This window comes from Arthrobacter castelli DSM 16402, assembly GCF_000430705.1.
In the GTDB taxonomy this organism is placed as follows: domain Bacteria; phylum Actinomycetota; class Actinomycetes; order Actinomycetales; family Micrococcaceae; genus Arthrobacter_C; species Arthrobacter_C castelli.
In genome coordinates this window covers 57672-114269 of record NZ_AUMN01000005.1, presented here as the reverse complement: position 1 = coordinate 114269, position 56598 = coordinate 57672, and the positions used below count along the sequence as shown (strand labels likewise).

53 protein-coding genes and 1 riboswitch (2 of these 54 running past the window's edge) are annotated in these 56598 nt (G+C 64.3%); of the genes, 25 read left to right on the top strand and 28 right to left on the bottom strand.

Annotated features, from left to right (window positions below):
- The 4 genes from narI to H535_RS0107640 form a co-directional block, all read right to left on the bottom strand.
- On the bottom strand, positions 1–358 hold the 5' end (the start) of the coding sequence (gene narI / locus H535_RS0107655) for a respiratory nitrate reductase subunit gamma (protein ID WP_026819083.1). It extends 395 nt beyond the left edge of the window; 358 of the gene's 753 nt are visible here — the first part of the coding sequence; it begins with the start codon at positions 356–358; its stop codon lies off the left edge, out of view.
- 3 nt (positions 359–361) lie between these two features.
- Positions 362–1084, bottom strand: coding sequence for a nitrate reductase molybdenum cofactor assembly chaperone (gene narJ / locus H535_RS0107650; protein ID WP_051298818.1), 723 nt, complete (start codon positions 1082–1084; stop codon positions 362–364).
- An 88-nt stretch (positions 1085–1172) separates the two neighbouring features.
- Positions 1173–2948 (bottom strand): nitrate reductase subunit beta, encoded by a 1776-nt coding sequence (gene narH, locus H535_RS24140; RefSeq protein ID WP_081416516.1) that lies wholly within the window; start codon positions 2946–2948, stop codon positions 1173–1175.
- Entirely contained in the window at positions 2948–6709 is a 3762-nt protein-coding gene (locus H535_RS0107640) for a nitrate reductase subunit alpha (RefSeq protein ID WP_026819081.1), read from the bottom strand. The genes narH and H535_RS0107640 overlap by 1 nt, the downstream gene beginning before the upstream one ends.
- 184 nt (positions 6710–6893) lie before the next feature.
- Here H535_RS0107640 and moaA point away from each other — a divergent pair, with 184 nt between their 5' ends.
- The gene (gene moaA / locus H535_RS0107635) at positions 6894–8006 is read left to right on the top strand and encodes a GTP 3',8-cyclase MoaA (RefSeq protein ID WP_051298779.1); all 1113 of its coding nucleotides are present in this window, start codon (positions 6894–6896) and stop codon (positions 8004–8006) included.
- Positions 8007–8033: 27 nt separating this feature from the next.
- On the opposite strand, the gene H535_RS29335 is transcribed toward moaA, so the two are convergent.
- Positions 8034–8327 carry a DUF3040 domain-containing protein gene (locus H535_RS29335; protein ID WP_162144866.1) on the bottom strand — a complete coding sequence of 98 codons (294 nt, stop codon included), beginning with the start codon at positions 8325–8327 and terminating at the stop codon, positions 8034–8036.
- Positions 8328–8514: 187 nt separating this feature from the next.
- Between H535_RS29335 and fdxA the strand changes: the two genes are divergently transcribed.
- Positions 8515–8841, top strand: a complete 327-nt coding sequence (gene fdxA, locus H535_RS0107620) for a ferredoxin (RefSeq protein WP_026819079.1) — start codon at positions 8515–8517, stop codon at positions 8839–8841.
- 81 nt (positions 8842–8922) lie between these two features.
- A complete protein-coding gene (locus H535_RS0107615; protein ID WP_026819078.1) occupies positions 8923–9288 on the top strand; it encodes a cupin domain-containing protein in 366 nt (121 codons plus the stop codon).
- Positions 9289–9309: 21 nt separating this feature from the next.
- Here H535_RS0107615 and H535_RS0107610 read toward each other — a convergent pair whose 3' ends face one another.
- Positions 9310–9852 carry a hypothetical protein gene (locus H535_RS0107610; protein ID WP_245580214.1) on the bottom strand — a complete coding sequence of 181 codons (543 nt, stop codon included), beginning with the start codon at positions 9850–9852 and terminating at the stop codon, positions 9310–9312.
- A 203-nt stretch (positions 9853–10055) separates the two neighbouring features.
- On the opposite strand from H535_RS0107610, the gene H535_RS0107605 reads away from it, so the two are divergent.
- Genes H535_RS0107605 through H535_RS0107585 form a run of 5 tightly spaced genes read left to right on the top strand, consistent with a single transcriptional unit; the run spans position 10056 to position 14496 of the window.
- A complete protein-coding gene (locus H535_RS0107605; protein ID WP_026819076.1) occupies positions 10056–10541 on the top strand; it encodes a CBS domain-containing protein in 486 nt (161 codons plus the stop codon).
- A gap of 54 nt (positions 10542–10595) precedes the next feature.
- Entirely contained in the window at positions 10596–11681 is a 1086-nt protein-coding gene (gene pdhA, locus H535_RS0107600; RefSeq protein ID WP_035768731.1) for a pyruvate dehydrogenase (acetyl-transferring) E1 component subunit alpha, read from the top strand.
- Positions 11678–12694 carry an alpha-ketoacid dehydrogenase subunit beta gene (locus tag H535_RS0107595; protein WP_425387264.1) on the top strand — a complete coding sequence of 339 codons (1017 nt, stop codon included), beginning with the start codon at positions 11678–11680 and terminating at the stop codon, positions 12692–12694. Before pdhA ends, H535_RS0107595 begins: the two co-directional genes overlap by 4 nt.
- A 9-nt stretch (positions 12695–12703) precedes the next feature.
- Positions 12704–14077 (top strand): dihydrolipoamide acetyltransferase family protein, encoded by a 1374-nt coding sequence (locus H535_RS0107590; RefSeq protein WP_026819073.1) that lies wholly within the window; start codon positions 12704–12706, stop codon positions 14075–14077.
- Positions 14074–14496 (top strand): group III truncated hemoglobin, encoded by a 423-nt coding sequence (locus tag H535_RS0107585; RefSeq protein WP_026819072.1) that lies wholly within the window; start codon positions 14074–14076, stop codon positions 14494–14496. Before H535_RS0107590 ends, H535_RS0107585 begins: the two co-directional genes overlap by 4 nt.
- 57 nt (positions 14497–14553) lie before the next feature.
- Here the strand turns inward: H535_RS0107585 and H535_RS0107580 are convergent, their stop codons facing one another.
- From H535_RS0107580 to H535_RS0107570, 4 genes are read right to left on the bottom strand one after another with little or no spacing between them, the layout of a single operon-like run.
- Positions 14554–15333, bottom strand: a complete 780-nt coding sequence (locus H535_RS0107580) for a YggS family pyridoxal phosphate-dependent enzyme (protein WP_026819071.1) — start codon at positions 15331–15333, stop codon at positions 14554–14556.
- 10 nt (positions 15334–15343) lie between these two features.
- Positions 15344–15583, bottom strand: a complete 240-nt coding sequence (locus H535_RS30365) for a phosphosulfolactate synthase (protein ID WP_211236549.1) — start codon at positions 15581–15583, stop codon at positions 15344–15346.
- Complete coding sequence (locus tag H535_RS30360; RefSeq protein ID WP_211236548.1) at positions 15576–15794, bottom strand: phosphosulfolactate synthase; 219 nt, start codon at positions 15792–15794, stop codon at positions 15576–15578. Before H535_RS30360 ends, H535_RS30365 begins: the two co-directional genes overlap by 8 nt.
- 27 nt (positions 15795–15821) lie before the next feature.
- Positions 15822–17192 (bottom strand): MmgE/PrpD family protein, encoded by a 1371-nt coding sequence (locus H535_RS0107570; protein ID WP_026819070.1) that lies wholly within the window; start codon positions 17190–17192, stop codon positions 15822–15824.
- 266 nt (positions 17193–17458) lie between these two features.
- On the opposite strand from H535_RS0107570, the gene H535_RS0107565 reads away from it, so the two are divergent.
- Complete coding sequence (locus H535_RS0107565) at positions 17459–18532, top strand: tellurite resistance/C4-dicarboxylate transporter family protein (RefSeq protein ID WP_162144865.1); 1074 nt, start codon at positions 17459–17461, stop codon at positions 18530–18532.
- Between the two features lie 92 nt (positions 18533–18624).
- On the opposite strand, the gene H535_RS30355 is transcribed toward H535_RS0107565, so the two are convergent.
- On the bottom strand, positions 18625–18798 hold the full coding sequence (locus H535_RS30355) for a type II toxin-antitoxin system RelE family toxin (protein ID WP_211236547.1): 174 nt from the start codon (positions 18796–18798) through the stop codon (positions 18625–18627).
- Between the two features lie 67 nt (positions 18799–18865).
- Here H535_RS30355 and glsA point away from each other — a divergent pair, with 67 nt between their 5' ends.
- From glsA to H535_RS0107535, 5 genes are all read left to right on the top strand, one after another.
- On the top strand, positions 18866–20680 hold the full coding sequence (glsA, locus tag H535_RS0107555) for a glutaminase A (RefSeq protein WP_026819067.1): 1815 nt from the start codon (positions 18866–18868) through the stop codon (positions 20678–20680).
- 587 nt (positions 20681–21267) lie between these two features.
- On the top strand, positions 21268–22794 hold the full coding sequence (locus H535_RS24125) for an MDR family MFS transporter (RefSeq protein WP_051298770.1): 1527 nt from the start codon (positions 21268–21270) through the stop codon (positions 22792–22794).
- Positions 22795–22969: 175 nt separating this feature from the next.
- Complete coding sequence (locus tag H535_RS0107545) at positions 22970–23332, top strand: ArsR/SmtB family transcription factor (RefSeq protein WP_026819066.1); 363 nt, start codon at positions 22970–22972, stop codon at positions 23330–23332.
- Positions 23329–23823, top strand: a complete 495-nt coding sequence (locus H535_RS0107540) for an SRPBCC family protein (protein WP_026819065.1) — start codon at positions 23329–23331, stop codon at positions 23821–23823. Before H535_RS0107545 ends, H535_RS0107540 begins: the two co-directional genes overlap by 4 nt.
- Positions 23824–23926: 103 nt before the next feature.
- The gene (locus H535_RS0107535; protein WP_026819064.1) at positions 23927–24334 is read left to right on the top strand and encodes a VOC family protein; all 408 of its coding nucleotides are present in this window, start codon (positions 23927–23929) and stop codon (positions 24332–24334) included.
- Here H535_RS0107535 and H535_RS0107530 read toward each other — a convergent pair.
- Complete coding sequence (locus tag H535_RS0107530; protein ID WP_026819063.1) at positions 24318–24977, bottom strand: response regulator; 660 nt, start codon at positions 24975–24977, stop codon at positions 24318–24320. The two genes, H535_RS0107535 and H535_RS0107530, sit on opposite strands and share 17 nt — an antisense overlap.
- A complete protein-coding gene (locus tag H535_RS0107525) occupies positions 24974–26218 on the bottom strand; it encodes a sensor histidine kinase (RefSeq protein ID WP_035768730.1) in 1245 nt (414 codons plus the stop codon). The genes H535_RS0107530 and H535_RS0107525 overlap by 4 nt, the downstream gene beginning before the upstream one ends.
- 154 nt (positions 26219–26372) lie before the next feature.
- Between H535_RS0107525 and H535_RS0107520 the strand changes: the two genes are divergently transcribed.
- The 3 genes from H535_RS0107520 to H535_RS0107510 are packed head-to-tail and all read left to right on the top strand — an operon-like array spanning position 26373 to position 28646.
- Complete coding sequence (locus H535_RS0107520) at positions 26373–26801, top strand: hypothetical protein (protein WP_026819061.1); 429 nt, start codon at positions 26373–26375, stop codon at positions 26799–26801.
- Between the two features lie 26 nt (positions 26802–26827).
- A complete protein-coding gene (locus tag H535_RS0107515; RefSeq protein ID WP_035768728.1) occupies positions 26828–28363 on the top strand; it encodes a multicopper oxidase family protein in 1536 nt (511 codons plus the stop codon).
- Positions 28356–28646, top strand: a complete 291-nt coding sequence (locus H535_RS0107510; RefSeq protein WP_026819059.1) for a hypothetical protein — start codon at positions 28356–28358, stop codon at positions 28644–28646. The genes H535_RS0107515 and H535_RS0107510 overlap by 8 nt, the downstream gene beginning before the upstream one ends.
- Before the next feature lie 175 nt (positions 28647–28821).
- On the opposite strand, the gene H535_RS27685 is transcribed toward H535_RS0107510, so the two are convergent.
- Positions 28822–29691 carry a DUF4190 domain-containing protein gene (locus tag H535_RS27685; protein WP_051298769.1) on the bottom strand — a complete coding sequence of 290 codons (870 nt, stop codon included), beginning with the start codon at positions 29689–29691 and terminating at the stop codon, positions 28822–28824.
- A gap of 289 nt (positions 29692–29980) precedes the next feature.
- Here H535_RS27685 and H535_RS0107500 point away from each other — a divergent pair, with 289 nt between their 5' ends.
- Complete coding sequence (locus H535_RS0107500; protein ID WP_155838609.1) at positions 29981–30286, top strand: hypothetical protein; 306 nt, start codon at positions 29981–29983, stop codon at positions 30284–30286.
- Between the two features lie 217 nt (positions 30287–30503).
- Here the strand turns inward: H535_RS0107500 and H535_RS24110 are convergent, their stop codons facing one another.
- The 4 genes from H535_RS24110 to H535_RS0107480 all read right to left on the bottom strand — a co-directional run bounded on the left by H535_RS24110 (position 30504) and on the right by H535_RS0107480 (position 36586).
- Positions 30504–32360, bottom strand: a complete 1857-nt coding sequence (locus tag H535_RS24110) for an HNH endonuclease signature motif containing protein (protein ID WP_162144864.1) — start codon at positions 32358–32360, stop codon at positions 30504–30506.
- A 225-nt stretch (positions 32361–32585) separates the two neighbouring features.
- Entirely contained in the window at positions 32586–32810 is a 225-nt protein-coding gene (locus tag H535_RS0107490; RefSeq protein WP_026819057.1) for a hypothetical protein, read from the bottom strand.
- A 93-nt stretch (positions 32811–32903) separates the two neighbouring features.
- Complete coding sequence (locus H535_RS24105; protein WP_035768724.1) at positions 32904–34421, bottom strand: APC family permease; 1518 nt, start codon at positions 34419–34421, stop codon at positions 32904–32906.
- A 128-nt stretch (positions 34422–34549) separates the two neighbouring features.
- Positions 34550–36586 carry a primary-amine oxidase gene (locus tag H535_RS0107480; RefSeq protein ID WP_026819056.1) on the bottom strand — a complete coding sequence of 679 codons (2037 nt, stop codon included), beginning with the start codon at positions 36584–36586 and terminating at the stop codon, positions 34550–34552.
- Between the two features lie 146 nt (positions 36587–36732).
- Between H535_RS0107480 and H535_RS0107475 the strand changes: the two genes are divergently transcribed.
- Both H535_RS0107475 and H535_RS0107470 read left to right on the top strand, forming a co-directional pair.
- Positions 36733–37335 carry a TetR/AcrR family transcriptional regulator gene (locus H535_RS0107475; protein ID WP_026819055.1) on the top strand — a complete coding sequence of 201 codons (603 nt, stop codon included), beginning with the start codon at positions 36733–36735 and terminating at the stop codon, positions 37333–37335.
- Between the two features lie 139 nt (positions 37336–37474).
- The gene (locus H535_RS0107470) at positions 37475–38548 is read left to right on the top strand and encodes an alkene reductase (protein ID WP_026819054.1); all 1074 of its coding nucleotides are present in this window, start codon (positions 37475–37477) and stop codon (positions 38546–38548) included.
- A gap of 111 nt (positions 38549–38659) precedes the next feature.
- Here the strand turns inward: H535_RS0107470 and H535_RS0107465 are convergent, their stop codons facing one another.
- Positions 38660–39883: a glycosyltransferase gene (locus H535_RS0107465; RefSeq protein WP_026819053.1), complete on the bottom strand. Its 1224-nt coding sequence runs from the start codon at positions 39881–39883 to the stop codon at positions 38660–38662.
- A gap of 91 nt (positions 39884–39974) precedes the next feature.
- On the opposite strand from H535_RS0107465, the gene H535_RS24100 reads away from it, so the two are divergent.
- Entirely contained in the window at positions 39975–40679 is a 705-nt protein-coding gene (locus tag H535_RS24100) for a TetR/AcrR family transcriptional regulator (protein ID WP_051298767.1), read from the top strand.
- Positions 40680–40800: 121 nt separating this feature from the next.
- Here the strand turns inward: H535_RS24100 and H535_RS0107455 are convergent, their stop codons facing one another.
- The gene (locus H535_RS0107455) at positions 40801–41685 is read right to left on the bottom strand and encodes a C40 family peptidase (protein ID WP_026819052.1); all 885 of its coding nucleotides are present in this window, start codon (positions 41683–41685) and stop codon (positions 40801–40803) included.
- Between the two features lie 3 nt (positions 41686–41688).
- A riboswitch (cyclic di-AMP (ydaO/yuaA leader) is annotated at positions 41689–41875 on the bottom strand.
- A 354-nt stretch (positions 41876–42229) separates the two neighbouring features.
- Here H535_RS0107455 and H535_RS24095 point away from each other — a divergent pair.
- Positions 42230–44362 (top strand): acyltransferase family protein, encoded by a 2133-nt coding sequence (locus H535_RS24095; protein ID WP_051298763.1) that lies wholly within the window; start codon positions 42230–42232, stop codon positions 44360–44362.
- Between the two features lie 151 nt (positions 44363–44513).
- On the opposite strand, the gene H535_RS24090 is transcribed toward H535_RS24095, so the two are convergent.
- Positions 44514–46985: a GMC oxidoreductase gene (locus tag H535_RS24090; RefSeq protein WP_162144863.1), complete on the bottom strand. Its 2472-nt coding sequence runs from the start codon at positions 46983–46985 to the stop codon at positions 44514–44516.
- 236 nt (positions 46986–47221) lie between these two features.
- Here H535_RS24090 and H535_RS0107440 point away from each other — a divergent pair, with 236 nt between their 5' ends.
- Entirely contained in the window at positions 47222–47683 is a 462-nt protein-coding gene (locus tag H535_RS0107440; protein WP_026819051.1) for a peptidase dimerization domain-containing protein, read from the top strand.
- 26 nt (positions 47684–47709) lie between these two features.
- On the opposite strand, the gene H535_RS0107435 is transcribed toward H535_RS0107440, so the two are convergent.
- Positions 47710–48717, bottom strand: coding sequence for an LLM class flavin-dependent oxidoreductase (locus tag H535_RS0107435; protein WP_026819050.1), 1008 nt, complete (start codon positions 48715–48717; stop codon positions 47710–47712).
- Positions 48718–48951: 234 nt separating this feature from the next.
- On the opposite strand from H535_RS0107435, the gene H535_RS0107430 reads away from it, so the two are divergent.
- Complete coding sequence (locus tag H535_RS0107430; protein WP_026819049.1) at positions 48952–49422, top strand: DUF4383 domain-containing protein; 471 nt, start codon at positions 48952–48954, stop codon at positions 49420–49422.
- Between the two features lie 113 nt (positions 49423–49535).
- Here the strand turns inward: H535_RS0107430 and H535_RS0107425 are convergent, their stop codons facing one another.
- From H535_RS0107425 to H535_RS0107415, 3 genes are all read right to left on the bottom strand, one after another.
- Positions 49536–50666 (bottom strand): S1C family serine protease, encoded by a 1131-nt coding sequence (locus H535_RS0107425; RefSeq protein ID WP_026819048.1) that lies wholly within the window; start codon positions 50664–50666, stop codon positions 49536–49538.
- A 117-nt stretch (positions 50667–50783) separates the two neighbouring features.
- Positions 50784–50906, bottom strand: coding sequence for a hypothetical protein (locus H535_RS30175; RefSeq protein ID WP_281171229.1), 123 nt, complete (start codon positions 50904–50906; stop codon positions 50784–50786).
- Between the two features lie 90 nt (positions 50907–50996).
- Complete coding sequence (locus H535_RS0107415) at positions 50997–52025, bottom strand: aldo/keto reductase (protein ID WP_026819047.1); 1029 nt, start codon at positions 52023–52025, stop codon at positions 50997–50999.
- A 150-nt stretch (positions 52026–52175) separates the two neighbouring features.
- Between H535_RS0107415 and H535_RS0107410 the strand changes: the two genes are divergently transcribed.
- On the top strand, positions 52176–52787 hold the full coding sequence (locus H535_RS0107410) for a TetR/AcrR family transcriptional regulator (protein ID WP_026819046.1): 612 nt from the start codon (positions 52176–52178) through the stop codon (positions 52785–52787).
- Here the strand turns inward: H535_RS0107410 and H535_RS24085 are convergent.
- The 3 genes from H535_RS24085 to H535_RS0107395 form a co-directional block, all read right to left on the bottom strand.
- Positions 52754–54319 carry a carboxyl transferase domain-containing protein gene (locus tag H535_RS24085; protein ID WP_051298759.1) on the bottom strand — a complete coding sequence of 522 codons (1566 nt, stop codon included), beginning with the start codon at positions 54317–54319 and terminating at the stop codon, positions 52754–52756. The two genes, H535_RS0107410 and H535_RS24085, sit on opposite strands and share 34 nt — an antisense overlap.
- 2 nt (positions 54320–54321) lie before the next feature.
- A complete protein-coding gene (locus tag H535_RS0107400) occupies positions 54322–55530 on the bottom strand; it encodes a CaiB/BaiF CoA transferase family protein (RefSeq protein WP_035768721.1) in 1209 nt (402 codons plus the stop codon).
- Positions 55531–55617: 87 nt separating this feature from the next.
- Positions 55618–56598: the 3' portion of an SLC13 family permease gene (locus tag H535_RS0107395; RefSeq protein WP_026819044.1), read on the bottom strand. Its footprint extends 393 nt past the window's final position; 981 of the gene's 1374 nt are visible here — the last part of the coding sequence; the start codon falls outside the window, past its right edge; its stop codon occupies positions 55618–55620.

Genomic DNA, 56598 nt, shown 5'->3' with positions numbered 1-56598 from the left:
TTGCCATGAAAACGGGACCGGTTTTTCGCCGCCGGTAGATCAGGATGATGATGCCGGCGAGAGTTCCGATGCCTGCGATGGACCCGACGAAGAGGGCGTTGAAGTGGTAGAAGTCCTGGCTCATCCCGACGGCTTCGGTCCAGCTTTGGGGAATTACCAGTCCGAAGAAGTGCCCTGCGATGACGGCGAGGATGCCGAAGTGGAATACCGGGGAGCCGATGCGCAGCAGTTTGGATTCATACAGTTGCGAGGAGCGTGTGGTCCAGCCGAATTGGTCGTACCGGTACCTCCAGATGAGGCCGCCGACCAACACGACCAACATGGCGTAGGGTGCTACGCCCCAGAGCAGGATATCCATGGGTTACGAACCTTTCGAAGGGCTCAGTGGCAGCAGTCGCGGGTCGTATGGATCGAGGCCGACGGATTCTTCGGGCGGGCCGGCGTGGGCCATGTCCATGACGGCTTTGCGGTCGGTGGGTGATGGTCCGGGCAGCGTCGAGCAGATGGCTTGCACGACGCCGGTGTGCGGCAGTTTGGCGTCGGTGAGGGCCAGCCGAAGCAGTTCCACGCTGGGCCGGAATTTGAGCAGCAGGTCGCGGCCGGCTTCCAGGTCGACGGTGGCGGCGAATTCGAGCACCATGGGCAGGTAGTCGGGCAGCTCACCGTGGGTGTCGACGAGGACGTCGTATTGGCGGTAGACCTGCTTGAATTCGGCGAGCACTTCTCCCCGGCGGCGGGTGTCGCCGTCGGTCCAGTAGGACAGGTGCAGGGCGTGGCGGCGGCTGAGGTCGAATTCCTGCACGTAGCTGGACTGGACGTCGCCGAGGTCGGAGTCCTCCAGGTTTTGCAGTACGGGTTCGAAGAGCCGGGCTGTTGGTTCGTCGTTGGCGGAGCCGGCGCCTCGGGCTTTGTGGGAGCAGTCTTGTTCGGCGAGGGCATCGCGGATCAGCGGGATGCTGTTCCGCAGGTTCTCGTCGGGGTAGGACAGGCACCAGGCGGCTGCTTGGTAGACCACCTGGTCGCGGCTGTTGGCAGCTTCGACGGCGGCGGGTTGTGCTGCGCGTTTGAGCTTGGGCAATTTCATGGCGTCTCCACTGCGGTGCGCGTAGTTGCCGGCCGCCGGCTGGTCGGTTGTCCGTCCGACGGTCTCATTTGGTCTCTTGCGGGTTGCTTCATCGGTTGTCCGCCGGGTCGCCGCTGGCTCCGGAGGCGCTGGCACTGGGTCCGCCGGCGTCGGGACGGGTTCCGGTTTCGCCTCCGCCGTGGGCGGGCGAATCCGTTGCCGCCTGAGGTTCATCGCGGTGTTCTTCCGGGAACAGCCCGGCCGGTACGCCGTTGCCGTCCCAGTTGAGCAGGTTGACTCTGCCGCGCAAGTCCCGGCCGGCGGGTTCGTCGGAGGTCTGGCGTTGCTTGAGTGAGTTGAAAGTGTCGACGGCGACGGGTGTGGGTGATCCGCTGGCTTCGCCGAAGGGCGAGTCCTGCATCCCGGGGCCGCCTTCGAAGTCGAGGGAGCAGCCCATTTCCTCCAGGTCGTGGGCTTGCTCCACGTGGGCCTTGGGGATGACGTAGCGTTCGTCGTACTTGGCGATGGCCATCAGCCGGTACATTTCGTACATGGTTTCACCGTCCATGCCCACGGATTCGGGGATGGAATCATCCGGGTCCTGTCCCAGCGAGATGCCGCGCATGTAGGAGCGCATGGCGGCGAGGGTTTTGAGCACGTGTGCAACCTTGTCCTGGTCGCCGGCAGTGAAGAGCTCGGCGAGGTATTCGACGGGGATGCGCAGTTCGTCAATGGCGCCGAAGAGGTTGCCGTGGTCTTCGGCGTCGTGGCCCTGGTCCCGCAGCAGGTCGACGACGGGTGAGAGCGGCGGGACGTACCAGACCATGGGCATGGTGCGGTATTCGGGGTGCAGGGGCAGCGCGATTTTGTAGACCTTGGCCAGCGCGTAAACCGGCGAGCGCCGGGCGGCGTCGATCCAGTCGTCGGGAATCTCCTGGTCGCGGGCTGCGGCGATGACTTCGGGATCGTTGGGGTCGAGGATGACGTCCAGCTGCGACTCGTACAGGTCCTGCTCGTCCTGGACCGAGGCTGCTTCGGTGACCTTGTCGGCGTCGTACAAGAACAGGCCGAGATAGCGCAGCCGGCCGACGCAGGTTTCGGAGCAGATGGTGGGCATGCCGACTTCGACGCGCGGATAGCAGAAGGTGCATTTCTCGGCTTTGCCGGTTTTGTGATTGAAGTACATTTTCTTGTACGGGCAGCCGGTGATGCATTGGCGCCAGCCGCGGCACTGGTCCTGGTCGACCAGCACGATGCCGTCTTCGACCCGCTTGTAGATCGCCCCGGACGGGCAGGACGCGACGCAGGACGGGTTGAGGCAGTGTTCGCAGATCCTGGGCAGGTAGAACATGAAGGTCTGCTCGAACTCGAACTTGATCTTGTCCTCGGATTCCTTGCGGACTTTCTCCACCATGGGGTCGAGGTGCCCCATTTCGGTGGCGCCGCCGAGGTCGTCGTCCCAGTTCGCGGACCAGGTGATTTCGGTGTCTTCGCCGGTGATCAGCGACTTGGGCTTGGCCACCGGAAAGTCATCCCCCAGCGGCGCCTCGACGAGGGTGCGGTAGTCGTAGGTCCAGGGTTCGTAGTAGTCGGCCAGTTCCGGCTGGACGGGGCTGGCGAAGAGGCCGAGCATTTTCTTTGCCCGGCCGCCGGCCTTGAGCTTGAGGCGGCCGCGTTTGTTCAGTTCCCAGCCGCCCTTCCATTTCTCCTGGTCCTCGTAGCGGCGGGGATAGCCTTGCCCGGGCCGGGTTTCGACGTTGTTGAACCAGACGTATTCGGTGCCGGCGCGGTTGGTCCAGGCCTGCTTGCAGGTCACTGAACAGGTGTGGCATCCAATGCATTTGTCCAGATTCATCACCATGCCCATTTGGGCCATGACACGCATCAGTACTTAACCTCCTGGGAGCGGCGGCGGATCCTGGTGACCATGTCCCGCTGGTTTCCGGTGGGGCCGAAGTAGTTAAAGGCGTACGCCAGCTGGCCGTAGCCGCCGATCATGTGGGTGGGCTTGACCAGCAGCCGCGTGTTGGAGTTGTGGATACCGCCGCGGCGGCCGGTGGCTTCGGACTTGGGCACATTGATGGTGCGTTCCTGGGCGTGGTAGACGAAGACGACGCCGTCGGGCATGCGGTGGCTGACGATGGCCCGCAGCACCTGCACCCCGTTGGTGTTGACCGACTCGACCCAGTCGTTATCCGCGACCCCGATGGCGCCCGCGTCGCCGGGACTGATCCACACGGTCGGTCCGCCGCGGGAGAGCGAGAGCATCAGCAGGTTGTCCTGGTATTCCGAGTGGATCGACCACTTGGAGTGCGGGGTCAGGTAGCGGACGGTGATTTCCTTGGCGCCGTCGGGCCCCAGTTTGGGTTCGCCGAAGAGCGCGTTCATGTCCAGCGGCGGGCGGTAGATGGGCAGGGACTCGCCGACGTCGCGCATCCAGTCGTGATCGAGGAAGAAGTGCATCCGCCCGGTGAGCGTATGCCAGGGCTTGAGCCGTTCCACGTTCACGGTGAAGGGTGCGTACCGCCGTCCGCCAGTCTCCGAGCCTGACCATTCCGGGGAGGTGATCACTGGAACCGGCCCGGCCTGGGTCTGCTCGAAGGTGATGCGTTTTTCCTCGGAGCCTTCGGCCAGGTCGGCGAGCTTGACGCCGGTGCGCTCTTCCAGCTCCCGGAAGCCCTGAACGGCGAGTTCACCGTTGGTGGTTCCGGAGAAGCTGAGGACGGCTTCGGCCAGCTTGGAATCGGTGTCGATGGCGGGCCGGCCGTCGCCTGCGCCGCCGAGCATCACGCCGTTGGCATGGCTGAGGCGTTCGACTTCCCGGCCCAGCTTGTAGGTGACGTTCTTGACGGTGAATCCGAGTTGGTCCGCCAGCGGGCCGACGGTGGCCAGTTTGTCCGCGATGGCAGTGTAGTCGCGCTCGACGACGGAGAAGACCGGCATGTTCTGCCCGGGTACGGCGGGGATGTCCTCGCGGCGCCAGTCGCGGACGACGCCGCCGGGCTGGGCGGTCTGGCCTTTGGTGTCGTGCTGCAGCGGGACGCCGACCAGGTCCTTGCGCACGCCGAGGTGGGTGGCCGCCTGCCGGGAGACTTCCCGGGCCAGCAGGTGGAAGGTTTCGAAGTCGGATTTGGATTTCCAGGGCGGGTCGATGGCGGGGGTGAACGCATGCACGAACGGGTGCATGTCTGTGGAGGACAAGTCGTGCTTCTCGTACCAGGTCGCAGCGGGGAAGACGATGTCGGACAGCAGGGTGCTCGAGGTCATCCGGAAGTCCGCCGTGACCAGCAGGTCGAGTTTCCCCTCGGGGGCTTCCTCGTGCCATTTCACGTCGCTGGGCATCATCCCCTCGGTGTGGTCGGCGCCCATCACGTTGTGGTGAGTGCCGAGCAGGTTCCGCAGGAAATACTCGTTGCCCTTGGCCGATGAGCCGAAGAGATTGGAGCGCCACAGCATCAGGGTGCGGGGCCAGTTCTCCGGTGCGTCGACGTCTTCAATCGAGAAGTTGAGCTGCCGGTCCTTCAGCTGGGCGGCAATGTACGACGACGGGTCGGTCGCCTCCCCGCGCTCGACGGCGGCAGTTGCCTCGTCGGCGACGTCGAGCGGGTTCTTGTTGAATTGCGGGTAGAACGGCATCCAGCCCAGCCGAGTGGACTGGGCCATGGTGTCGGCGGTGTGCATGCCATCGAGGGCGCCGGAGGACAGCGGCGACTTCAGTGCGTCGGCGGAGTATCCGTCCTGCCGCCATTGGTCGGTGTGCATGTACCAATAGCCGGTGCCGATCATGGTCCGCGGCGGGCGGCTCCAGTCCATGGCGTTCGCCAGCGAGATCCATCCGGTGAGGGGGCGGCATTTCTCCTGTCCGACATAGTGCGCCCAGCCGCCGCCGTTGCGCCCCATGCATCCGGTGAGCATCAGCAGGGACAGCACCGCCCGGTAGGTGGCGTCGCCGTGGAACCACTGGCAGATGCCCGCGCCCATGATGATCATCGAGCGGCCCTCGGACTGTTCGGCGTTGGTGGCGAACTGCCGGGCTGTCCGGATGCAGGCTTCGGCCGGTACGCTGGTGATTTCCTCCTGCCAGGCCGGGGTGTAGAGGGTGTCGACGTCGTCGTACCCGTTGGCCCAGTCCCCCGGCAGTCCGGGTCGGCCGACGCCGTACTGGGCCAGCATAACGTCGAAGACGGTGGTCACCAGGTGGCCGCCGACGGCACGGACGGGGACGCCGCGGCGCTGCACGGATCCCTTGCCCACCGGGTCGTCGAATCCCGGCAGCAGAATCTCGGCCGTGTCGATGGAGTCTGTGCCGGAGTCGGAGCCGGCGGGGACAGTATCCATGATGGACAGTGCCGGATCCACGTCGCCGAGGTCGAGGTTCCATTTGCCGACGCCGCTGTCGTTGTATCGGTGGCCCATGGAGCCGTTGGGGACGACGGCGCGGCCGGTCTTCCGGTCGAAAAGCACCGTCTTGAAGGCGGCGTCTTCGCTGTCGTGCCCTGGTCCCGTGCCGTCGTTCTCTGTTTCCAAGTCCGCCGCGGTGAGGAATTTCGCCGGCACCAATGTGCCGTCGTCGCGCCGTTCCAACCGGATCAGGAAGGGCAGGTCAGTGTATTTGCGGACATAGTCGTGGAAGAAGGGAACGCGCCGGTCCACGAAGTATTCCTTGAGCATTACGTGACCCATGCCCATCGCCAGCGCGGCATCTGTCCCGGCCTGGGCCGGAAGCCATTCGTCGGCGAACTTCGTATTGTCCGCATAGTCCGGACTGACCGCGACCACCTTGGTCCCCTTATACCGGACCTCGGTCATCCAGTGGGCGTCCGGGGTGCGGGTGATTGGCACGTTCGACCCCCACATCATCAGGAAGGTGGAGTCCCACCAGTCGCCGGACTCGGGCACGTCCGTCTGGTCCCCGAATACCTGCGGGCTGGCCACGGGCAGGTCGGCGTACCAGTCGTAGAAGGATGTCATCACGCCGCCGAGCAGCTGGATGAAGCGGTTGCCCACCGCGTGGGAGACAATCGACATCGCCGGGATCGGCGAGAAACCAGCGATCCGGTCCGGGCCGTGCTTCTTGATGGTGTGTACATGGGCCGCGGCGGCGATCTCGACGGATTCCTGCCAGGAGATGCGCACCAGCCCGCCCTTGCCGCGTGCCTGCTGATACCGCCGTCGTCGTTGCGGATCGGAGACAATGTCTTCCCAGGCCAGCACGGGGTCTTTCAGCCGGGCCTTCGCCTCCCGGTACATTTCCATCAGCACTCCGCGGCCGTAGGGATAACGCACCCGGGTGGGGGAATAGGTGTACCAGGAGAAGGCGGCGCCGCGGGGGCAGCCGCGGGGTTCGTACTCCGGGCTGTTGGGCCCGACCGAGGGGTAGTCCGTTTGCTGGGATTCCCAGGTGATGATGCCGTCCTTGACGTACACCTTCCACGAGCAGGACCCGGTGCAGTTCCCTCCGTGCGTGGAGCGGACCACCTTGTCGTGGCTCCATCGGTCGCGGTAGAAGATGTCCCCGGACCGGCCGCCTTCGCGGAACACCGCACGGCCGTCGTCGGACTCGTCCCATCGGCTGAAGAACTTGCCGATCTTCAACATGGCATCTGAGGCTGGACCATCAAGCCCAGCGGAGCGTGGGGCCACCATAAGCCCAACATAGGCCAGGTCGATATTAAGGGCCAGAGATAAAGAGGGAATTCTGAATTAGTCAACAAAACTATGCGGTATTCGTCGCAACTATTGCTCGCTTTTCCCGCCCACATCCCAAGATGCCGGCAAGCCGCGAGGCTCACCCCGCGACATTTTTGGTTTGAGTGCCTACATTGGAAGGGTGAGCACCATAGATCTCCCCACCCCAGGCCCCCGGTACTTCCGCGACGTGTCGGATGTGCCCTCGCCCCTGGAGAGCCCTCAGGGAAATGTCAGAGACACGTTCAACCGTCCGCTGCGCGATCTGCGGATCTCGGTGACGGACCGCTGCAATTTTCGCTGCGTCTATTGCATGCCCAAGGAGATCTTCGGGAGGGACTACGTCTTTTTGCCCAAGGACGACCTGCTCAGTTTCGAAGAGATCACCCGGCTGGTGAAGATCGCCGCCGCCCACGGCGTGGAAAAGATCCGGCTGACCGGCGGGGAGCCGTTGCTGCGCAAGGACATCGAGCAGCTGATCGAGATGATCGCAGGTGTTAAGACCGCCGAGGGCAAGGACCTCGACATTGCATTGACGACCAATGGTTCGGTGCTGGCCCGGAAGGCGCAGTCGCTCAAGGACGCCGGTCTGCAGCGGGTGACTGTCTCACTCGACTCGCTTGATGACGAGCGCTTCAAGGCGATGAACGACGTCGATTTCCCCGTCTCCCGGGTGCTCGACGCCATCGATGTGGCTGACGACGTCGGCCTCGGACCGATCAAGATCAACACCGTCGTCAAGCGTGGCGAGAACGACCAGGACATCGTGGACGTGGCACGGTACTTCAAGGATTCACCGTTCATTGTCCGCTTCATCGAATACATGGACGTCGGCACCACCAATGGCTGGAAAATGGAAGAGGTTGTGCCTTCGGCCGAGGTGATCAGCCGGATCGACGCGGAAATGCCGCTCGAGGAGGTCTCCCCCAACTACACGGGCGAGGTGTCGGCACGATGGCGGTACAAGGACGGCGGCGGTGAGATTGGAGTGATCTCTTCGGTCACCCAGGCCTTCTGCTCCACCTGCACGCGGGTGCGGATCTCGACCGAAGGCAAGCTCTTCACCTGCCTGTTCGCCAGCGACGGCCACGATCTGCGCGCCTTGATGCGCGGGGGGTGTTCAGATGCCGAGCTGGAGACCGTGATGGCGCATTTGTGGCGGGCGAGGACCGACAGGTACTCCGAACTGCGCAGCGCAAACACCGCCGACCTGCCGAAGCGGGACAAAATCGAAATGTCCTACATCGGCGGTTGATACTGCCGGTGGAGATCTGCCGCTATGTCAATGGCGGCGTTCTTCCCCGTACGTCTCATAGTGCTCCTTGACCCACCGCGAGATCCTCCAGGTGATTCCGGCGGCGGCCAGGAAGATCCCCGCCAGGCTCAAGATGACTGACGAGGCCGCTACGCCGGCGATTAAAACTATGGCTCCAAGCGCCATCAAAAAGGCGAAGGGAGCCGTCGCCGGGTCCCGGGCTTTCCCGGTTGAGAGGGCCCGTGACAGCCTCGGGTCCTCAGACTTGAGCTGCTCTTCCAGCATGGATAGTTCGTGACGCTCACGTTCAGATAACGCCATTATTCTCGACCTGCCGATCATTTCCGTACAACCAGCGGCAACAACAGTGCCCTCCAACTCCATTATCCCACCTGCGCCATGCCAATTGGACCGAAAGTCAGCAACATCACCTTCTGCTGCGCAGCCGCCGAAACGATCTGGGTATCCTCGATGACAAAGCACTCGCCAGAGAGGATGTGCACTCGAGATGACGTACATCATCGCCCAGCCATGCGTGGACGTTAAGGACAAGGCCTGCATCGAGGAATGCCCGGTCGACTGCATTTATGAGGGTGAGCGGACACTGTACATTCATCCGGATGAATGTATTGATTGCGGCGCGTGCGAGCCGGTTTGCCCTGTCGAAGCGATCTACTACGAAGATGACACACCCGCACAATGGGCCGAGTACTACAACGTGAATGTCGAGTTTTTTGACGAACTTGGTTCCCCCGGTGGCGCCGCAAAGCTGGGCAACACCCACACCGATCACCCGGTGGTCGCTGCTTTGCCGCCACAGCCACCGCTCATCTGAACCGCTGCCGGCCATTTCTGGATATGCCAGCTTGATACTGTTTACTCAAAACGCGACAGTTCCGACGAAAAGGGAAATCCCGTGAAGAAGATTTCACTAACAGCTCTTATGCGCCAGCAAATGGACGCAGCACTGCGGAACTCGAGCGGGCGCAGTGCCGACACGGTATTCGGCGGCCATGAGCAGGTGATGCGCCAGACCATGTTTGCCTTGCGGGCAGGTGCCACCATGAGCGAGCACGAGAATCCCGGTGAAGCGACGCTGCATGTGCTTCAGGGAAGGGTGACGCTGACAGCAGGCGGACATTCGTGGAACGGCTCGCCTGGCGACCTGCTGATAGTCCCGCAGGAGCGGCATGGGCTGGAGGCTGTCGAGGATTCAGTGGTATTGCTGACGGTGGCCAAGCTGCAGGAGCCTCCGCGTGCGGAGGACCAGCTGTCGTCCTGACCTGCAGGAAGGGCAGGCGCTTTATCCCGCGCGCAGATGGGCCAGAGTGAGACCGATCGGGATGCTGACCAGGACGACGACGAGCAGGATCCGGTAAGTCCATATCGCCCACACCGGTCCGGTGCCCCTCCCTCGCACGGTACGGATCATCAAGGCGAGCGCGACGACGAGCAGCAGCCCGCCGCCGTCGACAATAAGCGGCATGCCGACCATTGTTCCGCCGATCACCGCCGCGCTGCCGAGATTCCAGGCTGCGAGTTCGGTTGCGACGGTTCCGGTGGGTGGCCGGCCTGCAGCGAGTGCGCTTTGCGCGCTCCCGAAGGCATATTGCGCGACGCCGGCGACCAGGACTGAATAGGCGGCAGCCCAGGAGCCATGCTCAAGTCGCAGGGGACTGGTCACGGCTGCGACGAGGCCCCCGGAGACGATCCACGCAGCGCCGATGACTTTGAAGAGTCCCGGACTGCTGGTCCGGGCCGGACTCGGACTGCTGGTCATCGCGCGCCTCCGATCCGGCTGTGTTTCAGCTTCCACGCCTCCTGAGGGGCTGGGAACAATCGCCATGATGCTGAATCTATATCATTTCCACGATGGTTCCCGCGATGAATGCGGCCACCAGTGGCGCATCCCTGGCACGCCGGAGACTGATGGGAGACTGATGGGTGCACCATTTGAAATATTGGCGTTTCTGGCTAGGCTCGTCGGTGAGAGCAACTCTTTTCCACCCGCCCGGCGGGGCGGCCCCGGCGAGCCGAAGAAGGTGTCCTGTGGAAGCGACAGTCGCGACAAGAGCAGCGGAGATCATGACCTCTCGGGTGGTGACCGCATCGCCGGAGACGGCAGTGGCCGATATCGCCGATATGCTGAGGCGCCACCGGATCAGCGCGGTCCCGGTGGTCGACGATGACGCGCATGTGGTTGGCCTGATCAGCGAATACGATCTGCTGGCCAAGTCCGGCGCCACCGCGACCGATGTGATGACCACCGCCGTCGTCTCCGTCACTGCCGACACGCCAATCGCTGATATCCGCCAACTGCTGATTGAACGCCGGGTCCGCCGGCTGCCGGTGCTGCAGGGCGGTCGCTTGGCGGGCATCGTCAGCCGTGGCGATGTGGTGGCGCTGCTGGCCACCGAGTGGGTGTGCGGCGTGTGCGGTGAGCCGTTCCGGGGTGAGCAGCCGCCGGACAGCTGCCCGAAGTGCCATGCCGGCAGCGACCGTTTCCATTTCCAGGAACAACTGCCCGGCCCCTGAGTGTGCCGGCACGCTCAGGGGCCGGGCAAGAGCAGTATCAAAGAGAGGTTCGTTATGGCTGACACGACGGATACGACGGCGGACGGCGGCGCGGCTGCCGGAGCATCCTGGGACAATGAGCAGTCGGAGGTGCTGCTGGACTACTACCGGCAGATGGTGCTCATCCGGACCTTCGAGCAGACGGCTTCCGAGATGTATAAGCGGGCCAAGATCGGCGGCTACTGCCACCTGAACAGTGGCGAGGAAGCCACTGTCGTCGGCCTGATGGCGGCGCTGGAACGCCGTGATTATCTGTTCACCAACTACCGCGATCACGGTTATGCGCTCTGCCGGGGCATGGAACCGGGCGCCGTGATGGCTGAGCTGTTTGGCAAGAGCACAGGTGTGGCCAGGGGCCTGGGCGGTTCCATGCATATGTTCGACACCGAAGTCAGGATGCTCGGCGGATACGGTGTGGTGGGCGGTCAGCTGCCGGTGGCGACCGGGGCGGCCCTCGCCCTGACATACCGCGGCGAAGCAGGAACTGAGGCGGAGGCCTTGATGTGCCAGCTGGGCGATGGCACCACCAACATCGGTGCCTTCCACGAATCATTGAACCTCGCGGCCATCTGGGACCTGCCGATCGTGTATGTGATTGTGAACAACCGGCTGGGCATGGGGACTTCTGTCGAGGCAGCGTCCGGCGAACCCGAGCTGTACAAGCGCGGGGCCTCCTACCGGATGGAGGGTGACCGGGTCGACGGCAATGACGTGGTGGCCGTGCGTGAAGCGGCCGCCGCAGCCATGCACCGTGCCCGGACCGAACGGAAACCATTCCTGCTCGAAGCGATGAGCTACCGCTTGAAAGGACACTCGGTCGTTGACCCCGAGCGCTACCGTTCGTCCGAGAGCTCTGAAGAGGCCAAGGAGTCCGATCCGCTGCCGGCGATGCGGGACTGGCTGCTGGCCCAGGGGGTGCTGGACGAGGACAAGGCGGACCAGATCGAATCGGACGCCGACCAGCAGGTCGACGATGCGGTCTCGTTCGCCGACTCCAGCCCGGATCCGGATCCGGCGGATCTTTTCGACTACTCCTACGCCACTGATGTAGCCAACGCACCGCACACCTTGCCCGGCGAGCCGGTAGTGGAGATGCCATGACCACCAGTTCAGGAGAGACGATGCCAGTGATCACCTACCGGCAGGCGTTGAACGACACGCTGCGGGCGGAGCTGACCCGCGATGAGAACGTATTCCTCATCGGCGAAGAGATCGGCCAGTTCGAGGGTTCCTACAAGATCACCGCGGGCCTGCTCGACGAATTCGGTCCCACGCGGGTGCGCGACACCCCGATCGCCGAAGAGGGTTTCGTCGGCGCAGCCATCGGCGCGGCGATGATGGGACTGCGGCCCGTCGCCGAGATCATGACTATCAACTTCAGCCTGATCGCGATGGACCAGATCGTTAACCACGCGGCGAAGATCTATGGCATGTTCGGCGGGCAGACACCGGTTCCCATGGTGATCCGCACCCCCGGCGGCGGTGGACAGCAGCTGGGGGCCACGCACTCGCAGAACCTCGAAGTCTGGTACGCGCACGTGCCCGGCCTCAAGGTGGTCGCCCCGTCGACGCCAGCAGATGCCAAGGGGCTGCTGACGGCCGCGATCCGGGATGACGATCCGGTGATTTTCCTGGAGAACCTGTCGCTGTACAACACCAAGGGCGAGGTGCCCGACGGCGAACAGGTCACCGAGATCGGCAAGGCGGCGATCGCCAAGGAAGGTACCGACATCACGGTGATTGCCTATTCGCGGGCCAGCGTGATCGCCGTTGAGACGGCACGGAAACTGGAGGAAGAAGGCATTTCAGTGGAGGTGGTCGACCTGCGGAGCCTGCGCCCGCTGGACCGGCAGACTGTGTGCGAATCGGTGCGCAAGACCAGCCGCGCCGTCGTGCTTGAGGACGACTGGCTCAGTTACGGCGTCGGGGCCGAAATCTCTGCCACGGTGATGGAGGGCGCCTTCGACTATCTCGATGCCCCGGTCCGCCGGGTGGCGGCTGCGGAAGTCCCGCTGCCCTACGCCAAACCGATGGAGACGGCCGCACTGCCCGACGCCCAGGACCTGACCAAGGTCATCCGAGAGCAGCTCGAAGCCACCAGCTTCTTCCGATAGGAGTACACCATGCCTGATGTAGTGATGCCCCGCCTGTCCGACACCATGGCCGAGGGTGTGCTCAGCCGCTGGATAATGAACGAAGGCGACGCCGTCAAGAAGGGTGATGTGCTCGCCGAGGTTGAAACCGACAAGGCCACGATGGACTTGGAGGCTTTCGACTCCGGTGTGCTGGAGCGCCAGCTGGTCTCTGAAGGCACATCCGTCGCCATCGGCGATCCCGTGGGCTTTATCGGCAGCGGCGAAGATTCAGGCTCCGGCGGAGGTTCCGGGTCCGGCTCCGACGAGGAAACCGGGTCCGGCGAAGATTCTGGCTCCGGCGGGCAGTCCTCCTCGACCGATGCCGAGTCGTCGGCCGATGGCACGGAACCCGCGCCGGAGGCCGAAGCGACAGGGGCAGCGGAGTCACAGGACGACCAGTCACAGGCCGCCGACCGGGAGGAAACCACAACAGAATCCCGCCCACAGGCACAACCGGCAAAGTCCACCGCTTCCGGATCTTCCTCGCGACTGCTCACATCGCCGCTGGCCCGGCGGACCGCCAGCGAACATGGTCTCGACCTGTCGACGGTGAAAGGCACCGGGCCGGGCGGCCGGATCGTCCGCGCCGACGTCGAGGCTGCGGTCGAGGCCCAGGAACAGGCTCCTGAACGTGCTGCTGCCACGGGTGCTGCGGGCACTGAATCCGGCACTGGCACTGGTTCCGAGGAGGTCCCGCTATCCCAAATGAGGCGGGTGACGGCCCGGCGGCTGTCCGAAAGCGCCGCGGCACCGCACTACTTCCTGACAAACGTGGTGTACGTCGACCGGCTGCTGGCTTTCCGGAGCGAAGTGAACGCCAGTTTCGCAGAGTCCGGCACCAAGGTCAGCGTCACGGACCTGCTGGTCCGCGCCTGCGCCGTGACCCTGCGCAATCATCCGCAAGTGAATTCGTCGTGGGGCGAGGACAAGATCCTGCGGCATCAGGACATCAATGTTGGCCTCGCCGTCGCCGTCGAAGAAGGGCTGATGGTTCCAGTGGTGAAGGGCGCCGACGCCAAGGGGCTGGACACGATTTCCGCCGAAACCCGGGATATGGCCGAACGTGCCCGCGCCGGACGGCTGAAACCTGATGAGTTCAGCGGCGGTACGTTCACCATCAGCAACCTGGGAATGTTCGGGATCGACAACTTCACCGCCGTGATCAACCCACCGGAGTCCGCCATTCTCGCCGTCGGCGCTGCGTCCGACGAGCCGTATGTCCAGGACGGGCAGCTGCAGACCCGCAAGACGATGAAGATCACCATGACATCGGACCACCGGGTGCTGGATGGGGCGGTATCGGCAGCCTTCCTGCAGGACCTGAAGCGCACGTTGGAAGAGCCGTTGAGGATGCTGCTGTGAATCTGCCTGACCTGCAAGACCGTGATGACGTCTACGACCTGGTCAACAGTTTCTACCAGCGCGCGTTCAATGACGAACTGCTCGGTCCCATCTTCCTTGATGTGGCGCAGATGGACCTGCAGGCGCATATGCCGATTATGTGCGACTTCTGGGAAACGGTGCTGTTCCGCGCCGGACTCTACAAGCGCAATGCCCTGCAAAAACACGTGGACCTGCATGCCAAGGCGCCATTGGGCCTCGAACACTTTGACCGCTGGCTGGCAATTTGGACCGCGAATGTCGACGACCGCTACGCCGGCCCGAAGGCGGAGCTGGCCAAGGTCCAGGCGGGGCGCATTGCCCAATCCATCCACCGTCGGCTGCAGGGTCGATCCGGCAGCCAATTCGAGACGCTCGGAACCCGGGAAGCGGCCGGGTAAAGCAGCAGGGCCCAACAGCACGCCGATACCAGACGTTGCCGATGTCGACGAAGTCGGTCAGCTGGACGGCCAGTAATGGCTGTCCGGCACTGCCCGGGCCCCGAATATCGCCTGACCGACACGGACCACGGTGGCCCCTTCCTCGATCGCGGTCTCGTAGTCTCCCGACATACCCATTGACAGTTCGCCGGGGCCGATCAGTTCAGGCGATTCGGCACGTGCCCGGTCCCGGAGGCTTCGCAGCAATGCGAAGCAGCCCCGGACGCGGGATGTATCCGGTGTGAAGACCGCCAGCGTCATCAGTCCGCGCACCCGCAGTGCGGTGTACTGCGGCAATTGAGCCAGGAATCCAGGGAGTTCACCGGGCGGTAGGCCGAACTTGGATTCCTCGCCGGAGGTATTCACCTGCACAAACACGTCGAGCTCATGACCGGCCATCTGCAGGCGCCGGTCGAGGGCTTCGGCGGCGCGCAGGCTGTCCAAGGCTTGGAACTCGCTGGCGAAGGCGGCTACCTCCTTGGCCTTGTTGGTCTGCAAATGCCCAATCACCGACCACGACACGTCCAGGTCACTCAAGTTGCCATGTTTGCGCTTGGCTTCCTGCACCTTATTTTCACCGAGCGACCGACATCCGGCCTGCACGGCCAATCTGATGCGGTCTTCCGGGACCGTCTTGCTCACCGGCAGCAACCGGATCTCGGCAGCGTCGCGTCCGGCGCGTTCGGCGGCCGCGGTGATGCGCGATTGGACGGCGGCAATATTGTGCTCGAAATCGGCAACGCTCTCCGCTGTCGGATATTGCGGTTCGGCTCCTGCTGCACTGTCCGATCTGTCCATTGTTTCGATACTATCCTTCAGCCGGCGCCGGGTAGACGATGCGGCCCCAGGTGGACTTGTTGCCCCGGATGTTCTGCCGCAGCCCTTCGACCTGCAGAATCTGCGAGTGGTCAACGAACAGGTTCACTTCGTTGCCGTAGTTCTTCACGTACCACTCGAAGACCAGCGGCTCCGCCGCCTCGAACATCACGTTCTCCAGTCCGACATTTTTGATAATCGATGCCGCGGCCGCAGTGTTCCATTCACCCACGTCCTTCTTGCCTTCCGCGGCCAGCTCCGACTCGGTGGAGTCGCCGTCGGAACTGAACTGGCCCCCCAGCTCCGGCTTGGCCCGCGGGCCCGCCTGGTTCGTGCTCGTGGGCGAGGTCGCTGAAGGCGCGGACCTGTTCGCGGGGCAGCAGTGCGAAGGAGCCACCGGCCCACTTGACGCCATCGACCCACTGGCCTGCGACGTCGAACATGTCTGTCCCTCTCCTGTGTCGGTGTTGTTATCGGTTGCGTGGGACCTGGCCGAGCAAGTCCGTCAGGTCGGTAATGGGGTGGGCATCCAGGTCGTGCACGACGGCGGCGATGTCGTCGCGCAGTTGCTCGCCAGTGAAGCCGGTGGCGAGGATGCTGAACTTGGACAGCGCGTCCTCCCACGTCAGCGGGTTGGTGTGGAAGCCCTTGTAGGCCGAGGTGGTTGACGAATAGACAGTTCCGTCCGTCAGTTCCACCTCCACCCGGCTGGGCATTTCGCCGGGGAACCGGGCCGAGTATCCGTCGTCGGGCGTGACGGTGACCTTGCGCAGCAACTGCTGGACGTCGTCGGCGGTTATCCGTTCCGGCGCATACTGTTCGGGCTGCACCTGTCCATCGAGCAGGGCTGCGGCGACCATGTAGAGCAGTGAGTGGTCGGCTTCCTCCTTGGTGCGGATGCTGCGCTTATCCCCTTCCTCGCCGCCGCCGATGATGTCGTAGGCGACCTGGAAGGTGCGGATCCGCACGGCTTCGATATCTTCGGGCCGGAAGCTCTCGTAGCGGGTGATGTCGATGGCGGCGTCGATGGCGGACTGCGAGTGAATCTCGGCGTTGTGCTTTTTAATGATGGTGCGCAACACGCTCTCCAGGTCCTCGCCGGCCCAGTCAATGGAGAAGTCGCCGGAGATGGTGTCCTTGAACCCCTTGTTGCCTTCGAACACTTCGGCCGGCCCGGTGATGCCGGCCGAAGCCAGCAGCGCGGCGTGGGTGCCTTCCTTGCCCACTTGCGGGTAGGCCAGCCCCTTCCAATGCGACAGGCCGCCGGTGCGGGTCACCCGCAGCGCGTTGTTGGCGGTTCCGGAGATGGCAATCGCGTTGGCCGTCTGTCCGACGTCGAGCCCGAGCGCCTTGGAGGCTGCGGCGGCGACGGCGTAGGCACCTTGGACCGTGTGGTCGAATCCTTTCGCCCTGACGGGTGCGACGTCGGAAAGCCGGGTGTGGATCTGGTAGGCAACGGCGACGGCGGTGATGAAGTCTTTGCCGCTGGCGCCGGCGCTTTCGGCCGCGGCGAGGACAGCGCCGATGTTGTCGGAGGGATGGTTGGTCTCCCCCGGCGCGAGGTAACTGTCCATGTAATCGAGGTAGCGGCTCAACGCGGTGTTATAGAACGCGGCGCGATCCGGAGCGGTCTTCCCGCCGCCAATCATGGTGGAGGCGCCGTTGCCGCCGAGGGAATCGGTCAGCTTCCGGATGGCTACAAGCGGTTCGGCGTCGAGGGCCCCGATGGCAACGCCGAGGGTGTCGAGCACCCGGATCTTCAGCTGTTCGGCCGCCTCCGGGCTGAGGGATGAGTAATCGCTCTGGCCGACGAATTGGGCGAGCTTCCGGACTTCCGTCATGGTGTTTCACCTTCCTGCCGGGGCTTCGTACAGAAATACCCGATGAAGGTGTCGTCAGTGACCCGCGCATCGGCGAAAGCCGCACATAATTAAGAAACGCTTTTGTTTCCTAATTCAGTCTATCCCTGAAATGACGGGCCCCGGCGGTGCCGTTGCTCACACCTGCGGGAGTCGTCCTCTCCTGGTTTCAACGCGAAGGCGGCTAAGGTGACCTCTGAAGGAGAACATTCCCACACCGCCGCACCGTGCTTATGGAGGTTGAGCAGATGAGCCCTTACCAGCAGTTGGTCCAGCGGACTGACACTGTGGTGAGGAACCTGCCTCCGGCCGCGTTTGCTTTCGTGATGGCGACGGCTATCACCGCCCTCGGGTTCAGCGTGCTGGACAAGCGGGCCATTTCGCTGGCGTTGATCAGCGTTGCGGCCGCAGGCGGCGTTGTACTGATGATTGCCACGATTTGGCGGCTGGTCCGGCATGCCGACAGCGTGATGGACGACGTCGGCAACGCGTCGACGACGTTTGGGTTCTTCACCATTGTTGCGGCCTGCGATGTCCTCGGTGCATACGCCAGCATGTCGGGCCACGTCGTGGCCTTCACCGTGCTGGCGGTGTTCGGGGCTGCGGTGTGGCTGCTGCTGACCTATGCCCTTCCGGCGCGGGTGCTGCTGGTCCACGGTGACCGCTCAGTGTTGAACGATGTGAACGGAAGCTGGTTTTTGTGGGTGGTCGGCACCCAGTCGGTCGCGACGTCGGCGGCCATTGGTGCCCGGCACTTCCACCCCGAGGTAATGAGCGCAGTGGCCGTCGGATTATGGGGCGTGGGGATCGCCTTGTACATGATCATCGCCACGCTCGTCACGCTGCGGATGCTGGTGCGGGAGAACCCGCCATCCGGCCTCAGCCCCGTCTACTGGATCTACATGGGAGCGACGGCGATTTCGGTACTCGCCGGATCCCGCATCCTGCTACTGCCCGAAGATCTGTCGGTGATGCGGGCGACAGAGCATTTCGTCTCGGGCATGAGCTTCCTGCTGTGGTCACTGGGGATGTGGTGGATTCCGCTGTTGATCGTGTTCGGAATCTGGCGTCATGGCATCCGGCGGGTGCCGGTGACGTACGAGGCGGCATTGTGGAGCATAGTTTTTCCGATGGGAATGTACTCGGTGGCGAGCATCCTCTACGGCGCCACCCGGAGTATGGAGTTTATGGTCCGCGTAGGCCAAACCGGCATCTGGGTGGCGGCGCTGGTGTGGGCGCTGGCGACGGTGGCCATGATCCGTGCGGGAATGCGGTGGTTCCGCACCCGGGCACAGCCGCCTGTGGTCACCGACACGGATTAACACCAACGGCTGCATCCACCCTGGCAGACCGGCGTGTCGGCCGGCGACACGCCGGGATCCGCCGTCCTTGGTGTTAATCCATGCTCGCCGGGTCAGTCGATCTTCGACCGATGGCCGACTTCAAGAGCCAGGACACTACACTGCCCGTCATCGATGGAGCAGACCACGCGATAGTCGCCGACCCGGTAACGCCACAGCCCACCCTTGTCACCGACAAGAGCTTTACCGCTATCCCGCGGATTCGGCCAAGCCGCAGCCTCATCCACATAATCGACGATTGGTAAAACACCATGTCAGCGCATACTACTGCCTATAACGCTTAGGCTTGGGGCCATGGAATCGCCCATCGAGAGCTATCTGCGCACCCTCCACGCCGAGATCCGCGAGATGAAGAACGGCACACCGTACAGCGCCGTGCCCGCCATGGCTGACGTCGATCCGGACAACTTCGGGATCTGCCTGGCCACGGTGGACGGCTACGTGTACGAGGTCGGCGACACCCGCAAGAAGTTCACGCTCCAATCCATTTCCAAACCGTTCACGTACGCGCTGGCCCTGGAGGACCTTGGCCTCGAAGCGGTCGACCGGAAAGTGGATGTGGAGCCGTCGGGCAACTCCTTCACGGAAATATCGCTGGCCGAGGGCACCGGCCGGCCCGCCAACGCAATGATCAACGCCGGGGCGCTTGCCGCAACCGGGCTGATCAAAGGCTCGGGCGGCAGAACCTCGATCAAACGGATCATCAGCACCTACTCGGATTTCGCCGGCCGGGATTTGGCCGCCAGCGAGCGGATTTTCCAGGCCGAGTTGCGCAAGAGCGACCGCAACCACGCGCTGGCGTACCTGCTCAGCTCCTTCGACATCATCGAGGACAACCCCACCTCGGTGTTGGAAGACTATCTGCGCCAGTGCTCCGTTCAGGTCACCTGCCGGGATCTGTCAATCATGGCTGCCACGCTGGCCAATGCCGGGCACAACCCGCTGACCGATAAGCAGGTGGTGGACATCGGCACGGTGGAGCGGGTGCTGTCGGTGATGATGACCTCGGGGATGTACGACGACGCCGGGGCCTGGGTCAGCAACGTCGGCATGCCGGCCAAGTCCGGAGTGGGCGGCGGGACCATCGCGGTGCTTCCCGGGCAGGTGGGCCTGGCGGTCTTCTCCCCGCCGCTGGATGAGCACGGCGCCAGCGTACGTGGCCTGGCCACGTGCCAGCAGCTCTCCACCGAAATGGAAATGCATTTCGTCCGCTCTGCCCGCGCCGGCCGCAACGCCATCCGCGCTTCCTACGACATCACCGACGCGCCGTCGGGCATCCGGCGCAACGAGGAAGCGGCAGGCTCGCTCAGCGAACACGGCCATCGGGCACGGGTTATCGAGCTCAATGGCGACCTGCTCTTCGCCGGCACAGAGTCGATGGTGCGGGAGATCAGCTCGCTGAATAACGACGTCGAACTTGTCATTCTGGACCTGCGCCGGGTGGACGAAGTCGGTGGCGTCGCGTTGCGGATGCTGTCCCGGATCGAGAAGAGCCTCGCCGCCGCCGGCCGGGAACTGGTGTTGATCGATGGCGAGGGCACCCTGGCGGGGGCCTTCGCCGACGCCGGCCACGAGGTGCCGGCGTTCGAAAGCCGCACAGCTTCAGTGGAGTTTGCCGAAAACCGGCTGATTTCCAAGTATGGCAATGGGCTGAATCTACCGGGCTGCGTACCGGTGGTGGATTCACCCGCACTGAGCCCGCTCAATCCGCACGATGCTGAAGCGTTGGCCGCGCGAATGGAACCGAAGACGTACGACGACGGCGACATCGTCCGTCGCGTGGGGCAGCGGTTCGGCGGTGTCTTCTTCATTGTTTCCGGAAGGATCAGCACTATCGCGACCGGACCGCACCGGCAGCGGGTGAAGCTGACAACCCTGGGTCCCGGAATGACCTTCGGCGAGCTGGCCCTGGGCAGCGAGGACCGGCAGGAAACAACTGAGAAGGCCGACGGGCCGGTGGAGCTGATGGTGCTCAGCGCCGACGCCATCGACGAGCTGAAAGCGGCAGATCCGCGTCTGGCTGTGGAACTGTGGATGGCGCTGACCCGCGATGCCTACACCCGGGTGGACCAGTATTTGCGGGAAACGGCTGTGCGCATCCGGGACTGATTTTCGGGCCCGGGACTGAGGCGGCGCCGACTTTGCATGCGTGCTCTGTACGCGCACCAAAAGTCGTGCTAGTTTATGGAGGCAACTTTTCCGTTTTCCAGCAGTGAGGGACACAGCAATGGTCATTTTGCCTACCGCCCGCCAGTTTCCCCTGGTGCCGCCGCGGACGGCGATGACCTGCACCCCCACACCCGCGGTCCGGTAGCCCGGCACCGGTTCACCGGAGTGCCCGCCGGCCGGTCAAGGAAGCTTCGCACCGGCAACGCCGCCGGCTTCTTTCCGGTTTCACCCCGGTGAATCTTCCACAGACGACCGCCGGCGGATCCGGCGCCGTCGTTGTCGCATCCGCCAGTTGATCCCGCGGCAGCCGGACCATCCCGCAGCGGCTGATGTTGCACCTCGTCGCTGCACCTCGGTGCAGCAGGAACAGCACCTCGGCACAGCCGGTCGAGTTCCGCCTTCGGAGGAGCGCTTCCCTCTGGCGGGAATGACTTCCGCCTCCGGCCGGTTGTGGCGACTGCCGCGGTGGCTGCGGCTGTGGTTCGACGCATTTCCTCGCACACACCACTTTCGATAGGACGCCTCTTTTGACAGAACCAAACTCTGCCGATGCAAGGACGCCGTCAGCAATCGACGCCGCCCCGTCCGCGACTGCCGGCGCATCGGATATTCCACGCCGCAACAAGCGGGTGATCCAGCTGCTGCTGGCCTCCGCGTTTGTGGTCATCCTCAACGAGACCATCATGAGCGTCGCGCTACGGGAGCTGATGGTCGACCTGAGTATCACTGCCCGGACGGCGCAGTGGTTGACGACGGCGTTCATGCTGACCATGGCCGTGGTGATCCCGATTACGGGGTTCCTGCTGCAACGGTTCCACACTCGGCCCGTTTTCCTCACCGCCATGAGCCTGTTCTCCACCGGCACATTGATTGCCGCGCTGGCTCCGGGGTTCGGCGTCTTGCTTCTGGCCCGCATTGTGCAGGCTTCGGGCACCGCGATCATGATGCCGCTGCTGATGACGACGCTGATGACGCTGGTGCCGGCCGACCGGCGGGGCAAGACGATGGGCAACGTCTCTATCGTGATTTCGGTGGCTCCGGCCATCGGACCGACCATCTCCGGAATCATCCTGAGCACGTTGTCGTGGCGATGGATGTTCGTGCTGGTGCTGCCAATCGCCTTGACAATGCTCTTCATCGGCTACCGCCGGGTGGAGAACGTGACTGAGCCGAAGAAGCTGCCCATCGACGTCGGCTCCGTTGTACTCTCGGCCTTCGGCTTCGGCGGACTGCTCTACGGACTAAGCCAAATCGGTTCGGACAGCGGGCCGGCCGAATCGTCGGCGCCGATGTGGATCTCGCTGGCAGTCGGTGCCGTTGCCCTGGTGTCTTTCGTGCTCCGCCAGCGGCTGCTGCAGCGCAACGACCGGGCACTGTTGGATCTGCGGACCTTCCGCTCGCCAGTCTTCAGGATCTCCGTGACCTTAATGATGGTCATGATGTCGTCGCTGTTCGGGGTCATCATTCTGCTGCCGATCTACATGCAGCAGGTGCTCGGCCTTCCGCCGATCGAGGTGGGCCTGATGCTGCTGCCCGGTGGCCTGACCATGGGCCTGCTCGCTCCCACGGTCGGCCGGCTCTACGACCGCTTCGGTCCGCGCCCGCTGGTGGTCCCGGGCACGATCCTGGTCAGCTCGGTGCTGTGGGTGCTGAGCACAGTCACTGAAACCACGACGTCGGCGCAATTGATCGCCGCGCACGTCGTCCTCAGCCTGGGGTTGGCCTTCCTGTTCACCCCGTTGTTCTCGTCCAGCCTGGGGTCGCTCCCGCCGCACCTGTACTCGCATGGCAGCGCCATTGTTGGCACCGTGCAGCAGGTGTCTGCCGCTATTGGAACGGCATTGTTCGTCACGGTGATGTCCATTGGCGCGGCCAATCTGCGGACCGAAGGAGTCGCGGAGGATATTGCCGTGGCCGGCGGCGTGCGTGCGGCCTTCATGACCGGAGCCATCATCTCGCTGTTCGCTATCGTGGCGGCGTTCTTTATCCGCAAACCGGCTGAGCCGGCCAGCGATCACGAGGACGACAGGGAGCCGGTGCCGGCCGAAGGGTAGAGCCAGGGCGGCCGGCAAGGCGCGATTCAGGCATTGGGTCCCGGCTTTTCGGGCCTTCGGCGGGTGTTTCGCCGGAGGCCCGAAATAAAATCCTGCACAGCCCCTTGACCCCCTTCACAGCCGGGAGTAGATTTTTAGTCAACCAATTGGTTTATAAACAAGTAAGTTGGCAGTCATGGATTCTGATAGCGACGACCAGCTCGACAGGGCCTTCCTGGCCCTGGCCGACCCAGTTCGCCGTCGCATCATTGCCCGGCTCAGTCGGGGTCCGGCGACGGTCAACGAACTGGCGGAACCCTTCGAGATGAGCAAGCAAGCCGTCTCGAAGCACATCCAGGTTCTCGAGCAGGCGTATCTGGTCACGCGGTCACGCGAGGCCCAGCGCCGCCCGGTCCACCTGGACCCCGCACGGCTGGAGGCGCTCACCGCTTGGATCGACCGGTATCGGTTGGTCCGCGAGGGGCAGTTCCGCAGCCTCGACGCCGTGCTCAATCATCAGGCCGTACACGGCGGCCGGCAGGAAAAGGATCAATCATGAGCAACGCACTGAAACTCACCGTCGAGGACAACGTTCCGTTCATCGATTTCGAGCGGGAGTTCGACTTCCCCGTAGCGGAGGTATTCCGCGCCCACAGGGACCCGGAGCTGATCAAGCAATGGCTGGGACCGCGGGGGCTGAAAATGGACATCGACCACTATGATTTCCGCACTGGTGGCAGCTACAAGTACATTCATACCGGACCCGATGGTGTGGCCTACACATTCAACGGGGTCTTCCATACGGTGCGGGAGAACGAGTTCGCCATCCAGACCTTCGAGTTCGAAGGGTATCCCGATGTGGTCAGCATCGAATCCATGACCTTCGAAGATCTCGGAAACGGCCGCTGCAAGTTAATCGGCCACTCCGTCTACCCCAGCCAGGAAGCCCGCGACGGGATGGCCCAGTCCGGGATGGAAGGTGGAATGACCGAAGGCTACGAGCGGCTGGACGAGCTGCTTGGCTCCCAGGTCCGGGCAGAGGCACGCTGACCGGACAGCCGCAGGCAGACCGGAACAATACCGAAGGTGCCGGATAGCCGTACCGGTTCAGCGGGTGCGGCCGTCCGGCACCACGTGCGGAAAGGCAACTGTGATGGATTGGACCCTTGAAGTAATGGTGCTTCCGGTGAGCGACATCGACCAGGCTATTGAGTTTTACCGGGACAAGGTGGGCTTCCACCTCGACCACCACACGGTGAACGAGCATATGACCGTCGCCCAGCTGACGCCGCGGGGGTCAGGCTGTTCGATCGTCGTCGGCAGCCTCCCCGCCCAGCGACAGATGGAACCGGGATCGCTGCATGGGATGCAGCTGGTGGTCTCCGACGCTTGCGCGGCCCGGGAGGAATTGCTCAGCCGCGGAGTGGAGGCCAGCGAGATCACCGTCTTTGACGAGCGCGACGGCGGCACGTTGTTTGGCTTCAGCGATCCGGATGGCAACTCCTGGGCGGTGCAGCAGCTGAAGGCCCGGGCCGAGGCGCCGCTTATCCCCCGGGGGTGACCAGCCCGGTTTCGTAGGCGAGCACCACCAGCTGTGCCCGGTCGCGCACGTTGAGCTTGGCCAGCAGCCTGCTGACATAGGTGCGCGCCGTCGCGGGACTGATGAATAGATTGGACGCGATCTCCTCGTTGGACAGACCGCGTCCAATCTGTTCGAGAACTTCCCGTTCGCGTTCAGTCAGCTCCTCCCACACCCGGGGGTCGGCCTTGACCGGCCGCGTCGCCGCCACTGACTGCATCACCTTGCGGGTGATGGAGGGCGAGAGCAGCGAGTCCCCGGCGGCAATGGTGCGGATGGCGTTGCGCAGGTCCGACGGCGTGACGTCCTTGAGCAGATAGCCGGCGGCACCGAGCCGGATGGCTTCAAAGACGTGTTCGTCCTCGTCGAAGGTGGACAGGATCAGGATTCGCACGTTGGCCAAGTCAGGGTCGGCGACGATCTGCTCCGTCGCCTTCAACCCGTCCATATCCGGCATCCGGATATCCATCAGCACCACATCGGGCTCGAATTGACGCACCGCGCCCAGTCCGGATCGTCCACTGCCGGCTTCGGCCACCACGGCGATGTCGCCGTCGTGCTCTGCCAGGGTGCGCAGACCGGTGCGGACCATCTCCTGATCGTCAACCAATACAATTCGGATCATAAAAGCAACCTGGTGGGTAATTGTGCCTTGACCTGGAAGCCACCGTCGTCGACGGGCCCGGCGGTGAGATATCCTCCGAGCAGCGCCACCCGCTCGCGCATGCCGGCGATGCCGTGCCCCGAACCGGAAGGCTTGCCGCCGTCGTCGCGCTGATCTGCGTCAGCTAGCGGGTCGTCGGCAGCGGACGCTGAACCGCCGGTTTCGGGTACCGGGTTGCCGGCCGTCCCGGAGCCGTTGTCGACGATCGTCACCTGCAGCACCTGGCCCTCAATGCCGGCGGTGACACGCGCCCAGTCACCGCCGGAATGGCGGATGGTGTTGGTCAGCGATTCCTGCACTAGCCGGTAGGCGGCGGCCTCGATGGTTCCGGACAGGGCGCCGTCGGGCACCGAGAGGTCCGTCTCCACGTGGAAACCCGCCTCCCGCGCTGAGTCAGCCAGCTCCGCAATGCCGTCGAGGCCAACGATGCCAGCGATCCCAACGAGTGCTTCCTCCGGGGACCGCAGCACCTTGACCACTGAACGCAGTTCGCGCATGGTGTGCGATGTGGTGGAGCGGATCTGCGCCACGGCGCGGGCGGCCGCGTCGTCGTCACGGCCGATTGCTTCAGCAGCGACGTTGCTGTGCACGGAAATCACCGACATAGTGTGGCCCACGATATCGTGCAGATCCCGGGCCAGGTTCATGCGTTGCTCCTGGACTCGCCGCTCGGCGGCCCGGGCATGCTCGGCGGCGGTCAGCGCGTTGAGCCGTTCCTGCTGGGCCCTTGCCTCCCGGCGCATCCGCACGTTGACCCCCAGCGCCACGGCGGCCGCAAGCAGCGCCACGTTGGTGAGGAACTCATAACTGACGAGGTAGGTCCCCGGAAGACCTTCGGTGATCCGGAAGTACGCGGCCACAGTGACCAGCACGGCGCCGGCTGCCAGTGCCTGCCGGGCCATCGAAGCTTCCGCGGCGGAGTAGATGGCGGCAGCGGCGGGCAGCGAAATTCCGATCGCCGGGTACCCCAAGGCGTAGTAGACAAAGATGCCCAGCACGGTGGCGATCAGCACCAGCAGCGGGAAACGCCGCCTCAGCAGGATAAGCAGTCCGAACCCGAGGGCAAAGCCATATGGCCCGGGACTGTCAGCTCCGGAACCGCCCAGGTCGGCGGCGATGACGATGGCCACGGCCAGCGCCACGCCGATCGCAAACAGCACATCGGTCAGCCAAGGCGATACCCGGCTTGGCTGGTCAGTCATAGTACTCATAGTAGGAAACACCCGGCAGATCCGCAGTTGACCGGTGACGCAGCGCCGTGTCGCTTTTCGACGACATCGACGACGTCGAAGGGCGTACTCAAGCCGCGACGGGAAGCGGATGTGGCACCGTCGTGGCCTTCATAGCGTTGGATACATGGAAACTATCAAGCATCTACACTGGCCGCTGATCCTCGGACTGGGTGCCATCGCACTGGTCCGGCCACTGGCCAACATCATGAACATCTCCGACTACTTCAGCAAGGGAACGGTCGCGCTGACCCTTACTGCAGCCATCTCCCTGGCGTGGATCCTCATCGTCGGGCTGAGCCGGGTAAGCCATCCGGTGCTCGTGCTGGTCTTCAGCGGGCTGGCCTACGCCGTGTACTCGACGTTGCTGAGTGGGGTGCTGTCCCCGATCCTGAACGGCGAGCTGCAGGGGCCGTTGGCGACGCCGATCGCGATCCCTGCGATCCTGATCGTCAACGCAGTGTGGGGCGCCGTCGCCGGGGTGCTGGCGCTGGTGGTGCAACGGCTGCGCGGGGTCCGACCGGGCCATCCCGTGACCGGCCAGGCCCGGCGATGAGCGGCGACCGGAACGGAGCCCGACCCATGGGCGCACGGCCGGTCCACGGCGTTCCATCGACAGTCACCCGCCGCACGATCCTCTTCGGAACGGCCGCGGCCACGCTGCTGGCCAGCGCCGGCTGCGTCCCGTACTCCCGCGATGCGATCAACACCGTCGGCGACATCACGTTCAATAACCCGCTGCGGATCCCTGCGTTGGCCGCCTCGACGGTCGACGGCGATGGCGTCCGGACCTTCGACCTCACCGCACACGCCGGAACCACGGAGTTCCTGACTGGAAAGCAGACGCCGACCTGGGGGTTCAACCGGTCGTATCTGGGCGAGACGCTGCGGGCCCGCCGGGGTGAAAAGGTGCGTTTCAATGTCCGCAACGAGCTGGATGAAACCACCACCGTGCACTGGCACGGCATGCACCTGCCCGCCGAAATGGACGGCACCCCGCATCAGCCCGTGCGCCCGGGCGGACAGTGGCATCCGCACTGGACCATCCACCAGCAGGCCGCGACCCTCTGGTATCATCCGCATCCGCACGGCGAAACCGAGGACCACGTCAATAACGGACTGGCCGGCATGTTCATCATTGACGACGACGAATCGGACCGGCTGGACCTGCCCGGTCGGTACGGCGTCGACGACGTGCCGGTGATCGTCCAGGACCGCTCCTTCGACGACGAGGGAGAGTTCACCACCAGTTACCGCGGGATCAACGGTTTCCTGGGTGACAACCTCCTCGTCAACGGGACCTACGCACCCTACCTGGACGTGCAGACCGACTTGGTGCGGCTGCGTATCCTCAACGGGTCAAGTGCAAGGATCTACAACTTTAAGTTCGACGACGGCCGCCGCTTCGACCTGATCGGCACCGATGGCGGATTGCTGGACCGCCCCCGGCAAATGAAGAACATCGTCCTCTCCCCCGCCGAGCGGGCCGAGATCATCGTGCGGATGAAACCCGGATCACGCACGACGCTGCGTTCGGCGCCGCAGGAATTGGGCGCCGGTTTCCTCACCACCGGAGCGGGAGGCAACGACCGGATGGACGTGCTCCAGCTGCGTGCCCGCCCGGCGCTTGAGCCCGGCGGCCCACTGCCAGCCCGGCTGGCCGCCGTCGAACCCCTCCGGCCGGATGCATCTGCAACCAAACGCGAGTTCGTCCTGGATGGCATCGAGATCAACGGCAAGCAGATGGACATGGGTCGGATCGACACCGTGGTGCCGGCCAGCAACCTCGAAGTCTGGACCGTGCGGAACGTCGCCGGGCAACCGCACAACTTCCACATCCATGACGTCCAGTTCCAAGTACTCGAAGTCGACGGCCACGCTCCGCCGCCGGAACTGACGGGGTCCAAGGACACCATCTTCCTGCCCGGCAAATCCGCGGCCCGGATCGCCGTGCCCTTTGGCACGTACACCAATCCGCGTGTGCCGTACATGTACCACTGCCACCTGCTGTGGCACGAGGACCGCGGAATGATGGGCCAGTTCACGGTGGTGGACCCGGATCAGGTCGAGTCCGCACCCAGGACGCTCAACATGAAGGAGATGCACAGTCATGAATAACGACCCGTTCCAGGCACCGGACTACGCCAGCCACGGCAGGCGTGGGACCAGACCGGGCATAGTGCTGCTCAGCGTTCCCCTCGGCGCCATCGCGGGGTTCATTCTGGGTATAGCCGTCGAGATGGTTGTCGGCCTATTCGCCGGATTCGCGTTCAACGCCGCCAACCCGGGGGACGCTGCAGCCTTCATGTGGCTGGCCTCCCTGCCGGGCGCGGGTGCCCTCGCTGGCGCCGTGCTTGCGCCCGTGTTGTACGTGGCAACTTCCAAACGACGGCGTAAATAGCGAGCTGCGATGTCGAACACTGCGATGTCGAACAGACGGGCGCTGTTGAGGACCGACCGCGCGCTATTAAAGACCAGAGAGCCGCAGCCGGACCACGTCCGGCTGCGGCTCTCACACGATCCACGAAGAAGTACGCTCCGCGCAGTGGTTCAGCGCAGTGGTTCAGCGCAGTGGTTCAGCGTTCGTTAATCCATGCACCTCGATCGGAGAAGAACGAGAAGATGGGTTCGTATAGCATCACATAGGTGCCGGACTGAGCGCCTTTGCTGTCGAAGCAGACATCACCGCTCGTCGTTCCACCCGGCGCGATTTGACCGCCGCTGAGGGCGTTGTCACTGCCCATCACACCGGTGTTCAGGATTGTCCCGCCCGGTTCCTGCATCTTCCAATCGAAGGCGTTGAAATCGATCGTTTCCTCCGAATTATTGGTCAAAGAAACCGTCGAACACAGGGTTGGCCCCATGGCCGCGTTGCCCGCTGTGAGCGCAGAGGACGTGACAGTCACGTCGCCCAGCTTCAGCTCGTCTCCGGCTTTACCCACGACGTCACTTTGCTGCGCGCCGGGAAAGGCAGGTTTTGCCTCTTCCCCGGCCGGCGCCTCGTCGGCGGACGAGTTGTCGCCGGGCGCATCGTCGGCTGCAGCCTTTTCGGCGGATGCATCGTCGGCTGCAGCGTTTTCATTGGCCGGCGCCTCCACGCTCTGCCCGGTATTCAACGACTTGTCCATAGCGTCGACACCAGCGCCGAGAGCTGCTGTCCAGATGCCAGCGATGATCACGGCCAAAACCCCCAGGATGGTGCCGGTGATCGCCATGCCCTTCTTGCGGTTCTTCAGGAAGAGGCCGATAACGCCCAGAATGACTGCGATTGGCCCCAGGAAGAACGCGACCATTCCGAGGAGCGGGATCATGGCCAGCACAATGGCCACGATGCCGACGACGAGGGCGGCCACACCCAGCCCGTTGGGCCGCGGAGCCGGAGGCTGCTGCGGATAACCGTAAGCTGCTTCCGGCCCCGGAGCAGGGTTGTATTGATTATTCGACATTGTTTTCCCCTAGAGATGCGAATGATGAACGGCCCTGTTTACAGGGACCGGTGAGACCATGTGAGCCTCACGAGACAAACACTATGGTGCGGCTCCGACATTTTTACGGGACACCTGTCCCGGTTCGGTATGGCGGGTGTAGGCACGACTGTTGCCGCATAAAACGATAGCACGTAGTACTTGAAGAAACAAGTTTTGCGACGGCGGACGGACTTGGCCGGTAAAATCCAAAATCCACCCGAAGGGACAACCCTTGCCGTGACTGTGAGACGGGAATAGGCTCCGTGTGATGAAGACTGCGAGGATCCGATCATTTATCGCCGGGGCGCTTATGGCGAACAGCGCTCCCCACATTGCAACTGCCGCTGCCGGCCGGCGACATCTCACCCCACTGGCCGGCGCAGCATCCGGTCCGGTGGTCAATGGTGTTTGGGCAGTTATGAACGTCGCAGGAGGTGTGCTGCTGCTGCGCGCCGACCGGGCCGGAAATGTCCGACGATGGGACGACGACCTCCTCGCTTTCGAAGCCGGCTACCTGGTGTTCGCTGCGTGGATGGCTGGATCCGAGCGAATACTCTCACCTAACCGGAATTGAACGCGGCCGCTTCTTCACCACGCCATCCCGGAGACAGACGCATGGTTGTTCGGGCGAGCAGGAACAATTGCCGCTTTACCGCATTCGTGCAGCGGAAGGCCCCATTGCCCTGCCTCTCCAAACATTTCCACTTGCCGCATCCCTATCGTCGTGAGTGAACTGGCCAGCCTGGCCGACGGGAAACCCTGCCAATACGACACGATGGAACCGCGACGGCCTAGAAGGGTGCTTCGTCAGGATCGATTGCCGGCGTTCCGCGGTTCATGATCGTCGTGCCGCCGTTTGTGATCGTGGCATCTGCGGCGCCCTCGTTTTGTTTCTTGGCGTTGGGCACTTCCCACGGATCGATTCCGCCCCCTTTCCTTCCACCGCCCATAGCATTTCCGCCAGACGGGGAAGGCTTGCTCTGGTTTTTGGCTTTGTTGAGCAGGGTGGCGATGTCGGGTACTGCCCGCATTTCGGGTAGTGGGCCTTCGGGGGTATTCGAGTATTTCCTGCCGGCCGGTGAGGTCCAGTCCACTCTGCCGTCGCGGTGCTGGATATCCCGCCAGAGTTTCGCGGTCTTGAGGGCATGGCCGGGTTTGCACAACGGCTTGAGGTTCGTCAGTTCGGTTTGCCCTGTCGGGTATGGGACGGTGTGGTCGAGGTCGCAGTGACGGGCGGCTTTGTTGCACCCGTACCCGCGACACGTCCGGTCGCGCAGCCGCACCATTCTTTGCAGGTCCTTCGGCACCGCATAGCTGTCCCGCCCGTACGACAGTGGCGCCCCCGTCTCCGGATGCGTGAGTAACCGCTTGAACGACGGAGCGTTCGCGGCCAACTGTTTGGCGGTGTCCTCATCGATGGGACCGTACCCTTCCAGATCGGCCGGCTCATCCGATAACCCCATCAGGGTCAGCACCGGCACCACTACCGTCACCTCAGCCTTAATCCCGGCATAATTCGGAATCCGACCCGAACCCGGCGGATCACCACCGGCAGGCGGATCAACGCCGCCGGGTGGTCCGGCACCACCGGGGCCGGCCGATCCGGTGCTTCCGGCTATTCCGGGTGCTGCGGGTCCGGTCGGGGCCCCCGGTGGCGGGTTTGTGCCGTAGAACCCATCGTTGGGGCTGCCGGTCAGGGCCGCTGGCGGTAGTCCGGTGCCGGTGCCGGTATGGAGCAGGTCCGCTGCCACATCGGCGCGCAACTGGGCGAGATCACGGGGTTCTCCGGGGCCCTGTAACGAACGCGCCAATCCCGTCAGCCGGTTGAACGCCGCGGTGGCAGCCTCGGCCGGCAAATACATACTCAACCAGCACATCCCGTCCTCGACCGGCTCCACCACCACCATCCGATCAGCGGCAGCCTTCTGCTTACGGCGGGTGATCGTCTCCGGGTGGGAGCGTTCCCGCACCCTGCGTGCCTTCGCCGCGACCAGGTGCTTCGCCCTCCCCGGAGCGAAGCCCACCATCTCGGCCTCAAACCCCGGGTACGCCTCACGCGGGAGGGTCCCGCACTGATCGGCAATCACCTCAGCCTGATCCGGATGCAACGTTCCTTGCGCCAGAGCCTCCAGGGTCACCGGCAGGCCGGTCGTGAGCAGGCGGCTGTGCCCGATCAGTTTGTCCGTCGCCCGCTTCGATAAATCCAGCACCGTGCCGATCTCCGACTCCGCGACCATGGACGCCAACTGGTCGGCATCCGGCCCCGCCGGAGGCAACACATCTTCCTCACCGACCCGGTCCCCGGCCGTGGCACACACCCGCGAAACCGCCCTCACCTTCAACGCCTCAGCCGCGGAGGCGAGCCTGGACGCCTCGTCCAGCAGATTCACCGCCTGCCGATAATCCAGATCTTCCGATTCAATGCAGGCCAGCCCATCCACGATCCCCCGGGCCAGCACCGGCACCTCCTTGAACCCGGCAGCGCGGGCAATATCGACCCGCAGATCCAGCTCGACGCCCAGGCCCTGCCACCCATCTTGAACATCGGACATCGACCACCCCGACAACCAAAACCACCCGCCCGCACCGGAAGCACCGGCACCCGGCTGGCCGCCGCCGTCGTCGTCACCATCCACTCGAACCGTCATAAAAATAGTCAACCATCGAGCACCGACAGTTTTAGAAGAATCAGACCCCAAAAAATAACAAGCAGATAACGAAAATCCGCGATCCATCCCGGCCGAAGCTGTTAAGAACTAAAGCCCCACGCGCTGCAGAAGTGGGTGGCTTAACTTACAGCCCGGGCGCACAAGCCGAGCCACAGCTGCGACCGTGTCAACGCAACCAAGCTTCATTCGCCATGCCAACGTGGCCTACTTATGCCAGGTTCTGCCCGACTTCCGGACCGCATAATGGTGGCCTTCGGTGTCGGTTTCGATTTCGATGTCGCGCAATTCCCGGTCCGACTCATTCTCGTACGCATCGTGCTTGTGCACAATCGGCGCCTTGGGGTCGCCGCGGTCAGCTTCGCCGAACAACCTGGCCAACTTGCCGGTTGATCGCATCCATATGTCGATAAAACTTCGGTGCCCAGTCATCGCTTTCACATCCTTGGAACCGTTGCTCTCCATTTTAGTCGCCGGACCGGTTTCCGGCTATGGATCTGGCGCTCTGCGCCCCCGATACGACGGTCAGGACAGCTCGTCCCGGACAAACGCCTCGTTTTCGGGCCGGCGCAGGTGCGAGAGCATCCAGCCGACCAGCAGCACGGCGAATGGCAGCAGCACGAGCACCCATCCGAGCGGGCTCAAGCCCCACGAGGTCGCTGCCGGGTCGACGCCTTCGGCGGTTGTTCCGGCGAGCAGGCCGAACCGGGACATCAACAGGTATTCGCCGATTAGCAGGCCGGCCATGGCAATGAGCGGCGCGATGGTCGTGGTGAAGATGTTCTCGCCGTCCCGGTGGCGACGGAAGAAGGCGATGACGGCGACACAGACCAGCGCTTCGATGAGCACAATGGCGACGACGGCGAGGCCGCTGAACCAATAGAACATGTGCAGCACTGGTTCAAGCCCGGCGATGATGAAGGTGATGATCACGGCGGCGGTGACGGCCGACGTCGTCAATGAGCCCCGCTGTGGCGCACCGTTGGCGTTGGTTCCGCCCAGCGCGCGGGGCAGCACCCCGCCGCGGGCAAGCGCGAAGACGTACCGGCAGGCGGCGTTCTGGAACGCGAGGGCGCCGGCAAACAAGCTGGAAATCACCAGCACGCTCATCACGGTTGCCATCCAGGAGCCGACATATTGGGTGGCGAGGGTGAACAGCACCGCTGCCGGATCAGCCAGCGGGACGCCGTCGACCGTTGAATACTCAACTGTCTTGGCCACCACGGATGAGGCACCCATGCCGGTGACCAGTGCGAAAGCGGTCACCGCGAACAGCGTGGTGATGACGCCGACGGCGAGATAGGTCGCCCGTGGCACGACCCGCTTGGGGTTCTTCGATTCCTCACCATAGATAGCGGTGGCTTCGAAGCCAATAAAGGAGGCAAACGCGAACGCAAAGGCGATACCGGCCGAGCCCGCGAGGCCTCCAACAAGGATGGCGCTCGGCGAGAAGGAGGCGGCGAAATCGTATCCCGCGGGGCCGCCGTCGATCAGGATGGCGATGGCGGTGACCACCAGGGAAGCGAGCTCGAGGAGCATCAGCACCCCGAGGACCTTGGCGCCGACGTCGACACTTGCCAAGGACAGTGCAGTGATCACCAGCCAGGCGGCCAGCGTCCAGAACCACCAGGGCAGATCCACGCCGAGGGCTGCCATTTGCCCGGACATCAGCCCGCCGAAGAATCCGAAGATCGCCAGTTGAATGCCGATATAGGCGATCAGCGAGACGAATGCGGCGCCGAGCCCGAGGTGCCGCCCCAACCCCCGACCGATGTAGGCGAAGAACGCCCCGGCGTTGGTGACACGCTGGCTCATCGCCGCGTAGCCGACGCTGAACAGCAGCAGTGTCAGCCCGACGGCGAGATAGGCGCCCGGCGCGGCGGCCCCATTGCCCAGCACGATGGCGATGGGAACGGCGCCGGTCATCCCCACCAGCGGCGCCGCGGCGGCCACGACGAAGAACACGATGCCGATGACGCCGAGCCGGCCTCCGCGCAGGGATGACCGTGCCTCCGGTTCTTCCCGGGTATGCGTGTGATCCATTTTCCTACTCCTCATTGAGCTTGCCCCCAGCAGGCGCGATTGATGTTGCAGTTCTTTTCGTACTCAGGCGGCGGACTTGTCGTTGATGGGTGGCAGCTGCTCTCCCCTTGGTGGCAGCTGCTTCTGCATTAGTGGCAGCTGCCGCCGTCGTCGTCGCCGCAGTGGCAGCTGCCGCCGTCGTCCCCGCCGCAGTGGCACGCGGTGGCAGGCGGCGGGACGTCGAGGGTTGGGTTGCGGTCGAAGAAGCCCGATGGCTTGAGCTTGAATCCGACGGTGTCCACCGGCATCATCGGCCAGTCCTCGGTGCGCGGGAAGTGGGTCAGGCCGAAGCTGTGCCAGAGAACAATGTGCTGGCCATCCAGGTCGCGGTCGGCCTGCACGTATTGGGGCAGACCGGCGCCGCCGCTGTGCTGGTTGACGAAGTCGCCGGCCGGGTACCGCTCGTCCTCGGCGTACCGGGTCACCCACAGGTCGCGAGTCGCGAAGGTGGCGCGGGCCGCGATGGACGAGTCGTCGTCGGCCAGCAGCGTCGGCAGTCCGGATGGATACAGGGTGTAGGCGGCCGGCTCCCCCAGCCGGTTGGGCGATTGAGGGTTGGTGATCCGCCAGACGCGGCCCTTGGACTGGTCGGCCGTACGAGCGGCGTCGGATTCGCGAACGACGGCGGTGCGGCGCCGGCTGAAGGCGTTGCCGCGGGGGTTGGATTCCGACGTCGGCTCACGGACAACTTCCTCCTCCTCAACCCGGTTTGCGGGTCCGTCGACGGCCATGTCCAGCCGGGCGCAGAAGAGGTGCTGGTGGTACGGGGCCCCGAGGCCGGGCGCCATCTGTGACCTGTAGTCGCCAGTGCCCGGATAGGCACTGGTAAAGACGACGCCGGTGGCCTTGGCTTCGAACTCGATGGTGCCGTCCAGGTACAGGTACCAATAGAAGCCGTAGTCATAGTTGCCCACGGTGGTGAAGAACGAGACGACCAGGCGCCGGTTGCGGCGGGTGTAGCTGACCCCGCTCCACAGGTCGCTGTGCTTGGCGAGGATGCCGGCGTCTTCCTCGTGGATGCAGATGGCGTTCTTCAGCTCCTGCGGGTTGCCGCGCTCGTCGGCGAGCACGGGGCTGAGGTAGGTGATCTCTCCCAGGCAGTCGCAGCCGAGTTCGAGGGAGTTGGCGAAGCGGCCAACGAGATATTCGCCGGTGTCGAAGTAGTTCTGCCAGGAACGGACGGGGGACGGATCACCGTAGGGAACCACCATTTCGGCGATGGAGGCGCGGTTGATGATCTGCCGGTTCCGCTCGCCGTCGCGGAAGGCGATGTTGTGCAGCACCACGCCTTCGCGGGCGTCGAATCCGATGTCGAAGTTCCACTTCTCCCACTCCATGTGGTTGTCTTCGAGGGTGAAGCTGACGCCTTCGGGCTGGGTGATGGAAATGGGCTTCTGGGTGGTGCGCAGTTCCCCGGTCATCTCCGGGTCGGTATAGTTTCCGCTTTCCTCCGGGATGGGAACAGGACCGAAGTCGAGCACCTGGTCCACAGTGCGATTGACGGTATCGACGTAGGCCACCAGGCCGTCGACCGGGTGGGCCCAGGCGCTGTCTTCGTCGAAGTCCTGCACGAAGGCCAGCCCTCGTAGAATGCGCCGCCCTTTCTCTTGAGGGTATTCGAAGACCCCGGCGGACAGCGGCGCCACCCGCACCTTCTCGACGTCGAGATTCCGCGTGGCGAGCGCGGCCAGCCACTCGTCGTTGCCGGCCAGGATCTGCTCGACGGCCTCAAAGTCCTCGTCCAGCACGGGCAGTTCGCCGGTGACGCTGGTGTCGAGTTCGACGACGGATTCGACCGTGCCGCGCGTCAGGGAGACGACGACGTCGGCCGGGACTCCGCCGTCGACGTCGTGCAGCAGCGCCCTCACCCGGCGGGTGGCTGCGCCGTCCGGGACGGCGCTGTCCGGGGCTGGGCTGTCCGGGGTCGCGGCCTGCCATGGTGCGGGGCTGGTCTCTCCATCGCGGGGCGGATCAAGCAGTCCGAAGTATGCGAAGCGGGTTCCATCTCCGACGTACCCGGCGTCGGCGAGGATCCGGCGCGCTGCCGCAACCTCGGCGCTGCCCAGCAGGGCGTATGCGGACCGCATGGTGGCTGAAGCCTGAACAGTCTCTGGCGTGGCGGACATTGCTGCCTCTCATCCCCGGCGAGCGCTGCGTCACAGAATCCTGTAACGTCGCTCACAATTTATTTTCTACAGTTGGAGAATCATAGGCACACGTAAACTTGTCTGGCAAGGAATTGCCGCCATCTCCGAATCAAGGAACTGATGCAGTGCCGAAATTAGTGGACCACGATGCCAGGCGTCTGCACCTCGTGAAGGTGACGTGGCGGGTCATTGCCCGGGAGGGAATCGACGGGGCCACGATGCGCGAAATCGCCACCCGCGCGGGCTTCGCCAATGGCGCGCTGAAGCCGTATTTCGGCTCCAAGGACGAGTTGCTGGCCGCCTCCTTCCAGCATGTGTTCAACCTGACCAATGAACGCACGGAGCAGTCCACCGCCGGGTTGCGCGGTGTCGAAGCACTGCGGGCGTTCTGCCATGAGGTGCTGCCCCTGGACGAGCAGCGGATTCTGGAGGCGCGCATTGTGATTCCGTTCTGGCAGAAGGCACTGACCGATCCGGACAAGGCGCAGCAGCACGAGCAGGACATGAACCAGTGGCGGGCGCAAATGCTGGGGTATTTGCAACAGGCCCGCGATGACGGCGGGATCACCCGTCAACTCGACGACATTCAGGTGGTGCGCCATCTGCTCTCCACCACTATGGGGGCGCAGATCATGGCGGTGCTGTATCCGGCGGAATTTTCGCCGGCGCAGCAGGTCGAGGCGCTCGAGGCCTACCTGGAGATGCTGCGGCAGGCCCCGCCAGAGTGAGCTGAGCTGCGCGGACGGCGTGAGCTGCGGCGTCGGATGAGAGCCGCCGCGTCGGGTGTGATCCGCGTCGCGTCTGGAATAGCACGACGGCGGCGCAGGTTGCCTCCGGTGGAATCCTCCCCGACGAAAAGAGTGCCTCGTGAACCTGCTGTCCCCGCTGACCCTCGGCGATGTCGACATCCCCAACCGGGTCATCATGGCGCCGCTGACCCGGTTGCGGTCCGGACATGATGGAGTGCCAAATTCGCTCAACATCGAGCACTACCGGCAACGCGCCTCGCTCGGACTGCTGGTCAGCGAGGGGGTATATCCCGGCAAGACCGGGCAGGGTTACCCGGGCCAGCCCGGACTGGTGACGGAGGAGCAAGTTGCCGGTTGGGCCAAGGTCACCGAGGCAGTGCACGACGCCGGCGGGCGGATCTTTGCCCAGGTGATGCATGCCGGTCGGGTCAGCCATTCCGACGTGACCGGCGGACTGCAGCCGGTGGCACCGAGCGCCATCGCCATCGACGGCCAGGTGCGTACCCACGACGGCAAGCAGCCATACCCGGTCCCCCACGCGCTGACCGAAGCGGAGATCGATGGCGTCATCGAGGAGTTCGTGCAGGCGTCAAAGAATGCCATCGCCGCGGGCATGGACGGTGTGGAGATGCACGGGGCCAACGGTTACCTGCTGCACGAGTTCCTCTCCCCTGAGTCCAATCAGCGCACCGACGACTACGGTGGGTCCGCCGCCAACCGGGCGCGCTTCGTCATCGAAGTTGTCGCGGCCGTGGCGGAAGCGGTTGGGCCGGGCCGGGTGGGACTGCGGATTTCTCCCGAACACAACATTCAGGATGCCTTCGAACGCGACCACGAGGATGTCAAGGCCACCTACGGCGCCTTGCTCGAGGCGCTCGCACCGCTGGGCCTGTCCTACCTGAGCATCCTGCACAAAGAACCTTCCGGAGACCTGGTGCAGGATCTGCGGGCGGCCTTCGCCGGGCCGGTGCTGGCCAACAGCGGCTTCAGCGTGATGACCAGCCGCGAGGAGGCACTGGCCCTGCTCGACGGCGGGCACGCCGACGGCGTCGTCGTTGGCCGGCCCGCCATAGCCAACCCGGACCTGATCCGCCGCTGGGCCGAAGACCTGCCGCTGAACACACCGGACCCGTCCACGTTCTACACCAGTGGCGCCGAAGGCTATACCGACTACCCGGCACTGCGGAACTAAACGTGCAGAACTAGAACAGCGCAGTGAGCACGGATTAACACCAAACAGGCTTCAGGCGTGTCCTGTGCGGCGTGTCGGCACCCGACACGCCGCACAGTTTCCCGGTTGGTGTTAGTTCGTGCCGGCCACCCGCTCTATCGCCGCGGCGACGGGCGCGACGCCGTCTTCGGCAAGCAGCTTCCGGGAGATCCCACGGGCGTTTTCGGCGTACGACTCTGTAGTTTGTGCCTGCCTGATGGCCCTTGCGAGACCGGCCGGCGCGAGATTCTTATACGCAATCGGCTCCGGCCCCGCCCCAAGTGCGTGGATCCGCGCGGCCCAGAACGGCTGGTCGGTGAAGATCGGCACGGCGACACTGGGAACCCCGGCCCGCAACGCTGCCGCCGTCGTGCCGGCCCCGCCATGATGGACGGCAGCGGATACCCGCGGGAACAACCATTCGTGGGGGACGGGGCCAATGCTGATCGCGTCCCGCTGCGAAACCCCGTCGACTCCCTGCAGGACGGCCCGCACGCCGGCCCGTTCGACGACGTCGAGCATGAAGTCCGCGCCCATCGCACCTGTACTGCCACATCCGATAAAGACCGGAGCCGGTCCGTCGGCCAGGAACGCTTCCAATTCCGACGGCGGCGACCATGCAGCGTCCACGTCGGGCCACCAGTACCCCGTCATCTGCAGCCCGTTTCGCCAATCCTTCGGCCGCGGGACGACGGCGGGACTGAACCCGTGCAGGATCGTGCTGTCACGCCGGCGGCGCTCCGCTTCTGACCTGCGGCGTGATTTATCCGCCAGCCCCAGCTCCCTGCGGATCCGGGCAGTCGGCTTATCGTAGGGAGCCGGGCCATGGGCGATCAGGGAGCCAAGAAGCTTGTTTCCGGCGGCTGTGAAGTTCCGTGCCGTGCCCAGGGTCACCGGCGCATAGGCCCGGCTCGGTTCAATCGGTTGCAGGAAGACACCCATGGCAGGGATGTTCAGTGCTTCGGCGACATCGAAGGCATAGGGTGCAATGGAATTGGCCAGCACGACGTCGGCGCCCGCTTGCGCCGCGGCCAAGGTGCCGTAAGCGCCGAGATCCATGTAACCGGCGAGCTCATTCATGTACCGCCGCAAATCTGCCGGCTTGGGTTTTTGCCCTGGCGGCGCCGGGTTCACCAGTTGGCCCAGGTCCCCGGCGAGCTCACGGTATTCGAGCCCGGCAGATTCGATCAACGCCAGCTGCGCCGGGTTCGCGGCAATGGCCACATCGAACCCATAATCCGCTTGAAGCCGGGCGCCAAGACCTGCCATTGGGGCAACATCGCCCCTCGTTCCGGGAGCAACGATCAACACGCGCATACTTGGCCTTCCACGTAATTGCGAACACTGTTCGCAATCAATAGTATAGGAAACGGGAAGAACCGGCGAACCAGGACGGACGACGATATCGATGGCCACGGCACAGCACACCGGCGTCTGGACAAGACCGGACCGTGCGGCCGCCGGGCCAAAGCCGCGGCACAGCCGTGACTCCATCGCCCGGGCAGCCATCGACGTTGCCGACAAGGATGGACTGGAAGCGGTATCGATGCGAAGCGTCGCCGCGGCGTTGGGTTCGGGCACGGCGTCCCTCTACCGCTATCTGAAGTCGCAGGACGAACTGATCGAAGTCATGATTGACGCGGTCAGCGCCGAATATGACCTCGAGACCCCCTCCGGCACCGCCGCCGCGAAGCTGACGGACTTGGCGTTCCAGTCGCGGTCGATCATGCACCGCCACCGGTGGCTTCCGCCGCTTTTACTGACCCGGCCCGCCCTGGGACCGAATAGTCTCCGATATCTCGAGTACGCGCTGTCCGCCCTGTCCGGTGCCGGTATCGGCGAAAGCGCAAAGCTGCGGACCGTAGCCATGCTCACCGCCATCACCGCTGCCCACGCCCTCAACGAACTGAGCGCCGCCGGCCCCCCGGCCGCTGACGGTTCACCCGGGGAATACTTGGCAACTATCGCCCGCTCCGGCCAGTATCTGTATCTGGGCACGGCCTTGGCCAACGCCTCGCCGGTGACCGATCCCGACGAGACATTCCGCGAGGTGATCATCGGGCACCTCGCCGGAGCCGGGGTTCGTGACCAGCGGTGTGGCCGGCACTCTTAAATTAGTACGCCCGGCCGGGGGAGCCCGGCCGGGCGTACGGCACATGAAGTGCCTCAACCGCGCATGCCTTCAGGCCAACCCAGTAATTGGCCGGGCGGCCGCGCGGAAGCTTTCTTCAGTTTTAGACGCGGTAGAAGACCGGGCCTGAACCGACGTCGACACTTTCAACGACGGTCTTGTTGCCTTCCCAGCCACTGTGGATGGCCTCACCGTCACCGATGTAGATGGCGATGTGCGCGACACCGGCACCGCCGTCAGCGTAGTAGGCGATATCGCCCGGCTGCGGGCTCGACACCGGGGAAGCGAACTGCAGCAGCGACTGGACCGACTCATCGCCAACACCGCTGACTCCGGCGGCCTGCAGGGCCTGCTCCACCAGTGCGGTGCAGTCCTGAATGGCTCCCAGCTGGGATTGTGCGGAGGACAGCATTGCGGCGTTACCCCCGGATGACGGGATCTCTGTGACGTCCGAGCTCACCGTGGAGACGGAGGACCCGGCATCGGAGGAAACGGAAGCTCCGCCACCACCGGTCGCAGGGGCTGACGCGGTTGCTGCAGCTCCCGCCGAGGCGCCACCCGATGCTGATCCCGAAGCGCCGGGGATCTGGATGGTGTCACCGGGGTAAATGACGGAGTCCAGGCTCAGCCCGTTCGCAGCCAGCACCGCGTCGAGGCTGACGCCGTGCTGCTGCGCGATGAGGGCCAGCGTGTCTCCGGACTGCACGGTGTGGGTGCTCAGGCCGGTCTGAGCCGGCGCAGCCGGCGCACCCGACGCTGCCGCGGATGTGGATGCGGCACTGAAGGAGGATGCGGAACTGGAGCCGGCATCCGTCGCTCCGGCCTGGGCCGGGGCTCCGATTCCCAGCATCAGGGCCGATGCCGCGCCGACCACGGCGGCGGACCGGCCGATGACGCCGGCCTGCGACGTGACCGCGTTGGAGACGGATTTGATGGCGCTGGTGTTACCGGCAAGCGCGCGGTGGCGCGCCTGAACATTCTTGGACAAAGTCTTGCCTCTCCCAATGCCTGCGGGGTGAGCTGACGGGTTCGGATGGGAGGCACCCGGCCATGTGGCCATCACCAGCTGGGACTGGCTGAAGACCATGCGGCTTAACCCCTGGGTCTCCGGATGGCTTGGAGACCCTGCGGTTCCCCCGCCTCTGCCATGTATGTGTTGCGAACGGCCTTGCAGCAGAGGCAGAGCTGGGCAATCTGCGCAAGGGTGCCGGTCACTCTTGCGGGCCGACACTGCGGCCAACGTACACGGGCATATCTCGGATTGTCACATTTTGATAACGACGACGGCGTGGCGCCGTGGTCCGTCGCGTGACGATCCAGCTCACAAGCGCCGGAGCACCGGGGTTTCATGACGATCCAGCTCACTGCCGCCGGAGTATTGGGGGTGCCATGGTGAATTGGCTGCACGACTCTCATACACCCGGCACACGCAGGCGCACAAGTGGCCATCTTAGAAATCTTGATAACGGTAAGGTAACATTGAAGGGATCTCCACGGCCCCTGACCGCTATCCCACGGAGGCTCCCCACCCCATGACCGCCAGCGCGGAGGTTCCCGCCAAACCACAGCCGGCTTCACAGCCGGCCGCACCGTCGGGCCCACGGAAAGACATTCAGGGCCTGCGGGCACTGGCTGTTGCCCTGGTGGTGTTGTTCCATCTGTGGCCGGGCAAGATCAGCGGCGGTTACATCGGCGTCGACGTTTTCCTGGTAATCTCCGGCTACCTGATCACCGCCCACCTGCTGAAAAAGCCACCGCGCACCGGCCACGATCTGTGGAAGTTCTGGGCACGCCGGCTGCGGCGCCTGCTACCGGCCGCCTTGGTGGTGCTGGCCGTGACGGCGGTGGCTGTCCGGCTGGTCGCGCCGAGCACCCTGTGGGCGGAAATCTCCAAGCAGATCATCGCCTCGGCCATTTATGTGCAGAACTGGGCACTGGCTGCCGGGTCGGTCAACTACATGGAATCCGACGCGATGGAGAGCCCGGTCCAGCATTTCTGGTCGTTGTCGGTCGAGGAACAGTTCTACCTGGTATGGCCGCTGCTCATCCTGGCGGTTGCCTGGGTGGTGGCCCGCAGGAGGAGCCGGGCCGGCGCGGGCCGGGATCCTGAGGCGGAGAACCTGGCCAATATACGTCTCGCACGGACGGTGATTGGCGCCGTCGTCGTCATTTCACTGGCCTTCTCCATCTGGTTCACCGCCATTGAGCCGGCCTCCGCGTACTTCATCACCCCGACGAGGATTTGGGAGCTGGCCGCCGGCGGCTTCATTGCCACGTTCGCCACCATGAGCGCACGGAACCCGAACAGTCGTGTCGGCGTCGTGCTGTCATGGGCCGGGATTGCCGCGGTGTTCGCGGCCGCGTACTGGTACACGTCTGCGACGCCGTTCCCCGGCGTGGCAGCGCTGCTGCCTGTCGCCGGCACCGCCGTCGTCATCCTCGCCGGGTCCGACCATCCCCTCTCCCCTACTGGATTCCTCAAGCATGGACCGATCCAGTGGCTCGGTGACGTCTCCTACTCGGTGTATTTGTGGCACTGGCCGCTGATTGCCCTGCTGCCGTACGTCAGCAACGGCAGCCTGGGCATGCTGGACAAGGCCGTCATCCTGGTTGCCACATTCGTGCTGGCCGGACTCAGCAAGGTCCATGTCGAGGACCGGTTCCGGTTCGCCAAGCCGCATGCGCCGCTGCGCCAGAGCTATCAGTTTGCGGCCATCGGAATGATCGCCGTCGTGCTGCTCGGGTCGTTGCAGTGGACCGAGGCCGAGGTGCGCAAGGAAGCGGCCGAACAAGAACTGGCTGCCGTGGAGGACAAGAAGACGCCCTGCCTCGGTGCTGCGGCCTTGGTGAAGGGTCCGCCTGAATGCGAGGTGGATCCGGACGGGAAGGTGGTTCCCGAGCCCGAACTGGCGAAGACAGACAAGGCTGATATCAACGAAGAGAAGTGTTTCCCGGAAGGCCGCTACGACAAAAAGCTGTCCTGCAGCTTCGGCTCCGGCGACACGGAAATAGCCCTGGTGGGCAATTCGCATGCACGGCACTGGCTGCCCGCGCTGCGCGAACTGGCCGATGAAAAGGGCTGGACGATTGACACGTATATCATCTCCAAGTGCACCGCGACCGATGCAAAGCAGCAGTTCGACACCGAGAAGAAGAGCCAGGACTGTTACGAATGGGGGCAGTGGGCACAGGAACAAACCAAGGGCGATAAGTACGACCTGGTGATCACGTCCGAGCGCCAGTCAGCGCCGATCGTCGGCCACAGCCTGGCGGACAGCGGGCCTGCCGCCGTCGAAGGGTACGAAAGCTACCTGAAGGAGTGGGCCAAGGCCGGCACCAACGTACTGGCCATCAAGGACCCGACCTACCCGGGCATCGACGTTCCCGAATGTGTGGCGAAAAACCCCGAAAACCAGACGGCCTGTTCCGGGTCCTCCCAGGACTGGAAGGTCCATTCGGATCCGCTGATCCAGGCGGTGAAGAACATCGACCGGAAGAACATCAACCACACCAGCTTTGACGACTTGGTCTGCGCGCCGGACCGCTGCCGCGGGGTCAATGGCGGGGTAATCACCTATTTCGATTCCTCGCACCTGTCGGCGACTTATGTGGAGACGATGGCGCCGTATATGGCCAAGACTTTCGAGAAGGCACTGCAGCGCTAGAGCATGTCTCCTGATACGTGCCCCTGGCCCCATGTCACATGAGGGCTACCACTGGCTCTACCTGCTCACCGGCCGCCTCTGAATGACCGCAGGGACAACGTTTCCATCTGAGGGAAGCTTCCAAAGTCCAGGCTGTGGGTCGACGCCCCAGTCATCGTCGAAGTCGACGACTTCGCTTACCGGGCCGCCGACGACGTGAGCCCACTGTCTTCCGGGCGAAGAAGGTGAAGAATGTGAGGACCGCTTTCTGTCGGCGAGCAAGAGTGAATCCCGTTCCGCGGATCGAGCCGCCATTCCTCATCACATCCAGGGGACGCAGTATCAGCTCGGTGTCAATAGTGGTGTCGGTGTCGTCCTCTGGGTGGATCTCAAGGTGAAGCTTCGTCAGGCCACGGTACTTGGCCACCGGCCCCCTTCCGCGCTGGCTCTTGACCCCAATCCCGATCCAGTTTCGACCTCGTCCGTCGGTGAACCAGAGATCGTAGCGCATGAGATAACTGGTCTCCTGCGGAAACATGCGAAGCTGTCCTTCCACGGCGTGTGTCCCGGGAATGGCGGAGACCCTGATGCTGCCAGCGACCGACAAACGATGCTCGGGATCGGTGCGGAAAGTATCGAGTCCTGAAATTTTCAGTTGTACCTGCAGGGCGCCGGGCCCGACACCGTCCGGGTGCCGTTCGTGCATCCTTTCGTCGAGGACCACCCCGTCTCCGGCCGTTTCGCGCCGGCGCGTGCCCATCCATCGGTAGGCCGCATCCTCGGGAACGGGAAGGCGACGGACTCGAGCCCACTCCGGGGCCTGCCAAGAACTGTCGCCGGTCACGTCGCGGATGATGCCCTCGATCGCGCTTTCTGCACCGGCAAGAATTGTTGCCGAGGGGTTCGCCCCTGTGGAGGCGGGGATTACGGATCCATCCATGACATAGAGACCCGGGTAGGAATGGACCTGCCTGTCGGGACCCACAACACCGGAGTTCCCATCAGCTCCGATGGGCACCCCTCCCAGGGGATGCACGGTGATCGGCTTCCTGAAAAGCGACCACAGCGGCGCAGGGCGCACGCCGGAGCCGATGATCCGCGCAACGGCCGGACCCACTCGTCCCTCGGCGCGGTAGAGGCGTGATTGCTGCCGGTTGGCCCACTGCAGTTGTGCTTTGCCTTGGTCATCGAGTTTCAGCTGTCCCGTTCCAGCGTCATGGCCCATAGACAAGAACGCGATCGAACGCGTGACGTCATGACGGCGAATTCGTCGCCACCATGAGCGCAGACGCTGAAACGGAAGTGATTGATCAAACAGATCGGAAACTGCGCGGGGAATGGCTCCGTCCTGGACCTGGAACCATACCGGTTTCGACCTTTCCCAGACGTCGAGCACTGTGGTCGTCGTAATCGTCGGGCCCGTGGTCAGGTTTCCGTGGCCGCGCCGCAAATTGCTGGTTGCGAGGTAGTCCCCGTTGCCGGAGAAGCCCCGCCCAAGGGTGGAAGACAGCCTCGGAAGCGTCCGGTCGACATCGCGGGAGCTGAGCAGAAGCTCGGTGGTGGACACGGCTCCGGCCGCTAGAAACAATCGAGTCCCAGTACGTCTGACCTGATGCTCATCGGCTCCACTGCCTTCGTTGGTCCACACAGCCCACCCGGCTTCATCACGCTCGATCCGTGTGACTTCGGCACCGGTTACTGCCGTTGCCGAATACTTCTCCGCAACTGCGAGATAGTTGTGATCCAGTGAGTTCTTGGCCGATCGGTTGCAGCCCAGGATACATTCACCGACGAATGCACAGCCGCGCTGTGGGACACCGTGTTCGTTAGGTGCCCATGAATCCGTGGGGCCGAAACGCACGGCAAGATTCGGCCGAATGGTCGCAGAGCGTATCTTCATCTGCTCGACGAGGTCTTCGACGACACGTGTGCGGTCCGGTACGCGACCGGTGGCAGGATCAACTTGGACCGGATTGACCTCGAGCATCGTACCGGCGAGATCATAGTACGGCTCGAGCTCTGCGCGGCTGAGCCCCTCCGGCCAATGTTTGCCGAGCGAATCCATCGATGGCCGCGCGAAAACATTGGCATAGACCAACGATCCTCCGCCCCAACCGGCAGCCTGTATCGAAAGCATGGAATCCAGCCAACGCATATCGTACAGCCCTCGCCCCGCCTCCCACAGCCACCCCTCGCGTATCTGCGGAGATCGGGGGAACTGCCCCGGCTGCCACCGTCGTCCCCGTTCCAAGACCGTCACAGTGAAGCCTGCTTGTGCCAGTCGAGCAGATGTCACGGCTCCGCCGAACCCGCTCCCCACGACGATGGCATCGACATGAGGTGCAGACGCCGGAGCGGAGGAGGCCTCATCTGGTGGATCGGTGCTTTCAGGGTTCATGACGGTCCTGACGACGATGCTGGAATGATCACAGGTACATGACTGGACCAGCGGTGGGCGCGTGCTCTGGGAGTCTCGGAATACGATCGTCTCTGCCTGCGCAGATCTGGACAGCAAAGGGAGAACAGACAATTGTAAGCGTATCGGATGGTCAACGAAGGATTTGAGGTCTGAGCTGGATCCCTTCGAAAGTTGTTGCGTCGTCGCATTGACTGGCCAGTTTACGGTCGATTCAGCGCATTTCAACTTGGGAGTGCCTGACTGCTTGAGGGCAGAAGTCGGCCGAGTCGCCGGAGGAGGTCTTCGACTGTCGACTCTCAGCGCGTTTGGCATCGCCCGCACTTAGGCCTTCGACGCTTCGCATCAGCGGCACAGCACCGGCCGCTCGGTCTTCAGATGTTCGAGAGTGGGCAGCACGCCGGCGACCAGATGTCTGGCGCCGCGGACCGAATTCGCGACCTTGCATAACCGCCCCCCGCGAGATGCCGCCCTCGGACGCGGCAGTGCTCAGCGTGACCATGTTCCAGGCCGGAACGAAGGCCAACATCATCCCCACCCAGGCGACCCTGACCATGAATATCCGGGTGCGCAGCGACGCCCGCAAGCAGCAGGTTCTCGAGGCCATCCGGCGGATCGCCGAGGCGGAATGCGCCGCCGCAGGATGCGTACAGTCGCCGGCCATCGAGACCTTCTCCGACTTCCCGGTCACGGTCAATGATGACGACGTCGTCGAGCGCGTTCGCCGGGTCCACACCGCCCTGAAAGGCGACCAGGTGGTTGATACGGACACCCTGATGGGCAGCGAGGACTTCTCCGAGTTCGGCCTGCCGGGACCGGACAGCTACGATGGCCCGCCCATTCCCTACGCCTACTGGTTTGTCGGCATCACCGACCCGGAACGCACCGTCCCACTGGGGTGCGGCTGCTCACGTCGGCGGCCTTAAGCTACCTGGCCGAAGAATAGCCTAGGCTAGAGGGTCCCGGCGGGCGCGCCCGCCTGCAACCCTGCGACGTCGGCCAGCAGCTCGAAGGAACGCAGCCACGCCTCGTTCGTTTCCGTCTGGCTGGCCACAATCAGCTCATCCGCCTGGGCACGTTCGGTGAACCAGTCGAGGTAGTCCTTGACCTGGCCAGGCGTGCCGACGCCGGAGTACTTGGTCATTTGCAGCACCTGCTGTCCGGATGGTGACTGCAGGACCATGTCGGCTTCGTCATCGGTGAAGCTGCGGCCGCGCCCCAGCAGTTGGGTGACCCGGCGCCGCTTGGCGGCCAGGAACTGTGCCTCCGCTTCGGCCTCGGTGTCTGCGGCGATCACGTTGACGCCGGCAATCACGTAGGGCTCGGACAGTTGCTTGGAGGGCTGGAAGTCCCGGCGGTAGATCGCCACCGCGTCTTCCAGGGCATTGGGCGCGAAGTGCGAGGCGAAGGAGTACGGCAGGCCCAGAGCCGCGGCCAGCTTGGCCCCGAACAGCGAAGACCCGAGGATGTACAGCGGAACGTTCGTGCCGGTGCCGGGAACGGCGTCGACCCCGGGGATCAGCGATTCGCCGGCCAGGTATCCCTGCAGTTCCTGCACGTCCTGCGGGAAGCTTTCGGCCGACGACGGATCCCGCCGCAGTGCCCGCATGGTGTTCTGGTCGCTGCCCGGCGCCCGGCCCAGCCCCAAATCGATTCGTCCCGGGTGCAGCGTTTCGAGGGTGCCGAACTGTTCGGCGATGGTCAACGGCGCGTGGTTCGGGAGCATGATGCCGCCGGCGCCCAACCGGATGTGCTTGGTCTGGCTGGCCACATGCCCGATCAGCACGCTGGTTGCCGAGGAGGCGATGGTGGACATGTTGTGGTGTTCGGCGTACCAGATCCGGCGGTAGCCCCACTCTTCGGCGCGCTGTGCCAGGGTGACGCTGGCTTTGAAGCTGTCGGCGGCGGTGACGCCTTCGCCAATGTGCGCCAGGTCAAGGATGGAGAGTGGAACGGTCACGGTGTATCGGCCTTTCGCAGGGGACGTTTGAGGGGTGATTGCCCCGAGTCACCAAGTGCAACGGCATCGGTGCTGATGTTATTTCCCAGTCACCAATTCGAGACCATCGGCCCGGGTCCGTTTCCCCGCCTCAAGCGTAGAATTAGGGATGCTGAAGGGGACGTCGTATCGCCCCCGTCAACTTCTCCGGACACCCGTCCGGAGAACCAGTTCCAGTCGAATGAGGAGGGAGAAATGACTACGGCATCCCATGGTGCGTCCGGATGGCACTTGACCCGCGAGCATGTACGTAATGCCGCGATCTCAGGCGGCGTAGTATTTCTGCTTTTAGGTGTCCTGGGATTCATCCCGGGAATCACGGCCCAGTACGGCGAAATGACATTCGCCGCTGGTTCGGGAGCGCTGTTGTTTGGCGCATTCGGAACGTCCATCCTGCTCAACATCGTTTATTTGGCCGTGGGCATAGCAGGCATCGGCATGAGCCGCAGCACTATGTTGTCCCGCGACTTCCTGTTAGGCAGTGGTGCGTTGTTCTTGTTGCTGTGGATTTACGGCCTGGTTATTGACCTGACGTCGACGGCGAATTTCCTGTCCTTCAGTATGGGGACGAACTGGCTGCACCTGGTGCTCGGCCTGATCGCCGGCGGCCTCGGAGTTGCCTATATGGCACGCCACCGCGGAGGTGCCTCCGAACACCAAACGTAGGCGGCAACTGCGCAGGCGCCGGCGCATGCGTCGGCCACCCTGGCGAACCCAAGGAGTATGCGCCCAAAGAGTATGCGTTGTGTGAAGCTCTTCCGCACAACGCATATCTCTGTTTAGTTGCCGTTGGGTCGCTCGGCCACCGTGATTTCCACGGTGTCCACTTCGCCGCCGCGGACGACTTTGGCCTCGATGGTGTCCCCCGGGTTCAGCGAGCGCAGCGCCGCGATCAGGTCCCCGGAGGTCTGCAGTTCTTCCCCGTTGAGCGATATGAGCAGGTCACCGGGCTCCAGCCCGGCCTGGTCCGCCGGTGTTCCGGGTTCGACCGACAGCACCACAATGCCGTTCTCCTGCTCCAGTCCCAGTTGGGTGGCGATCTGCGGGGTCAGGGTGCGGGGCACCAGGCCGAGGTATGCGTGGTCGGCACTGCCGTCTTCTATCAGTTCTTCGGCTACTTCGACGGCGGTGGCGGCCGGAATGGCGAAGCCCAGCGACACGGCTCCGGTCTCCGGGGGGATGTATGCCTCGCTAATTCCGACCACTTCACCTTGGCCGTTCACCACGGCTCCGCCCGAGTTTCCGGGGCTGATCGCCGCGTCGGTCTGGATCAGATCCACCAGCGACTGGTTGCTGCTGGCCGATCCGGGGATCTCGCGGTGCAGACCGGAGATGATGCCGACACTGGCACTGTTCTCAAAGCCCAGCGGGCTGCCGATGACGACGGCGAGGGAGCCGACTTCAGGCAGGTCGGTTTCGAACTCGGCCGCGGGCAATCCGGTGCGCTCCACCTGCACCAGCGCCAGGTCCGTCACCTGGTCGGTGGCGACCACCTGTCCCGGCACCCGTTTCCCGTCTGCGAACCCGATTTCCACGCGTTCGGCTTCTCCCACCACGTGCGCATTGGTGAGGATCAGCCCGTCCTCGGTGTAGATGACACCGCTGCCCAAGCCCTGGTCGTTGAAGACCGTTACCACCGAGGGTTGAACGTCGTCGATGATCCCCGGGATATCGGCGAAACCTACTTCATCGCCGCCGCCACTTTGGCCGCCGTCGTCCTGCCCATTGCTGCCGGCACCGTTGCCGCCCTGGGTTTGGGAACCGCCACCCGGCCTGGCCGATTCGCTGGCAGTGGTTTGCTGCCCGCCGCCTTCTCCGTTAGTGGCGGTGCATCCGGTCATCGCCAGTGTGGCTGCGGCGAACACGGGCAGCCATAAGCGGTGCCGTGGCCGAGTGGTATCCAGTGACATCGGGCGCACTCCTCAATAGGTAGCAGGCTGATCTTCTGATCTCATTGTGTCCAAAAACCGCGATCTTGGCCAGAAACCAGCGCCGGGACCGCCCCTGGCTGCCGGTGCGCGGGGGTCCTATGCCGCGAGTAGTTGCCCGCTCAGCTCCCAGAGCCGCTGCGCTGATTCCGGCTCGATGGAGTGCGACGCGACGTCGGACGGGAAAGTCTCCGCCGTGAGGGACTGCGAATCGTCATCCAATGGAGAGATGTCACTGTCCTTCAGATAAACCCCGCCGATCCCGTCGGGTGGGTTTATCGGGTTGAATTACGTAGTCGGCAGCTCCGCGGCTCATGCCGCGGCTCGCTCATTGACGGGCCGGCGACGCAGGGCGGCTTGCTCGATGGCGGGTGGGTTGTAGGCCATGTCCAACCTGCCGACCCCGTATCCGGGCGGCACGATGGCGTCGATGCGGTCGAGGGTCTCGTCAGTGAGGGTGACGTCGAGACCGGCGAGCGTACTGTCGAGATGCTCCATCGTACGGGGCCCGATCAGCGCCGAGGTGACCCCCGGATGGGCAACCGCAAAAGCCATTGCGAGCTGGGTCAGCGGGATCCCGGCGTCCTGTGCGACGGGAATGAGTTGCTCAACGGCCTCCATGCGGCGCTCATCGGCCAGGTGCCGGAAGCCGTACTGGGATCTGTGTGTGCTGTTCTGTTGCCCCTTCCGGTAGTTGCCGGTGAGCATTCCGCCAGCGAGGGGGCTGTAGACCAGAGTGCCCATGCCATACTCCTGCGCGAGCGGCAGCACCTCGCGTTCAATACCACGATCGAGGATCGAGTACGGGGGCTGCTCGGTGCGGAAGCGTTCCACGCCGCGCCGCTCGGCGACCCACTGAGCCTTGACGATGTCCGAGGCGTCCATGGTGGACGTTCCAACGGCACGGACCTTTCCGCTGCGAATCAGGTCCGAGAGCGCGGACAGCGTTTCCTCGATATCAGTGTCCGGGTCCGGTCGCTGCATTTGATAAAGATCAATGTGGTCTGTCTGCAGGCGACGCAGCGAGTTCTCCACCGCCGTCGTGATCCAGCGCCGTGATGCGCCACGCTGATTCGGATCGTCCCCCATGGAAAGGCTCACTTTCGTGGCGAGGACGACGTCGTCGCGCCGCCCCTTAAGTGCCTTTCCCACGATCTCTTCCGACTCGCCGTGGGCGTACACATCCGCGGTGTCGATGAAGTTGATCCCGGCGTCGAGGGCCTTGTGGATGATCTTAATCGAGTCGATGTGGTCGGGATTGCCCAGGGCGCCGAACATCATCGCGCCGAGAGCGTAAGGGCTGACTTTGATACCGGTTCGTCCGAGATTGCGGTACTGCATGAGTGTGCTCCTGAGGTTGTGTTTAGGATCAGCGCTCCACGATGGCGTATTCTGGATTTAAGCGGAACGCTATTCCAGAACTATACGGAAAGGCGTTCCGGAAAACAATAGGTGGAAAGTGATTCCGGAAAAATCAGTGGATGGAGTGTCGTGACTGGGAACATCTCGCCAACAGGCGAATCAGTGCCGCGCCGGCGCCGTGCCGACGCTCAGCGCAATATCGACTCTCTGCTGGACGCGGCCAAGACTGTATTCGGCTCCTCAGGCGTGGATGCGCCCGCGAAGGAGATCACCGATCTGGCCGGCGTCGGCGTCGGAACGCTCTACCGGCACTTCCCGCAGCGCTCGGACCTGGTCAAGGCCGTCTTCCGGCACGAGGTGGACGCCTGTGCAGACGCCGCGGGGCCACTGGCTGCCGAACACGAACCGGGAACAGCATTGGAGAAGTGGCTCCACCGATACACCCAGTTCATCGCAGCCAAACGGGGCCTCGCCTCGGCCCTGCACTCCGGCGACCCGGCGTTCGACGAACTGCCTGACTACTTCATGGCCCGGCTTGGTCCCGCTCTCGACTCACTGCTGAATGCAGCGGCCGACGACGGCGAGGTCCGGGCCGACATCGGCTCCAGGGACCTGTTGAATGCCGTGGCGAGCCTGTGCATGACCGACGCCGACGAGCCGGCCGCGTACAGCCAGCGGATGATCGGCGTCATCATCGACGGACTGCGCTACGGAGCGGCTGCGAACCAGTCCCGCTCCTGAGGATTCTCCTGAGCATTCTTCCGCGCCGGCCGCCCCAAGTGCCGATACCGGTTGGCCCGGCGTTCCACCCGGCCGCCGGGTGGCAGCGTCGCCAGGGACGCCAATTCGTACTCAATCGCCGTGCCCATGCGCCGGCAGAACGCCTTGGCCTCGGCAGCGGCATCGGGTTGCTCATCGACCAGGTGGTCCACGACGCCGTTGGCATGCAGCGACGCGGCATTGATGCCCTGGGCGGCGGACATAGCGGGGGCATGTTCGACCGTGCGGTGGACGATCGCGCTGGCGCCTTCCGGGGGAAGCGGGGACAGCCAGCCGTGGTGGGCGGCGATGGTCCGGTCCGCGGGCAGCAGCGCCAATGCCCCGCCCCCGGCGCCCTGGCCGAACAGCACGGACACGGTCGGCGACTGCAGCCCGATCAGGTCGTGCAGTGACCTGGCTATTTCGCCGGCCAGTCCGCCTTCCTCCGCCTCGGGCGACATCGCCGCCCCGGCGGTATCGATCACCGCCAGCAACGGCAGCGCCAACTCTTCGGCCAGCCGCATGCCCCGCCGGGCTTCCCGCAGCGAGGCCGGGCCCATGCCGTCGTCGGACGCCCCGGCCGGTCGCTGGTGCCCGAGCACGACGCAGGATTGTCCGCCGAACTTCGCCAGTGCCAGCAGCAGTCCCGGATCCTTTTCGCCCTGTCCGGTGCCGTTGAGCGGCAGCGCGTCGTCGGCCCCGTACTTGAGCAGGCTGCGCAGGTCCGGGCGGCGGGGGTTGCGTGAGATCTCCACCGACGTCCAGGCGTCGACGGCCGAGGGCACCACGTCCAGGGTGGCCGGCGACGGCACCGGGCCGGCCGGTTCAGGAGTGAGGATGGCCAGCGCCCGGTCGATAATCTCCGGCAGTTGCGCGGCGGGGACGACGGCGTCGATCAGCCCTTTGTCGAAGAGGTTCTCGGCGACCTGCACATTGGGCGGAAACGGTTCACCGTGGATCGCCTCGTACACCCGCGGCCCGAGGAAACCCAGCAGCGCCCCGGGCTCGGCAACGGTCATGTGCCCCAGCGACCCCCAGGAGGCCATCACTCCCCCGGTGGTCGGGTGGCGCAGGTAGACCAGGTACGGCAGTCCGGCCTGCCGGTGGGCCCGCACTGCCGCCGTGATCCGCACCATGGACAGGAACGCCAGCGTGCCTTCCTGCATCCGGGTTCCTCCGGAGGCGGGTCCGGCCAGCAGCGGCAATCCTGCCGCGGTGGCGCGGTCGACGGCGGCGACAATGCGGTCCGCTGCGGCCTGGCCGATGGAGCCGGCCAGGAAGGAAAATTCGCTGACGATCAGCGCGACCCGCCTCCCGCGGATCAGCCCCTCGCCGGTGATGACCGATTCGTCCTGCCCCGACTTGGCGGTCGCCGCGGCCAGCTCCTCGCGGTACCCGGCGCTGGTCTCCGGCCCGCGCGTCGGCTCATCCCAGGAACTGAACGAGCCGTCGTCCAGCACCGTGGCCACCAGCTCCGCGGCGGCCAGCCGGCGGGTCCGTTGCGTGGTGCTCATTGTTACTCCCCCGCTTCCCCCGCTGCGAGCCACTGCCGGATGCGCTCGCCGTCCTGGTCCAGCCCTGGCGGGGCGGAATGGGAGCGGTAGGTGGTCTCCTCCTCGTCGTCGGCGTTGAAGAATCTCAGCGGCGGCCCGGGCAGGGTGACATTGCCCAGCAGGTCGTGGTCGACGTCGACCAGCAAGCCTTGGGAGCGGACCTGGTCCCAGTCATAGACCTCGTCCAGCGACCGGACCTTGCCCGCCGGGATCCCCATCTCGTTCAGCCTGGCCAGCAGGTCCTCGGGGCCGTAGCCGGAGAAGGCTGCCTCCACCTCGGCGATGAGTTTGTCCCGGTTGACCACCCGCTGCGCGTTGGTCGCCAGCTCCTCACGGGTGGCATCGATGCCGAAGCCTTCGGCGAAGCGCGTCCAGAGCCGCTCGCTGCCCACGCTGATCTGCACTTTGCCTCCGGCACAGGCGAACAGCCCGTACGGGGCGATCGAGGGATGGTGGTTGCCTTGGGCCTGCGGGACTTCGCCGGCCACCGTGGAGCGGGTGCCCTGGAATGCGTGCACGCCCACCAGCGCGGCCAGCAGCGAGGTCCGCACCACCTGCCCCTTGCCGGTGCGTTCGCGCTCGAGCAAGGCGGACAGGCACCCGAACGCGCCGTACATTCCGGACAGCAGGTCCGCGATCGGCACCCCGACGCGCTGCGGATCGTCCGGCCCCGAGCCGGTCAGCGACATCAACCCTGCCTCGCCCTGGACAATCTGGTCGTAGCCACTGCGGGAGGATTCCGGCCCGTCATGGCCAAACCCGGTGATGGACAGAATCACCAGCGCCGGGTTGAGTTCCTGCATCTGAGCCGCCGAAAACCCCAGCCGGTCCAGCACACCGGGCCGGAAGTTCTCCACCACCACATCGGCACGCCGGATCAACTCAGCCAGCTCGGCCTGGCCGCCGTCGCTCTTCAGGTCGATGGCGATCGATTCCTTGTTCCTGTTGCAGGACAGGAAATAGGTCGCCTGCGGATCCTCGTCCGGGCCCACGAACGGCGGCCCCCAGCCGCGGGTATCGTCGCCGGACTGCGGATTCTCCACCTTGATCACCCGAGCACCCAGGTCGCCGAGCATCATCCCGGCATGCGGCCCCGCCAGCGCCCGACTCAGGTCCACCACGAGGTAGCCGCCGAGCGGTCCGGCGTTCTGCGATGCTGTTTCTTGTTCCATGTTCCTCATTTCAGTACGGACTTCGCGTCGGCTCGGGCGGCCGGAGTCAATAGCGCCGCAGGGACCCGCAGCCGGGCCAGGTGGCAGCTACAGCCATCCCGGCACCACCAGCGTCAGCCAGGCGATGGGCGGTCCGGCGACCACCACGATGGCGCCATAGCCGAGGATCTGCTTGTAGAACCGGTCCCGGTTGGTGCCCTCCGGCGCATTGGCCAGCACCAGCGCACCGTTCGTGGAGAAGGGGGACACATCGACGATGGTCGATGCCACGGCCAGCGCGCAGATCACGCCCACGGCGCCGACTTCCCCCGATTCGAGGAACGGGATGGCCAGCGGAATCAGCGCGGCCAGGATCGCCGTGGAGGAGGCGAACGCCGAAACGACGGCGCCGATGTAGCAGATCAGCAGCGCCGCGAGCATAGGCATACCCAACCGGGATACAGCGTCCGATACGTAGTCAATGGTCCCTGCTTCCTGCAGCACGCCGACGAAGGTCAGCATCCCGCAGATCAACAGCACGGTCGACCAGCTGATCTTGTTGACCGCGCCGTGCTGTGCCTTCGGCGAGACCAGCGCCAGGATCACTGCAATGGTGATGGCGACGAAGCCGACGTCGATCTTGAACCCGAGCGCCAGGACCGCCAGGGCGATCAGCCCGAGAACCGTGGCCACCTGCGAGATGATGTCCTCGCGGGTCTTCGCCGGCGCTGCGCCGGTGCCGGAGCCTCCCGCCGTACCGTTCGGCCCGCCGGCTTCGGATCCGGAGCCGGCGGCATCGCTGCCGCTGATCCGGTGGCCGACGCTGGCTTTCATCCGCGCCTCGGCCGCCTGCTCGACGAAGTGTCCGACCTTGCCGGAGATGAGCTTGCGTCCGCCGAGGACCAGGAAGAGAGTCAGTGCGATCAGGAAGTTGAAGATCAGGCTGGTCAAAAACAGCGCCAGCGGGCTGTAATCGAATCCGGTGTCGGAGACGATCCCATTGACAATCACGCCATAGACGGCGATCGGCGAGAAACCGCCCGCCTGCGCGCCGTGCACCACCATCATCCCCATCATGAGCGGGTTGAT

Excerpts from the sequence above, each read along its gene's own strand:
- narJ (WP_051298818.1), bottom strand. The coding sequence starts at position 1,084 with ATGAAATTGCCCAAGCTCAAACGCGCAGCACAACCCGCCGCCGTCGAA.
- narH (WP_081416516.1), bottom strand. The coding sequence starts at position 2,948 with ATGCGTGTCATGGCCCAAATGGGCATGGTGATGAATCTGGACAAATGC.
- H535_RS0107640 (WP_026819081.1), bottom strand. The coding sequence starts at position 6,709 with ATGGTGGCCCCACGCTCCGCTGGGCTTGATGGTCCAGCCTCAGATGCC.
- H535_RS29335 (WP_162144866.1), bottom strand. The coding sequence starts at position 8,327 with ATGGCGTTATCTGAACGTGAGCGTCACGAACTATCCATGCTGGAAGAG.
- fdxA (WP_026819079.1), top strand. The coding sequence starts at position 8,515 with ATGACGTACATCATCGCCCAGCCATGCGTGGACGTTAAGGACAAGGCC.
- H535_RS0107610 (WP_245580214.1), bottom strand. The coding sequence starts at position 9,852 with ATGGCGATTGTTCCCAGCCCCTCAGGAGGCGTGGAAGCTGAAACACAG.
- pdhA (WP_035768731.1), top strand. The coding sequence starts at position 10,596 with ATGGCTGACACGACGGATACGACGGCGGACGGCGGCGCGGCTGCCGGA.
- H535_RS0107595 (WP_425387264.1), top strand. The coding sequence starts at position 11,678 with ATGACCACCAGTTCAGGAGAGACGATGCCAGTGATCACCTACCGGCAG.
- H535_RS0107590 (WP_026819073.1), top strand. The coding sequence starts at position 12,704 with ATGCCTGATGTAGTGATGCCCCGCCTGTCCGACACCATGGCCGAGGGT.
- H535_RS0107580 (WP_026819071.1), bottom strand. The coding sequence starts at position 15,333 with ATGGACAGATCGGACAGTGCAGCAGGAGCCGAACCGCAATATCCGACA.
- H535_RS30360 (WP_211236548.1), bottom strand. The coding sequence starts at position 15,794 with ATGTTCGACGTCGCAGGCCAGTGGGTCGATGGCGTCAAGTGGGCCGGT.
- H535_RS0107570 (WP_026819070.1), bottom strand. The coding sequence starts at position 17,192 with ATGACGGAAGTCCGGAAGCTCGCCCAATTCGTCGGCCAGAGCGATTAC.
- H535_RS0107565 (WP_162144865.1), top strand. The coding sequence starts at position 17,459 with ATGAGCCCTTACCAGCAGTTGGTCCAGCGGACTGACACTGTGGTGAGG.
- glsA (WP_026819067.1), top strand. The coding sequence starts at position 18,866 with ATGGAATCGCCCATCGAGAGCTATCTGCGCACCCTCCACGCCGAGATC.
- H535_RS0107545 (WP_026819066.1), top strand. The coding sequence starts at position 22,970 with ATGGATTCTGATAGCGACGACCAGCTCGACAGGGCCTTCCTGGCCCTG.
- H535_RS0107540 (WP_026819065.1), top strand. The coding sequence starts at position 23,329 with ATGAGCAACGCACTGAAACTCACCGTCGAGGACAACGTTCCGTTCATC.
- H535_RS0107535 (WP_026819064.1), top strand. The coding sequence starts at position 23,927 with ATGGATTGGACCCTTGAAGTAATGGTGCTTCCGGTGAGCGACATCGAC.
- H535_RS0107530 (WP_026819063.1), bottom strand. The coding sequence starts at position 24,977 with ATGATCCGAATTGTATTGGTTGACGATCAGGAGATGGTCCGCACCGGT.
- H535_RS0107525 (WP_035768730.1), bottom strand. The coding sequence starts at position 26,218 with ATGACTGACCAGCCAAGCCGGGTATCGCCTTGGCTGACCGATGTGCTG.
- H535_RS0107520 (WP_026819061.1), top strand. The coding sequence starts at position 26,373 with ATGGAAACTATCAAGCATCTACACTGGCCGCTGATCCTCGGACTGGGT.
- H535_RS0107515 (WP_035768728.1), top strand. The coding sequence starts at position 26,828 with ATGGGCGCACGGCCGGTCCACGGCGTTCCATCGACAGTCACCCGCCGC.
- H535_RS0107510 (WP_026819059.1), top strand. The coding sequence starts at position 28,356 with ATGAATAACGACCCGTTCCAGGCACCGGACTACGCCAGCCACGGCAGG.
- H535_RS27685 (WP_051298769.1), bottom strand. The coding sequence starts at position 29,691 with ATGTCGAATAATCAATACAACCCTGCTCCGGGGCCGGAAGCAGCTTAC.
- H535_RS0107500 (WP_155838609.1), top strand. The coding sequence starts at position 29,981 with ATGAAGACTGCGAGGATCCGATCATTTATCGCCGGGGCGCTTATGGCG.
- H535_RS24110 (WP_162144864.1), bottom strand. The coding sequence starts at position 32,360 with ATGACGGTTCGAGTGGATGGTGACGACGACGGCGGCGGCCAGCCGGGT.
- H535_RS0107490 (WP_026819057.1), bottom strand. The coding sequence starts at position 32,810 with ATGACTGGGCACCGAAGTTTTATCGACATATGGATGCGATCAACCGGC.
- H535_RS24105 (WP_035768724.1), bottom strand. The coding sequence starts at position 34,421 with ATGGATCACACGCATACCCGGGAAGAACCGGAGGCACGGTCATCCCTG.
- H535_RS0107480 (WP_026819056.1), bottom strand. The coding sequence starts at position 36,586 with ATGTCCGCCACGCCAGAGACTGTTCAGGCTTCAGCCACCATGCGGTCC.
- H535_RS0107465 (WP_026819053.1), bottom strand. The coding sequence starts at position 39,883 with ATGCGCGTGTTGATCGTTGCTCCCGGAACGAGGGGCGATGTTGCCCCA.
- H535_RS24100 (WP_051298767.1), top strand. The coding sequence starts at position 39,975 with ATGGCCACGGCACAGCACACCGGCGTCTGGACAAGACCGGACCGTGCG.
- H535_RS24095 (WP_051298763.1), top strand. The coding sequence starts at position 42,230 with ATGACCGCCAGCGCGGAGGTTCCCGCCAAACCACAGCCGGCTTCACAG.
- H535_RS0107440 (WP_026819051.1), top strand. The coding sequence starts at position 47,222 with ATGCCGCCCTCGGACGCGGCAGTGCTCAGCGTGACCATGTTCCAGGCC.
- H535_RS0107430 (WP_026819049.1), top strand. The coding sequence starts at position 48,952 with ATGACTACGGCATCCCATGGTGCGTCCGGATGGCACTTGACCCGCGAG.
- H535_RS0107425 (WP_026819048.1), bottom strand. The coding sequence starts at position 50,666 with ATGTCACTGGATACCACTCGGCCACGGCACCGCTTATGGCTGCCCGTG.
- H535_RS0107415 (WP_026819047.1), bottom strand. The coding sequence starts at position 52,025 with ATGCAGTACCGCAATCTCGGACGAACCGGTATCAAAGTCAGCCCTTAC.
- H535_RS24085 (WP_051298759.1), bottom strand. The coding sequence starts at position 54,319 with ATGAGCACCACGCAACGGACCCGCCGGCTGGCCGCCGCGGAGCTGGTG.
- H535_RS0107400 (WP_035768721.1), bottom strand. The coding sequence starts at position 55,530 with ATGGAACAAGAAACAGCATCGCAGAACGCCGGACCGCTCGGCGGCTAC.